Below are 57,671 nucleotides of genomic sequence, written 5' to 3'. Positions count from 1 at the left end.
TTTTTTTGTGCCTGTCGATCGGGAAAGTTTGCTGATGGTGCGAGGTTAGGGCGGCATTAGCGTGCGGGCCAGTTCAGTAAGGGGGGCAGGTGTGTTCATGTGAGAAAGGATGCCGCTGAGGAGTTAACAGCAATGCAGGTACGTTATATGACAGTCAACTCACCAGTGCTACGTAAAATTACATTTAAGACCGAATCCCTATTAGCGAAGCTAAATGTGAAGAGAATATAAATAATTATCATTCCGATATTAATGATCCCATTTGTAATGAAATGAGAATATTATCGCAGATAGTTTAGACGTTAAGGTTAAGCCAATAATCCTTTCGTATGATTCAGATTGTCGATAAACCCACTAAGGCTATCACTAATGAAATCAAAACTCTGGAATATGTTGCCACATGAATATGCCCCCTTTTTTCGTATTCTTCACATTATTGTGGCATTTTTAATACTTTCACAGATCATTAACTCCAACCTGACAGATGCTGAGGCACTCACAGACCACAGCCTGGAAGGTATTATAACGTGGATACACGTAGTCTCAGGATTAGGACTGATTGTCTGTGGCTTCCTCATGTTAATTTGGATGCTGAGCCAGAGAGGTTTTTCCTATTACTTTGCTTGGGTAAAGCTTGACTTTGATGGCATTAAACAAGATATAAAAACGCTGATGAACTATCGCTTACCGGATGCTCACTCAGGCGGTATTGCGAGCACCATTCAAGGGCTTGGGGTTCTCGCGTTGTTAAGCGTAGCGCTTTCAGGTGGATTATGGTTCTTGTTAAATACTCTACAATCTAATCTGGCTTACAGCGTGATGCACTGGCATAAATTCCTGACTACATTCATTGAAATTTATTTTTATGCCCATGGCGCAATGGGACTTTTGCACCTTTTTATTCAGCAATACAAAAGTCGCTCAGCGGCTATAGATGATTAAAGTCAAATATCACGATTTTATATTTAATAAGCAATCAAGTTAGATGCAATACAGTTGAGTTTTGACGTATAAGAAGATAAGACGGCTGATGTGAAATGTATTGCGCACAAAGGCTGCTTACTATGAATGAATGTGATGAGCCCCATGTGTTGGTGGGGGCAAGTGGTTGAGGTTATTCATGCTACCTATGATGGGTGAATGGCCTGGCTAGAAAATGGATAAAAAGCTTTTTCTAAACAGCAGGCCCTAATATCGCGACACTTTTATCTGCCATGACTCTTCTAGGTACTTATGTCACAAGGATCAACGTGAGTCATGACATTCAATACACGATGATTTTCTAATACAGCATTTCGTGCAGACATAGCGATATCATGCCCTTCTTTGACTGACAAGTTACCGTCGGCTTCCAGATGCACATCAATAAGAATGAGATCCCCTACCTTTCTTGTTTTTAAATCGTGAATTTTAACAACCCCTTTCGTTGATAGCAGTGTTTTTCTTATATCATTTTCAGTCTCAATATCAACCGAGCGATCCATCAAATCTTGTAATGCGTCATAAAGAAAAGAATAACCCATTTTTGCAATAATAAGTCCAACAATTAACGCTGCAATGAGATCCAAAAACTTAAAACCTAACAAATTACCGACAATCCCTAATGCTACAATAAGTGATGAAGCTGCATCAGAACGTGCATGCCAAGCATTAGCAATCAACATATTGGATTTAACTCGCTTTGCTACGCTGAGCATGTATCTAAACAACGTTTCTTTAACAATCAGAGCAAAGAGTGCTACCCATAAAGCAATGATATGAACCTGAGGGATTTTATCCGGAGAATTGATTTTGTTTATTGCGGACCACAACATTGCAACACCCACAACTAATAATATTGTCCCAATAATTAATGAAGCCCCATTTTCGTATCGGTAATGACCATAATTATGGTCTTGGTCTGCACCTTTCTTACTTTTTTTATTAGCAATAAGAACAACAAAATCAGCCAGCAAATCTGAAAGAGAATGTATACCATCAGCGATAAGCCCCTGTGAACCTGAAAGTACACCCGTAATAATTTGACCTATAGTTAGAAAGCAATTTGCAACAACACTAATCCATGTGCTCTTTTTAGCTGCGTGGAAACGAGCATGAGATTGATTACTACTATCATCAATATTTATATTTTTGCTCACAACAAAAATGCCTATGGTTAGATTATGTCGATGACTACACCTATTATTATTTTATTATCGCTGATCTGGATTACAATTTACACGGATAAAGATGACACATAGGTATTAATTTTTAACGTTATGAATTGAGGGTGTTTATTGCATATTTAATGGCCTTTTATGCGGGGTTGAATGAGGAAACACGGCCACGATATGCTCAGACACAGCAAAAAACGCATACAAGATACATCAGCCGGCTTTTTATGTCGGTTTTAATGCAGTAGCTTGCTTCCACGAAAAACACGGCAGCATGCAGTATAAATGGATATTTACTCCCCAACATGGAACATTTACACTTTCCGCACGGATGTAATGGAAGTTAACAAGGAGCGGTTATGTACTACAACAATGAAGTCATAAGTTATTTACAGTCCAATAAAATCCTCGCGTTAAAACTCGACCACGCATTTACGGGCGTAGGAAAGGCGGTATCCAATCAGATTGAAACGATAGGAGCAGGTGCAACGCGTGCACTGTATTACACCTCCTGCTTTACTGATGAATATCAGGACGTCTGTCAGCAACAAAAGACCGAGGACATTCGATTCAAAAATGGCGTTATTCATCTTCTACGGCATGGCAATGTTGCGTATGACATGCTCAAAATTTATTTCGAAGAAATATTTAAATATAAAACATCCGATCAAATAGAACACATCAAACAAATGTTAATGGCGGTTAATGTGCATATCGCCGCAAGCTCACTCACAGGCGCTGGATTCGCGTTAGCGGTTGCTTCTGCCGTCGCCATTGGTATGAACCTAAGCCTTGATATGAGCGCCTTAGTCGGGGGCAAAGCAGGTGGGCTTGTAGGAGTGGCTGGCATATATGGGGTCGTCCAGAAAGCGGCAGATAGCGCCCGCCGCCTTCATTATACTTATCCGGCCTATTACGCTGCGCTTTACGTTCAAGAACTGGAAATGATGTATTTCCTAGTAGAACCGTTGTTTGAGCGAGCAGGTGCGTTTCATCAATCAACATCAGATGGCGGCATTGCGAACATCATCACCAAAATGATTCGATAACCATGATGAATCTTATCAAAAGGTTGTTTAAACGAATATTCAGGTCTTTAGTTTCGTATTATGGCCCCGCCGTACTAACAATGATATTCGCATTCGTCCTATTACACTTTTTCCCGAATGGTCCCCTATGGCCTATCCCCCTATTCCTCGTATTCGTGATAGTTTTCGTGAAATGGTAATTTTCTGACCCACCACCATTTAAATCTCCTTGATAAGGAAATTATATGTCTACTCCAGCACATTTATGGCTTGAAGATGAAAATGGCTCACCGATTGTTGGCAGTTGTTTAATGCCACAGCGTTTAGGCTCTATCGAATTAAAATCATTTTCCCACGGTGTCACTATCCCTGTTGATTCTCAATGGGGGAAACTTACTGGCACGCGCGTTCATCGGCCTATCACGATAGTGAAAGAATTCGACCAGACAACGCCCGTTTTGTATCGCGCCGTATGCGAAGGTCGTACCCTGAAAAAAGCCACGATCAAGATGTATCGTATCCTTGAATCTGGCATTGAGGCTGAGTACTTCAACATCATCCTGGAAAACGTCAAAATCACGACAGTTTCTCCGTACCTTTCCCCCAACGGCTTGAGCAGCACTCACCTGGAAACCCTCGAGTTACGTTATGAGGCAATCGTCTGGAAGTACACAGAAGGCAACATTATCTACCGCGATACATGGAATGATCGTTGTACTGCCTGATATCTAAACCGGCAGATAAACGTACTCAATTTTAAGCGTTAAAGATTAAGCCGAGTGTGAAAGTCACAACGGTGAATCGAGATTTAATCCTTTGCAGGAGAAAACCGGATTAATGTCCACACTCTAGCCGTTTAGGTCTGCTTATCGTGGCTTGTAGAGGTGTTTAACTCACTGATTTTATTGCAATCCACTGTAGTGGCTTGAAAGAAAAGCACAAAAAAAGGCACATAATGCGCCTTTTGCTTTCTAATCTTTTGTACAGTTACTCAGGATTGCCGTGCAGCAGTGCGGAAACGCCCTGACGATAACGTTGTTCTAGCGTTTCGCGGCTGGTGGAGGAGACCTGGAGATCGCGCAGACGCCCGTCCTGAATGCCGTACACCCAGCCGTGCAGGGCGACTTTCTGCCCGCGCTTCCATGCCGTCTGCATCACCGTTGAGTGTCCGAGGTTGTAAATTTGCTCAACCACATTTAGTTCACACAACTTATTCAGACGCTGGTCCGGTGACAGTTCGCCTAGCAGTGAGCTGTGTTTGTACCAGATATCACGAATGTGCAGTAGCCAGTTGTTGATAAGCCCAAGCTCCGGGTTTTCAACCGCAGCCTGTACGCCGCCACAACCGTAGTGACCACAGATGATCACGTGCTCAACTTCCAGCACGTCGATAGCGTATTGCACCACGGAAAGGCAGTTGAGGTCTGTGTGGATCACCAGGTTAGCCACATTACGGTGAACAAAGAGCTCACCGGGCTCGAGTCCGGTCAGTTGTTCGGCGGGAACGCGGCTATCAGAACAGCCAATCCACAGGAAGCGTGGTTTTTGCGACTCAGAGAGACGTTCGAAGAAGCCTGGGTCTTCTTCCACCATCGTTTTCGACCAAAGGGCGTTATTACTTTTAAGCGTTTCAATCTCTTTCATGGAAGTTAATAGCCTGTAACCAACTAGTAGCGATGGGTTAATATAGGGGAACTCATCGATTATTAAAACAGATTAAGCATCACAAAAGATGATCAAATCTTAACTTCAGATTTTATAACAAGACTCTCTATACAAGGTAAGCTCCATTTATGACATACGCATTAGAACTGGAGAAGTTAACCAAGACCTACGCCGGTGGCGTACAAGCGTTACGCAGCATTGACCTGAAAGTGGAAGCGGGGGATTTTTACGCTCTGCTCGGCCCGAACGGCGCCGGTAAATCTACCACCATCGGTATTATCAGCTCGCTGGTTAATAAAACCGCCGGTAAGGTGCGGGTGTTTGGTTATGACATTGATAAAGATATCGTTAACGCGAAGCGCCAACTCGGGTTGGTGCCGCAGGAGTTCAATTTCAACCCGTTTGAAACCGTGATGCAGGTCGTGGTGAACCAGGCGGGCTATTATGGCGTTCAACGTTCTCTGGCAGTGCAGCGTGCTGAGAAATACCTCACTCAGCTAGACTTATGGGGCAAACGCAACGAGCGCTCGCGTATGCTTTCCGGTGGGATGAAACGTCGCCTGATGATAGCCCGTGCGTTGATGCATGAGCCAAAACTGCTGATTCTCGATGAGCCGACCGCGGGGGTGGACATCGAATTGCGCCGCTCCATGTGGGGCTTTCTTAAAGATCTGAACGTGCAGGGCACGACGATAATCCTGACCACGCACTATCTGGAAGAGGCGGAAATGTTGTGCCGCAATATAGGCATCATTCAGGGCGGTCTTCTGGTGGAAAACACCAGCATGAAAAACCTGCTTTCCAAGTTGAAATCAGAAACCTTTATTCTCGATTTAGGGCCTAAAAGTGCCCTGCCGCAGTTAGAAGGCTACCGCAGCTATCTGACGGATACCTCGACGCTGGAAGTTGAAGTGATGCGCGAGCAGGGACTGAACTCTCTGTTCAGTCAGTTGAACAATCAGGGGGTGCAGGTGTTGAGTATGCGTAACAAAGCTAACCGTCTGGAAGAGCTGTTTGTCACCTTGGTGAACGGCAGTGGAGAAAAAAAATAATGTCGCAATTGTATTGGGTGGCACTGAAAAGTATCTGGCTGAAAGAGATCAACAGGTTTGGACGTATCTGGATCCAAACACTGGTTCCACCGGTTATCACTATGGCGCTCTACTTCATCATTTTCGGCAACCTGATTGGCGCGCAGATTGGCAGTATGCAAGGTTTTACCTACATGCAGTTTATCGTGCCGGGTCTTATCATGATGGCGGTGATCACTAACTCCTACGCCAACGTGGCCGCATCGTTTTTCAGCGCCAAATTCCAGCGCAACATCGAAGAGTTGCTGGTAGCGCCGGTACCCACCCATGTGGTGATCGCCGGTTTTGTCGGTGGCGGTGTGGCGCGAGGGATCTGCGTCGGGATTCTGGTCACCGCCATTTCGCTGTTTTTCGTGCCGCTGGTGATCCACTCTTGGTGGGTCATTGCGCTGACGCTGTTGTTGACCGCGATCCTGTTCTCACTGGGCGGCCTGCTGAATGCGGTATTCGCGACAACGTTCGATGATATCAGCCTGATACCGACCTTTGTGTTGACGCCGCTGACCTACCTGGGCGGCGTATTTTATTCGCTATCCCTGCTGCCGCCAATCTGGCAGGCCGTTTCGAAGCTGAACCCCATTGTCTATATGATCAGTGGCTTCCGTTATGGTTTCCTCGGAATTTCTGACGTACCGTTGGTGTTCACTATGGCTGTTCTGGTGGCGTTTATCGCGGTGTTTTATCTGCTGGCGTGGTACCTGATAGAGCGTGGGCGCGGTCTGCGAAGCTAACCCCGTCATCCTTGATGTAGCACGAATGATTTTGTGGATTCAAATTTGCGTAATAAAAAACGGGGCAATCTATGCCCCGTTTTTTATGTGTCAATATCGAAGTGAGGGGGCTTACGCCACCTGAACCGGCACGGCCTTCGCGGTGCGTTTCAGAATATTATCGCCTTCGAAATAGGCCACTTTCGGTTGGTGCTTACGGGCTTCGACGTCTGACATCTGCACATACGAGCAGATGATCAGCAGGTCACCGACGCAGGCGCAGCGGGCTGCCGCGCCATTTACCGAGATGATACGAGAACCACGTTCAGCAGCGATGGCATAAGTAGAAAAACGCTGACCATTATTTATGTTATAAATATCAATGGCTTCGTATTCCAAAATTCCTGATGCGTCGAGAAAATCCTGATCGATGGCGCAGGAACCTTCGTAATGCAAATCAGCCTGAGTAACGTGAACCCGGTGCAGTTTACCTTGTAGCATAGTTCGAATCATTGCAGTGCCCTTCATCTTTATCCTGTTTCTTTCCCGCGATCACGGTGCGAAAACGAATGGATAAAATTATATGAAATACCGTTCAGTTCGGAAACTATAAATCGTATATCCGACACATCTTTGCTGATTTAAATCCCGCTGTCTACTGGGTCAGATCAACCTGCTGGTTGTCGATTAACCGCGCTTTGCCTAGCCATGCTGCCATCAGGATCACCGCCGAGGTGCTGTCTACCCCGAGATCCTGCAACGTACTGGCATCACGGATAAACAGCTCATCCGGCGTGAAACCGGCTTCACGCAACTGCTGCGCTGTCTCTTCCAGTAACTGCTCGGTATGGCGTTCGCCCTGCGTTAAGCGCTCTGCCAGTTGGTTCATGATTTTTGCCAACTTTGGCGCGACTTTACGCTCGTCATTTGTCAGATAACCGTTGCGTGAACTCAGCGCCAACCCATCTTTGGCACGAACGGTTGGCACGCCGACGATTTCTAGCCCATAGCCCATGTCTTCTGCCATGGTGCGGATAAGGGCCAACTGCTGAAAATCTTTCTGCCCGAAACAGGCCACATCGGGCTGTACCAAATTGAACAGTTTACTGACGATGGTCGACACGCCACGGAAATGACCGGGGCGGCTGGCGCCTTCCAGAATGGTAGAGATAACGGGCACATCCACCTGAGTCTGCGTTGCCAGACCTTTCGGGTAAATATCGGCAGGCGAGGGGGCAAAGACCAGGTCCACACCGCGCTTGTTCAGCTTTTCGCAATCTTCCTGCAAGGTGCGCGGATAACGCTCGAGATCGTCAGCGCGTTCAAACTGCATCGGGTTGACAAAAATAGTCACCACGACCACGTCGGCGCGTGCTTTAGCCTCTTCGACCAGCGCCATATGACCTTCGTGCAGATTGCCCATCGTGGGAACCAGCGCGATGCGCTTATTGTTCTGGTGATAAAAACGAATTTCACGGCGCAGCAGCGGTATGTTTTCGATAATTAGCACAACAACTCCTGAATAGTGGCGGGCATTTACTTGAAACTGTGCTCTTCGCCCGGATAAATACCCTGAGCAACCTGTTCGACATAAAGACGCACAGCGCTGCGCATGTCACCGGCTTCGCTGAGGAAATCTTTGGCGAATTTGGGCGTGTGGCCACCGGTAATGCCAAAAGCATCATGCATCACTAAAATCTGACCGTCAGTTACATTTCCTGCGCCGATGCCAATGACCGGAATCGATAGCTCCTGCGTTATACGTTGAGCTAATTCAACCGGAACGCACTCGAGTACCAGCAACTGGGCTCCTGCTTCCTCAAGCGCCAGAGCGTCCTTCACCAACAGATTAGCCGCCACTTCATCACGGCCCTGTACTTTATAACCGCCGAAAATGTTCACTGACTGCGGTGTCAAACCCAGATGTCCGCATACCGGCACGGCACGTTCAGTCAGCCCCTTTACCGTGTCGCACAACCAGCTTCCTCCTTCCAGTTTCACCATATTGGCACCCGCACGCATCAGTACGGCGGCGCTGGCGAAGGTTTGCTCGGGCGTGGCGTAACTCATAAAAGGCAGGTCAGCCAGCAGCAACGCTAGCGGTGCACCACGGCGAACGCAGCGGGTATGATAGGCAATGTCTTCGACGGTAACCGGCAGAGTGGAATCATTGCCCTGCACGACCATGCCGAGTGAATCGCCGATCAGCATCACCGGGACCCCTTGTTCAGAGAACAATTGGGCGAAACTGGCGTCGTAGGCTGTGAGGGTCGCAAACTTATGGTTATCCTGTTTCCACTGGCGTAACTGACTGAGAGTGGTAGCTTTCATGGGATCTTCCTGTGAACACTTGATACGGTGAATATCTTGTCGTCATTCTACTGTATGACCCGATAAGCCGGTAGTGAAGTTACTGACTTCAGTCTGTAGATCTTAAGAACTGCTTAATATGCCCGATATAGACTGGAGGCATGGAGAACCCCGTTATCCTTCAAGCCGCAGACGCGTTGGCTGCGTTTCTGTGACTCGAATGATGTTGGGTTAATTTAACGATGGGAGCGAGGCGCATGCGGATTCTGCTGATAGAAGACGACAAGATGATCGGCGACGGTATTAAAGCCGGACTGGGAAAGTTGGGTTTCCCACTCGACTGGTTTACCGACGGTCTGATCGGCAAAGTGGCGCTCGACAGCGCACCTTATGATGCCGTGATCCTCGATCTCAGTCTGCCCGGAATGGACGGTATGCAACTGCTTAAAGAGTGGCGTCAGGCTGGGAAAGATACGCCAGTCTTGATCCTCACCGCCCGTGATGCGCTGGAACAACGGGTCAGCGGATTGCAGGCCGGTGCCGATGATTATTTATGTAAGCCGTTTGCACTGGTGGAAGTGGCGGCGCGTTTGCAGGCACTGATCCGCCGTCGCCACGGGCAAATTACGCCAAAAATTACCCACGGTATTCTGGAGTTCGACCCGGCGTTACGCAGCGTGACATTGAATGGCGGCCCGGTAGTGTTGACACCGCGTGAGATAACGGTGCTGGAGCTATTCCTCAACAACAAAGGTCGTGTTTTACCGCGTCCACTGATCCAGGAAAAACTCTACAACTGGGATGATGAGGTTAGCAGCAACGCCGTCGAGGTGCATATTCACCATCTGCGTAAAAAATTGGGTAACGGTTTCATCCGCACCGTACACGGTGTGGGTTATACCCTGGGAGATGAGCTCGCCGATGTAGCGGGCCCAATGACCGGAGAAAATGCGTGAAGCAACATTGCAAAAATCTTAGTTTACGTCTGCGTTTGATCCTGCTGTTTGGCATGCTCGCGCTGGTCACTTGGCTGCTGGCCTCTGCTATAGCCTGGTATCAGACCCGCCACAACATCAACGAAGTGTTTGATACCCAACAAATGTTATTTGCCAAACGCCTGGCGTCCACTGGCGTGGGCGATATGTTGTTGCAAAATCATGAAGTTCGTCTGCCTGAGACCAAAAAGCTGGTGCACAAATCCGGGCGCGGACATACCGATGATGATGCTCTGACGTTTGCCATCTTTAATTTGCAGGGCAATATGCTGCTTAACGACGGTGAAAACGGCAAAAATATCCGCTTTGATAAGAACACACAGGGCTTTATTGATAGTGAAATCAATAACAATGACGACCCATGGCGGCTGCTGTGGCTGACGACAGCGGACGGACGTTTTCGCATCGCCGTTGGTCAGGAATATGATTATCGTCAGGATATGGCCTGGAATCTGGTCTCCGGACAACTGCTGCCGTGGCTGGCCTGCCTGCCAATATTGCTGCTGGCCATGATGGTGATGATGGGGGTGGAGCTGCGCCCTCTGCGCCGCGTGGCGGGCGATCTTCACCGGCGAGCCCCTGATGATGCTTCCCCCCTCTCCACCGATCGGGTACCCAGTGAAGTGCTGCCGCTGGTGCTATCCCTCAACGCATTGTTCACCCGTACCGGCGATATGCTAACCCGTGAACGGCGTTTTACCTCAGATGCAGCCCACGAACTGCGTAGTCCGCTTGCCGCGCTGCGGGTGCAAACCGAAGTGGTGCAGTTGTCTGGTGATGACAACGAAATGCGTGAGCACGCGTTGCAAAATCTTACTACCAGTATCGACCGCGCCAGCCGACTGGTTGATCAGTTGCTGACGCTGTCCAGACTGGAGTCTTTTAGTGGGTTGGATGAGTTGAAACCGGTGGATTGGGCAGAACTGATAGCGCAGACCTTGGGCGAGCAGGATGCTGCCGCCCATGCCAAGGGTATCGCTTTGCGCTTTGAAAATACCGGTACACCGCCAGCGATGGAGGGGTAATCTTTGTTGCTGTCGTTGATGTTACGTAATTTGGTGGATAATGCGGTGCGATATTCACCCGCCGGGTCGCCGGTGGTTGTCCATCTCAGCCCGCAGGGCATTAACGTCGAGGATCGCGGGCCGGGCATTTCAGATAAACATCTGGCAAGGCTGGGTGAGCGTTTTTATCGCCCGCCGGGTCAGGAACAGACCGGCAGTGGGCTGGGAGTCTCGATTGTTAAACGAATCGCCCAACTGCATGGGCTTCGCGTCGTATACCGCAACCGAGCTGAAGGTGGAACGCGGGTAGAAGTTCGGGCAAGCTGTTCGGGATGAATAATGCAGGCTACCAGCGCACCAGACCGTTGAGTGGGACGCGGGTCAGGACTTCCTGCAAGGATTCACCATCGGGGAAAATCAACGCCGGAGCAATCTCTGCCAGCGGATAGAGCATGAACTCGCGGTTCTTCATATCATAATGCGGCACGATCAACCGTTCAGTATTGATCACCTGGTTGCCATACAGCAGCAGGTCTAAATCCAGTGTACGTGGGCCCCAGCGCTCGGCCTTACGGACACGCCCCTGATTCTGTTCAATCGCCTGCGTGGCATCCAGCAGCTCCTCAGCAGGCAAATGGGTATCAAGGACAACAACGGCATTGAGGAAGTCGGGCTGATTTTGCGGGCCGAGGGGTTTACTGCGATAAAACGAGGAACAGACCACCAGTTTGGTGCGGGGCATGTGCGCCAGAGCTTCCAGCGCACAGTTAACCTGGTCTACAGGCTTGGCAAGATTACTGCCGAGCGCAATGTAGACTCGGATCATTGACCGCTTTCCTTACGAGGTGCCCGTTTACGCGGACGGCGAGTACGTGTGCGGCGCGGTGCGACATCATCGCCCAACGTCCCCAGCATATTTTTTTGCGATGCAGGCGTGGCTTCCTGGAATTCACTCCACCATTCGGTCAGGCTTTGTAGTTCGCGATGCTGTTCTACTTCGGCACGCAGTGCCAGTAAATCAAAGGCGGCGCGGAACTTAGGATGTTCCATTAGCTTGTGCGCACGTTTGCCCTGGCGGCGTGAAAGACGCAGTTGCAGTGCCCAGATATCACGCACCAGAGTGGTAATACGTTTCGGTATCGCCAGTGAACGGCATTGCTCATCAAGCACGTCGTTCATCGCCAGCGAGAACGCATCGTAGTAAGTCAACCCACCTTCCTGCGCCAGTTTCTGCGCATGTTCAATCACTGGGTACCACAGCATGGCGGCGAACAGGAATGCTGGATTAACGCGCTGATCGTTTTGTAGACGGAAATCAGTATTTTTCAATACCTGATTCAGTATACGTTCCATCGGGCTGTCGCCCTGTTCGGTGAACTGGCTGGCAATCAGCGGGAACAACGGCTGGAATAACTGGTATTCGCACAGCTTCAGGTAGGTTTGATGACCATAACCGGACTGCAACAATTTCAGCGACTCTTCAAACAGTCGGGCTGGTGGAATCTCTTGTAACAGGGTTGCCAGACGTGGAATAGGCTCGGCCGTTATCGGGCAGATTTTCATGTCCAGTTTGGCGGCAAAACGCACGGCACGTAGCATGCGCACTGGATCTTCGCGATAGCGGGTTTCCGGGTCACCAATCAGACGAATAATGCCATTTTCCAGATCGCGCAGACCGCCGGTGTAATCACGCACGGTGAAATCAGACACGCTGTAATACAGGCTGTTGATAGTGAAGTCGCGGCGCTGGGCATCATCTTCGATACTGCCAAAAATGTTGTCACGCAGCAGCATACCGTTCACCGCTTGCTGGGAAGAATTCTTGTCTTCCGGTTCTTCTTCCAGCTGTTCGTGATGACCGCGGAAAGTCGCGACTTCAATAACTTCCGGCCCAAACATGACGTGCGCCAGGCGGAAACGGCGGCCAACCAGACGGCAGTTGCGGAACAATTTACGTACCTGATCCGGCGTGGCGTTGGTGGTGATGTCGAAATCTTTGGGTTTCTTTTCTAGCAGTAAATCACGTACACCACCGCCGACTAAGTAGGCTTCATAGCCAGATTTGTTCAAGCGGTAGAGAACTTTCAGGGCATTTTCGCTGATATCACGGCGGGAAATGTTGTGCGCATCGCGTGGAATAACCGTGATCGCACGCGTTTCACCCGCATAGTCGAACGATGCACGTGGTTTAGAAGGATGCTCAGTGACATAGCGCTCAATAATGGGCTGGTGTTCGCCACGTGTCGACTCGCTGGCCGGACGGCGGTTGCCGTTGTTCGCGCTTTGGCGCTGACTCTGCGAAGCGCTATTGTTGCGGCGATCACTTCGGTGGCTACGATTATCGCGGCTCCCGTTGCGTTCTCGCCGTGGGGCCGGGGCCGTTTTCACGTTGCCTTCAGCAACAAGCGTTGTGTCGCGATGGGTTTTATCTTCACGAAGAGGGGCTTGCTCAGGCACCGCGGTTTCTTCACGAATGACTTTGTCTTCACGAATTAGCACCTTACGGCAGAAATTGGCTACTCGGGTAAAAATGGGACACCTCGATAGTGACTGATAAAAATAACGCGACGCAAAAACAGCGGCTAATCATAGCTCACACCGGCTACTTTGAGAATGCCGAACTCAAATCTGGCGGTGCTTTCGCATCCTGACGCGGCATCTTCGCTGGTGTCCAATGTTTTGTCGCCCAGCGTAATAATAAATCTAATGGTAAATCTTGCCAGTTTTCCGGCACGTTTTGGCCCAAAAATTGTAACGCTTTCAACAAGACCGGGCGGGGATCGCCTTCCGGTAACGCTGGGGCATGATTCTGCTTGGAGAGTTTATCTCCCTGTGCATTCACCGCTAGCGGTAAATGCAAATAATTCGGCTGCGGATAGCCTAAATGTTGATAAAGCGAAATCTGCCGCACGGTGGGTTCAATTAAATCGGCACCACGCACAATATGATTCACGCCCTGATAGTGGTCATCGACCACCACCGCCAGATTATAAGCGAACAGTCCGTCGCGCCGGCAAATAATGAAATCCTCTTCAGCCAGCGCGGGTTTGGCATGCTGTTTCCCCTGGAAATCATCTTCAAACCCATAAATTGGGTGAGTTTGGCGTAAACGCATGGCGGCGTTTTCCGCACCTAAGGCCAAATCACGGCAGTGCCCGTCGTAGGTGCCGCCAAGCTGGCTAATCCGATGGCGGGTACAGGTGCAGTAATAACTGACTCCCTGATGCCGTAATGTCTCCAACGCCGCGCGGTAGGCGTCATGACGCTTCGACTGCCAGACAACGTCACCATCCCAATGCAATCCGTAACGATCCAGTGTTGCCAGAATGTTGTCGGCGGAGCCGGGGATTTCGCGTGGGGGATCGAGATCGTCAATACGCACCAGCCAGCGGCCCTGTAAAGAGCGGGCATGCAGGTAGCTGCCGAGTGCGGCAATCAGAGAACCAAAATGGAGAGCGCCGGAAGGCGAGGGGGCAAAACGGCCAACATAACGCTGAGCTGGGTGGAAATCAGACATAGAACAGTAACATCTTCTATAAAGGGAACGCGGTGCATGACGCACCGCGTAGGACCCGAGACTTAACCAGCCATCTGCTTTTCGCGGATTTCAGCCAGTGTCTTACAGTCAATGCACAAATCGGCGGTAGGACGTGCTTCGAGGCGGCGGATGCCGATCTCAACGCCACAGGAATCGCAGTAACCGAAATCCTCGTCTTCCACTTTTTTCAGTGTTTTTTCTATTTTTTTAATCAGCTTACGTTCACGATCGCGGTTACGCAGTTCGAGGCTGAACTCTTCTTCCTGAGCGGCACGGTCGACCGGATCTGGGAAGTTTGCAGCTTCGTCTTGCATATGCGAAACAGTACGATCAACTTCGTCTCTGAGCTGGTTACGCCACGCTTCAAGAATTTTCTTGAAATGGGTCAGCTGAGCGACGTTCATGTACTCTTCGCCTGGCTTCTCTTGGTATGGTTCTACCCCAGCGATGGCGAGAATGCTCAAGGACGATGTCTTACGGGGTTGCCCTTCTTGCATGATGCTTCTCCTACATAAAACGCACTATGCTCGTCGTCTATCAAGTCGCCTTGTTGCAACCTAAATGATTAAGAGCATTTCGATCCCCAAAAGGGGAAAAATCAGGCCGCTATAAATACCAGAAGGTAACGAGGTAAGCAATTAATCATCGCAGGAGCTTGACAGCACTGTGAGGAAAAGCGTATTCGCGTACCTTATTATCCATTCAACGGAATGATATGGAACATCTGCCTTTATAGCCGACGATGACTGTAATAACAGGGAGTTATCCGACAAACTGGCGGTTAGCCAGAGGTAAACGATCTGTGAGGCGGATACCCCCGTCAGAAAGTTTGGCACCGTAACACATCACTTCGACACCGTACTGTTGTACCTGCGTCAGTAATTCTGTGTAACGCGGATCAATATGGTGTGCCGGTGAGACACTTTCAATGCCTGAATGCAATACAGCGAAGAAAAGAACGGCTCGCTGTCCCTGTTCCGCCATCGCTTGTAGTTCGCGTAAATGCTTCTGGCCACGCAGCGTGACTGCGTCGGGAAAGAAGCCGCATCCTTGCTGCAACAAGGTGACAGATTTCACTTCAATATAGCAGTCAGAACGATTATCCGCCTGTAACATAAGGTCAATACGGCTGTTTTCGGTGCCGTATTTAACTTCAGCCGTTAATTTACTGTAAGCGGATAATTCTGGAATCGCGTCAGTTTCCAGCGCTTCTTGCACTACCTGGTTCGCTCGCAACGTATTGACGCAAATCCACTGTCCCTGCTGGGTTTCGGTTAACTCCCAGCTGTGAGCATACTTGCGTTTTGGGTTATCTGAGGTGGAATACCACACCGTATCTCCCGGTGTGGCACATCCCGTCATGGCACCGGTATTGGCACAATGCAGCGTCATCTCCCGGCCATCTGGCGTCACCACATCAGCCAGAAAGCGTTTGTAACGTTTGATTAGTGTCGCAGATTGCAGCGGAGGATCGAAGATCATGACAATTCCTGATAAACGTTAGTCGGAGACAGGCAGCGGCCAGCTTTGCAGGCGGGTATAGCGAGTACGGCCTTGGGCAAATACTGACTGATACAGCCCGAACTCTCTGGCTTCCAGAGCCCAATCGGGTGTGGAAGGCGGAATAGCCACCGGTCGGGTCGCCGCACTTAATATGGAAATATGGGGGTGAAAAGGCAGAGTGCTTTGATAGCAACCGTTGCGCGCGGTGTGTGAACGCAGAACCTCCGCCAGTTGCAATAGTGGACGAGGCGCGCGGCGGGAGCCTAGCCATACCACACCCGCACCGGGCCAGTGCCCTGCATCGTCAATCTTCAGGCTGAAACCTTGGGCGTCAATTCTTCCGGCTATGTTGCGCAGCGCGGTTTCTTTCAGCTCACTGACCTCGCCCAGAAACGCCAGTGTAATATGCAGGTTAGCGGCGGCGATGGGCCGTCCGGCATCGACAGGGAAGTTGTCGGCCCGCCATTGTATCATCTGCTTTTGTAATGTCGGTGGCAGTGATAAAGCGAAAAACAGGCGGCGTTGAGCAGACATCTCGGGTTCCTTTTCAGCTGTGCAAGGGCAGATGCTACAATGCCGGCGCTTTAAATCAAATCATATGGGGTTTTTTCATTGTCTTCTTCTTTGCCGGTCAGTACCGTACTCGAATCGCTATTCTCCGCATTGCGAACGGCACCGCAGGTATTATTGCTGGCACCTACCGGTGCGGGTAAATCCACCTGGCTGCCGCTGCAGCTCCTACAACAGGCCAACCTGTCCGGCAAAATCCTGCTGCTAGAGCCACGCCGCCTGGCAGCGAAAAATGTGGCTTTTCGCCTAGCGCAGCAACTGGGTGAAACACCAGGCCAGACCGTCGGCTACCGCATGCGTGCAGAGAGTAAAACCAGCGCCGCCACCCGGCTTGAAGTGGTGACGGAAGGGATTCTGACCCGCATGGTGCAGGATGACCCGGAACTTACCGGCGTGTCACTGGTGATCCTCGATGAATTTCACGAACGCAGTCTACATGCCGATCTTGCGCTGGCTTTGCTGCTCGATGTACAAAGTGGCCTGCGTGATGACCTCAAATTACTGATCATGTCAGCAACGCTCGATAATGCCCGCCTCGCGCTGCTGCTGCCCGATGCGCCGGTGATCGTCTCTGAAGGACGCAGTTTTCCGGTAGATCGCCATTATATTTCCCTTGCCAGCCATGAGCGACTGGATGAGGGTATCGCCCGCGTGGTGAGCCGTTTGATGAACGAACACGACGGCTCGATGCTACTGTTCCTTCCCGGTGTTGGGGAAATCACGCGTGTACAAAACCTACTGGTGGGCAAAGTGGCGAATGATGTGGCGCTCTGCCCGCTCTATGGTGCGCTGTCACTTGAACAGCAGCAGAGGGCCATTCAACCCGCAGCTCCAGGCTGTCGTAAAATTGTGTTGGCCACTAACATAGCGGAAACCAGCCTGACGATAGAAGGTATCCGTTTGGTGGTAGACAGCGGCCTGGAACGCAGCGCGCAGTTTGACGTGCGTAGCGGCCTGACCCGGCTTGTCACCCAACGTATCAGTCAGGCGTCAATGACCCAGCGTGCTGGTCGCGCCGGGCGTCTTGAGCCCGGCCTTTGCTGGCATCTTTTTGCTAAAGAGCAAGCGGAGCGCGCCAGTGCTCAGGCTGAAGCAGAAATTCTACAAAGCGATCTCAGTGGTTTCTGGCTGGAATTATTGCAATGGGGATGTCAGGATGCCGCACAACTGACCTGGCTGGACGCCCCCCCCATACCGGCTCTGGCGGCGGCAGAAACGCTGCTTCACTCTCTGGGTGCCACGGATAAACAGGGCAAACTCACCCCCGCAGGGCAGCGTATGGGGAAGATCGGCTGTGACCCGCGCCTTGCCGCGATGCTGATTGCCGCCGATGAGCAAGGTGCCGATGCTCTGACTACTGCGGCACTGCTGGCCGCCATACTTGAGGAGCCGCCGCGAGGTGGTGTCTCGGATATCGACTATTGGCTCAGCCGCCCGCAAGGGCACTGGCAGCGGCGCGCCAGCCAGTTAGCACGGCGCGCTTCAAATAAAAAAGGTCAGGTGGATGCCTCGCTGGCGCCTTGGTTACTTGCTTGCGCATTCAGTGACCGTATCGCGCAACGTCGTGGCGTTGACGGCCGCTATTTACTGGCTAACGGGCTTGGCGCTTCGCTACCTCAGGATGATGCCTTAAATCGTGCCGCCTGGCTGGTGGCACCGCAACTGTTGCAAGGCAATAACAGTCCCGATGCCCGCATTCTATTGGCGGTAACGCTGGATGCCAGCCAACTGGCAGAGCGTTTGCCGCAGATTGTGAAAGAGCAAACCGCCGTCGAATGGGACGAAGAGAAAGGCACGCTGCGCGCATGGCGGCGCTGGCAGGTTGGGCGGCTGGTGCTGAAGGCCAATCCGCAGGCCAAACCGGATGATGCCGAATTACAACAGGCGCTGATTGAGTGGATCCGCAATCAGGGGTTGCAGGCGCTGACCTGGTCGGTCGCGGCTGAACAGTTACGCCTGCGGCTGATTTGTGCAGCGACATGGCTGCCTGAGGCTGGCTGGCCCGCGATGGATGATCAAAGCCTACTCGACACACTGGAGCAGTGGTTGTTACCTTCGCTTGGCGGGGTTCGCTCACTAAAAGCGATGCAACAGGTCGATGTGCACGACGCCCTTTCGCGCCTGCTGGATTGGCATCAGCGGCAGCGACTCGACAGCGCATTGCCGACGCACTATAGCGTGCCTACTGGCAGCCGTTTGGCAATCCGCTATTATGCAGACCAGCCGCCGGTGTTGTCAGTTCGGATGCAGGAGATGTTTGGCGAAGAGCGCAGCCCGCGAGTAGCCGAAGGCCGAATTGCCGTCGTGCTGGAGTTGCTTTCTCCGGCGCAGCGTCCGCTGCAGATCACCGCCGATCTGGCCGCGTTCTGGCAGGGAACTTATCGCGATGTACAAAAAGAGATGAAAGGCCGTTATCCTAAACACCCGTGGCCGGATAACCCGGCAGACGCGTTACCCACGCGCCGGACCAAGAAATACCAGTAATCAGAAGTCACTCTTTTTAAGAGATTTCTTCTGGTGAGAATGAATACCGAGGCACAGAGTAAGCGCCACTTTATGAACAGAGCAGATTTTATGGAGAATTGTCATGTCTGGCGATGATCGCGAGCCGATTGGCCGTAAAGGCAAAACCGCAGGGCGTAAGCCTTCGCGCTCCCGTCCCGTTCGCGGTCGCCGGGTTGACGATGAAGAAGAGATTGATGACGACTATGAAGATGACTACGAAACGGATCATGATGACTACGATGAAGAAGATAACCACCGGGAGTCGCGCATGACACGTAAAGCCGCATCACGCAAAGCCGCAAAATCAGGCAAAGGAGGCAAACCGCGCAGCAGAAAACGCGGGTGGTTCTGGCTGCTGTTCAAACTGTTTATCATTTTCGCCATTCTGATGGGGATTTACGGTTTCTATCTGAATACTGAAATCCGCAGCCGCATTGATGGCAAAGTCTGGCAACTGCCGGCGGCAGTCTATGGCCGTCAGGTGAACCTTGAACCGGATATGCCGTACAGCAAGAAAGAGATGATTAACCTGCTGGAAGGTACGCAATATCGCCAGGTGACGCGCATTACCCGTCCGGGAGAATTTACCGTCGCGGCTAACAGCATCGATTTGCTGCGTCGTCCGTTTGATTTTCCTGAGGGTAAAGAGGGGCAGATCAACGCCCGGCTGATCTTTGCTGATAACCATCTTGATGAGATCAAAAATCTGGATAACAACCGCGACTTCGGGCTGTTCCGCCTTGATCCGCGGTTGATCACCATGTTGCAGTCGCCGAACGGTGAGCAGCGACTGTTCGTGCCACGCGTCGGTTTCCCTGACCTGCTGGTGGACACCTTGCTGGCAACTGAAGATCGTCATTTCTATGAACATGACGGCATCAATTTTTGGTCGATTGGCCGTGCATTGGTGGCTAACCTGACTGCCGGTCACGCGGTACAAGGTGGTAGTACGCTGACGCAACAACTGGTAAAAAACCTGTTTCTGACTAATGAGCGCTCCCTTAGCCGTAAAGCGCGTGAAGCCTATATGGCGATTTTAGTCGACGCGAATTACAGCAAAGACCGCATTCTGGAACTGTACCTGAACGAAGTGTATCTCGGTCAGAGCGGGTCCGATGAGATCCGCGGTTTCCCGTTGGCGAGCCTTTACTACTTCGGTCGCCCGGTGAATGAGCTGAGCCTGGATCAGCAGGCGCTGCTGGTGGGCATGGTGAAAGGCGCGTCGCTGTATAACCCATGGCGTAACCCGAAACTGGCCCTGGAACGCCGTAACTTAGTGCTACGTTTGCTGGTCAATCAGAAGGTTATCGATCAAGAACTGTATGACATGCTCAGCGCACGTCCGCTCGGTGTTCAGCCGAAGGGCGGGGTGATTTCGCCGCAGCCTGCATTTATGCAAATGGTGCGTAACGAACTGCAGGCTAAACTCGGCGATAAAGTGCAGGAAATGTCCGGTGTGAAGATTTTCACCACGCTGGACCCGATTTCACAGGACTCTGCTGAAAAAGCGGTGGAAGAGGGCATTCCGCTGCTGCGTAAGAAAAGCGGCCTGAATGACATCGAAACCGCGATGGTGATTGTTGACCGTTATACCGGTGAAGTGCGAGCGATGGTTGGCGGGGCGGAAACGCAGTTTGCCGGTTTCAACCGTGCGATGCAGGCGCGGCGTCAAGTGGGTTCTCTGGCTAAACCTGCAACCTATTTGACGGCGTTGTCGCAACCAGACAAATATCGCCTGAACACGGTATTGGCTGACCAGCCTCTCACCATCAAATTGGCCAACGGTCAGACGTGGTCACCGAAAAACGATGACCATCAGTTCCGTGGACAGGTGTTGCTGGTCGATGCGCTGGCACGTTCCATGAACGTGCCTACCGTGAATCTGGGGATGGCAGTCGGGCTGGATAACATCACCAAAGAGCTGATCAACCTTGGCGTGCCGAAAGAGTCGCTTACCCAGTTGCCATCCATGCTGCTTGGTGCCATTGCGCTGACGCCGATGGAAGTGGCGCAGGAGTATCAGACCATCGCCAGCGGCGGTAATAAGGCGCCATTGTCGGCGGTACGTTCGGTCATTGCTGAAGACGGCACGGTGTTGTATCAGAGTTTCCCACAGGCGGAGCGTGTTATCCCGGCGCAGGCGTCATATCTCACTATGTACGCTATGCAACAGGTCGTCTCCGAAGGGACCTCGCGTGCGTTGGCGAGTAAATTCCCTAACCTGCATCTGGCGGCGAAAACCGGGACTTCGAACGAACTGCGTGACAGTTGGTTTGCGGGTATCGATGGCAGTCAGGTCGCCATCACCTGGGTCGGGCGTGACAACAACGGCCCATCCAAACTATGGGGATCCACCGGTGCGTTAGTGCTCTACAGTCGCTATCTGGAGAACGAAATACCGCAGCCGCTGAATCTGCAAGTGCCGGAAGGCATCAGCGTGATGAACATCGACGCCAGCGGAAACTTCGTCTGTAACGGCGGTGGCACCCGCAGTATTCCAGTCTGGACAGACTCACCGGAGAGCTTGTGTCAGGCCTCGCAGGCAGCAGTACAGCAGCAGCAACAACAACAGCAACAACAACAACAACAACAGCAACAACAACAACAGCAACAACAACAGCAACAACAGCAGCAACAGTCGCAACCACAGCAAGAAGATGGCAAAGGGGTAGCTGGCTGGATTAAAGACATGTTTGGTTCCGGCAAGTAAGTTTCAGCCAGACCGGATAGAGAGAAAAGGGCGCGACAATCAATGTCGCGCCCTTTTTTTTATTCTTTTATTGACCCACAACATATCGGGTCTAAATGGACTTGCAGAAGCTCGCAGAATACGCATATCATGTGATGTTCATAATAATAATTATCATTTACATTCCCATTCAATTATATCCAGAGAATACTAAATGGCACTCCACCGCTCTCTTTCACTTATTTCATCCAACGCCATTTTTCCGCGTGGCACACTGGCGTTAACCATCGCCGCAGCACTGAGTGCTTATGCCTTTCAGGCTACCGCGGCTGAAACCAGCGCCAATACAGGCAACACCATTGTGGTCACCGGCAATTCGGCGACAAACGTGGTGCCGGAATCTGCCTGGGGTCCATCGCCAACTATCGCCGCAAAGCACAGTGCGACGGGCACAAAAACCGACACGCCAATTGTTAAAACCCCACAATCTATCTCGGTGGTGACGCGTGAAGAGATGGACATGAAGCAGCCCGCGACAGTGAAGGAAGCGCTGAGTTATACGCCGGGTGTGTTCGCCAGTCGTGGCAGTTCAGCGACCTATGATGCCGTGGCTATTCGCGGTTTCACCTCAGTGAACACTAACCAGTACCTCGATGGCATAAAGCTGCAAGGCGACAACTATTCCGAAGTGTCGATGGATCCTTACTTCCTCGAACGCGTGGAAGTGCTGCGTGGTCCTTCTTCTGTGCTATATGGTAAAAGTAATCCGGGTGGCGTGGTGACGATGATCAGCAAGCGTCCGACCACTGAACCGTTGAAAGAAATACAGTTCAAAATGGGGACCGACAATCTCTACCAGACCGGGTTTGACTTCAGTGATGCTATCGATGACGCAGGCGTATATTCCTACCGTCTGACCGGCGTGGCGCGCAGCCAAGACACTCAGCAGGTCATGTCTAAAGAGCAACGTTACGCGATAGCACCGTCCTTTAGCTGGCGTCCGGACGACAAAACCAACTTCACTTTCCTGAGCAATTTCCAGAACGATCCAAACACCGGTTTTTATGGATGGTTGCCGCGCCAGGGCACGGTGGTGCCTTATACCGATGCCAATGGCAATTCTCGCAAGCTCTCGACTGACTTCAATGATGGCGAGGCGGACAACAAACTGTCACGCAACCAGAAAATGGTCGGCTACAGCTTCGATCATGCATTTAATGACACCTGGACCCTGCGCCAGAACCTGCGTTACACCAAACTCGATACCCAGTACAAAAGTGTTTACGGCACCGGCTATATCTCTAACGGCGTCATGAGCCGTGCGTACGTTCAGTCAAAAGAGAAACTGGCTAACTTCGATGTGGATACCCAGGCGCAGGCTAAGTTTTCCACCGCAGAGGTCGATCACATCCTGCTGATGGGCGTGGATTACATGCGTATGCGCAACGACATTGATGCCGATTACGGCACCGCCAGCAATCTGAATATGAGCAATCCGCAGTATGGCAACAGCAATGTTTCCCTGTACTTCCCGTATGAAATTCTGGACCGTCAGGAGCAAACGGGTCTGTACGCGCAGGATCAGGCGGAATGGAAAAAATGGATCCTGACCGTGGGTGGTCGTTACGATTTCGCCAAAAGCTCGACCTATACGCGTTCAAGCAACAGCACGTCGCAAATAGATGATCAGCAGTTCACCTGGCGCGGCGGTCTGAACTATTTGTTCGATAACGGCATCTCCCCGTACTTCAGCTACAGCGAATCTTTCGAACCGACTGCTGGTGCGAGCAAAGCCGGTAAGCCGTTTGATCCTTCCATGGGTAAACAGTACGAAGCGGGTGTGAAATACATTCCGAACGATCGTCCGATCACCCTGACCGCTGCGATTTACCAGCTCACTAAAGACAAAAATCTGACGGCAGACCCTTCTGATTCCAGCTTCAGCGTACAATCGGGCGAAATTCGCTCACGCGGTGTTGAACTCGAAGCTAAAGCCGCAGTGAATGCCAACATCAACGTGACCGCGTCCTACACTTACACTAATGCGAAATACACCGAAGACACGGCTTACCAGGGCAAACGTCCGGCAGAAGTGCCGCGCAACATGGCATCATTATGGGCTGACTATACCTTCCACGAAACCGCACTTAGCGGCCTGACTGTGGGCTCCGGCGTGCGTTATGTCGGGGATAGCTCCAGTTTCTACACGACGGGTGAGCAAAATAATGACACCTTCAACGTAGCCTCTTACACGCTGGTTGATGCGACCATTAAGTACGATTTGGGTCGCTTCGGGTTGCCGGGTTCTTCAGTCGGTGTGAACATAAACAACCTGCTGGACCGAGAGTATGTAGCCAGTTGCTACCGCGATTATGCTTGTTACTGGGGTACCGACCGCCAGATCGTCGCTACCGCAACGTTACGCTTCTGATCGTCAGCCTTTAACGTTGTAAATCCGGGCACGCTGGTCGTGCCCGTTTCCTATTCACTGCTTCTCGACGTCAACGTAGAAAATCTTATGCCTAGTAACAACGTACCTCTGTCTTCATCACTGCCAGATAGCACTTTCAGTTTGCAGCAGGTGAGTTTTACTGTGCCGGGACGCACACTGCTCGCGCCACTGTCGCTGACCTTTCCTAAAGGTAAGGTGTGTGGCCTGATTGGTCATAATGGTTCGGGTAAATCGACGTTGTTAAAAATGCTGGGGCGTCATCAACCGGCATCATCCGGGCAGATCCAACTCAATGACACGCCGCTGGAACAGTGGGACAGTAAAGCCTTTGCCCGTCAGGTCGCCTATTTACCGCAGCAACTTCCCGCCGCCGAAGGGATGACAGTACAAGAGCTGGTGGCCATCGGGCGTTACCCATGGCATGGCGCGCTGGGGCGTTTTAAGCATCATGATAAAGAGAAAGTGGAAGAGGCGATCGAGCGGGTGGGGCTAAAGCCTTTCGCACGCCGACTGGTCGACAGCCTGTCTGGTGGCGAGCGTCAGCGTGCCTGGTTGGCGATGATGATGGCGCAAGATAGCCGCTGTTTACTGCTCGACGAACCGACCTCCGCGCTGGATATTGCCCATCAGGTCGATGTGCTGGCGCTGATTCATCGCCTTAGCCAAGAGAAAGGGTTGACGGTGATCGCCGTGCTGCATGATCTGAATATGGCAGCCCGCTATTGCGACTACCTGATGGCACTGCGTGATGGTGAGATGATTGCCCAAGGCACACCGCAAGAGATGATGCGTGGTGACGTACTGGAGCAGATTTACGGTATCCCGATGGGAATCCTTCCGCACCCAGCCGGTGGTGCACCAGTGAGCTTCGTATATTGATATGTCTGAGATTTTTCCTGCACCCGATTTAACCCGCCGTCGTCTGTTACAGGCGCTGGCGATCGCTCCATTGCTGGCGTCGTTGCCTGCCTTCGCGGCATCCCGTCCTGATGTAAATAAAATTATCGCGCTGGAATGGTTGCCCGCCGAGTTGCTGATTGCATTAGGCGTGACGCCGATGGGCGTGGCCGATATCCACAATTACAACCTGTGGGTTGAGGAGCCAAAGCTCCCCGCAGGCGTGATTGATGTGGGCCAGCGGACGGAGCCCAACATGGAGCTAATGCAACAGCTTCAACCTTCGTTGCTGTTGGTTTCCCAAGGTTATGGGCCGAATGCGAAGCAGCTTGCGCCTATCGCACCTGTGTTCGGCGTAGCGGCGAACGATGGCAGTGAACAGCCTTTACAGCAGGCTATCCGCTCACTTCACAAACTGGCTGCTTATCTTGATTTACAAGATCGCGCGGCCAGCCATTTAAAAATTTATTACGACATGCTGGCGAGTACGCGTCAGAACGTGCAACCGCTCGCGCAGCAGCCGATTTTACTTTTCTCCTTCCTCGATACTCGCCACGTTTTAGTTTTCGGTAAAGGCAGTCTGTTTCAGGAGGTGATGACAGATCTCGGACTGACCAACGCGTGGTCCGGCGAAAGCAGTTTCTGGGGCAGCGTTAACGTTGGGATAGAACGTCTGGCGTCGATTAAAAATGCCCGTGCACTCTGCTTCAGCCATGGTGATACCGAGATCTATTCCCAGGTTTCGCGGACGCCGCTTTGGCAGTCAATGCCATTCGTGCGTCAAAAACAGCTCAGCGTAGTGCCTGCGGTGTGGTTCTACGGCGCGACCTTTAGCGCCATGCGTTTTTGCCGCATTCTTAACGACCAACTGGGGAAAAAGATGCAATGAACCGTCTCTCACTCAGCCTGGCGTTTATTCTGTTAACCGTAATGGTTTTGGTGAGTACGCTGCTCACCGTATACAACCTCCATCAACAACTGCCTTATGCTCTATGGCGTGAAGCGCTCTGGCAACCCAATGTCGATGACGTCAACCAGATGCTGTTCCATTACAGCACCTTGCCGCGAGTGGCTGTTGCGCTGCTGGCTGGGGCGGGTCTGGGGCTGGCTGGTCTGCTGTTTCAGCAAGTGTTGCGTAATCCGCTGGCGGAACCGGCCACGCTTGGTGTATCAGCCGGGGCACAACTCGGGCTGACCGTTGCCACGCTGTGGGCGCTACCGGGTGGAGAGATCACCCAGCAGTTTGCTGCCATGATCGGGGCGGTGGTGATTGGCTTGCTGGTTTTTGGCATCGCCTGGGGTAAACGTATGTCACCGATCACGCTGATCCTGGCCGGATTGGTGCTCGGTTTATATTGCGGTGCGGTTAACAGCCTGATTGGTCTGTTTAATTACCAGAGTCTGCAAAGCTTGTATATGTGGAGTACGGGGTCGCTTAATCAGCAGGACTGGCATGTTGCCAACTTTCTGCTTCCGCGAGTGATGATTGCCTGGCTGCTGGCGTTTTTGCTACAACGGCCAATGATCCTTATGGGGCTTGATGACGGTGTAGCAAAAAATTTGGGGCTGGGACTGACGGCCGCCCGTCTTATCGTCCTGGCGCTGGCTATCTTGATGAGTGCGCAACTGGTGAATGCCGTTGGCATTGTCGGGTTTATCGGCTTGTTTGCGCCGTTGCTGGCAAAAATGCTTGGTGCTCGTCGCCTGCGTGCGCGGTTGATCCTCGCCCCCTTGATTGGCGCATTGTTGTTGTGGCTGACCGACCAGATTATGCAATACCTGACGCAAGTGTGGATGGAGATCCCAACCGGTGTCGCCACGGCGCTGGTCGGTGCGCCGCTGCTATTATGGCTGTTGCCGCGTTTACGCAAAAGTCTGATACCCCCGCCAATGGATCAGGGCGACAAGGTACCCAATGAGCGTCATCATCTGGTTGGCTGGGTATCGCTGGCGTCGTTGTTGTTGCTGGCAGGTATTGCTGTGGCACTCATGGCGGGGCGAGATTCACACGGCTGGAACTGGTCAACTGGCTTGCAGCTTGAAGCCCTGTTGCCCTGGCGAACGCCACGCGTATTGGCTGCGTTGGCGGCTGGCGTGATGCTGGCTTCGGCGGGTGTGTTGATCCAAAAACTCACCGGTAATGCGATGGCGAGCCCCGAAGTACTGGGCATCAGTTCGGGTGCTGCTTTGGGGGTAGTACTGATGCTGTTTATTGTGCCCGGCGACGCCTTTATCTGGCTGCTGCCTGCGGGCAGCGCGGGTGCCGCCATCACATTATTGGTCATTATGGTTTCTTCCGGATTGCGGCGTTTCTCCGCCGAACGCATGTTACTGGCCGGTATTGCGCTAAGTACGGCGTTCACTACGCTGATCTCGCTGTTGCTGGCCAGTGGTGATCCGCGTATGGGCGGCCTGCTTGCCTGGATTTCTGGCTCGACTTATTCGGTCACGATGGCGCAGGCGTGGCGTACCGCAGCGATTGCCGTGGTACTGCTGATACTGGTGCCATTCTGCCGCCGCTGGATCAATATTTTGCCTCTGGGAAGTGTGACAGCGCGGTCTATTGGAATGGCATTAACACCCAGCCGCATGGCGATTTTGCTGCTGGCGGCGGTAATGACTGCTGCCGCTACGTTGACCGTAGGGCCGCTGAGTTTTATTGGGTTGATGGCGCCCCATATGGCACGGATGCTCGGCTTTCGTCGAGCTATACCCCAGTGGATGGTCGCCAGTATTTTAGGTGGGTTGCTGATGGTGTTTGCTGACTGGTGCGGGCGAATGGTGATCTTCCCGGATCAAATTCCGGCCGGACTGCTCGCGACCTTTATTGGTGCGCCCTACTTTATTTATTTGCTTCGAAAGCAAGGTCAATCCCGATAGGGCGATTTTATTTGCTACTTTGGGGGCAGACAGTGCTCGGGATCCTCACGGACTTTGTGTATGCTCCGGTCCCTTCGCGCTGGCTGCCCCCAAGTTGCCTGTAACGATAACGCCCTACTCACTCAGATGGCGATGTGACTCGCCGAGTGAGTGCTTCAAAGCTTAGCGAAACAGCGGCGTGCGGCGTCAATGGTACGCTGGATATCTTCCTGCGAATGCGCCAGTGACATGAAACCCGCTTCGAAGGCTGACGGTGCAAGATAGACACCCTCATCGAGCATCAGATGGAAGAATTTTTTGAAGCGTTCGACGTTGCACTGCATCACGTCCTGATAGCAGGTTACGGTTGCTGAATCGGTGAAGAACAAGCCGAACATCCCGCCAACGTGATTAACCACAAACGGGATGTTTTCCCGCTGTGCCGCATGAACCAAGCCTTCTGCCAGACGGGTAGTCAGTTCAGTCAGGGTCTGATGCACTCCCGGCTGAGCGACTTGAGTCAGACAGGCGATACCCGCCGCCATAGCAATCGGGTTACCGGACAGCGTACCCGCCTGATAAACAGGGCCGGTTGGTGCCAGCGCCTCCATCACTTCACGGCGCCCGCCGAAGGCACCAACCGGCATACCTCCACCGATAATTTTACCCAGGCACGTTAGGTCCGGCATCACGTTGTAATATTCCTGAGCACCGCCTAATGCGACGCGGAAGCCGGTCATGACTTCATCAATGATCAACAGCGCGCCGAATTCATCACACAAAGTACGCAAGCCCGGCAAGAACTCGGGTAACGGCGGCACGCAGTTCATGTTACCCGCCACCGGTTCAACAATGATGCAGGCAATATCGTCAGGGAACTGTTCAAACGCTGCGCGAACGGAAGGTAGATCATTGTAGGTACAGGTCAAGGTATGTTTGGCAAAGTCAGCCGGAACGCCCGGTGAGTTTGGCTGGCCGAGCGTCAGCGCCCCCGAACCGGCTTTCACCAGTAGGCAGTCGGCGTGGCCGTGATAGCAACCTTCGAACTTGATAATTTTATCGCGATGAGTGAAGCCACGAGCCAAGCGAATGGCACTCATGGTGGCTTCGGTGCCGGAGTTTACCATGCGCACCATGTCCATGCTTGGTACTAAGTCAGTGACCAACTCCGCCATTTTAACTTCCATCTCGGTCGGCGCACCAAAGCTAAGGCCGCGCTGAGCTGCTTCGATCACGGCGTTACGGATCTCTGGGTTGTTATGGCCTAGCACCATCGGTCCCCACGAACCGACATAATCAATATAGGCTTTGCCGTCGACATCAAATAAGAAAGCGCCATTGGCACGTTCAATGAATAAAGGGATGCCGCCGACGCCGGAGAATGCACGTACCGGCGAATTCACCCCGCCTGGGATCAGCGCTTGCGCCTGCGAAAACAGACTTTCTGACTTACTCATAGTTCGGCTCCTGACGTGACTTTTTTATACTAAATGAGAGTGGCAATCGGTCCATTCTAAAGAAGTTGACTGTGTTATGAAATCGTAACGCGTGCGGCCATCCGCTTTTCATATTTCAGTGATCACGATTTGTATGATTTAATTGTCACTTCTTTTCGATCCCCTTTTTCTTAAAAGCCAATGAAATGATCAGTGAAAACCATACCGATACGATTGAGCAACGCAGTGCGCCTGGACCCCGTAAACGTAGTGAAATATTGCGCCAGTTCCTTCGCCGCGATAAAACGCCGGTAGCAATACTTATTGTCGCCGCCATGGTTGGCACGTTAGCGGGTCTACTGGGTGTGGGGTTTGAAATGGCGGTGGACTGGGTGCAGCATCTGCGCTTGTCCGGTTTGGGTTTTTTCAGCGGCTATTGGATCCTGCTGTGGCCGTTAACATTTGTGGCGTCAGCGGGGCTGGCGATGTTTGGCTATTATCTGGTCCGCCGTTTTGCGCCGGAAGCCAGCGGCTCAGGCATCCCGGAAATTGAAGGTGCACTGGAGGAGCTTCGGCCGGTACGCTGGTGGCGGGTGATCCCGGTTAAGTTCTTTGGCGGTATGGGTACGTTGGGCGCGGGCATGGTACTGGGGCGCGAAGGACCAACCGTGCAGATGGGGGCCAATGTTGGACAAATGGTAGCGGATATTTTCCGTCTGCGTAGTGCTGAGGCTCGCCACTCCTTGTTGGCTACCGGCGCGGCAGCCGGGCTTTCTGCGGCGTTCAATGCGCCGCTGGCAGGCATCTTATTTATTATCGAAGAGATGCGCTTACAGTTTCGCTACAGTCTGATTTCGATAAAAGCCGTGTTCATCGGCGTGATTATGTCGAGCATTGTGTATCGCGTTTTCAACGGTGAAGGGGCCGTCGTTGAAGTGGGCAAACTGGCCAGTGCACCGCTCAATACGCTGTGGCTGTATATGGTCTTGGGCATGGTTTTCGGCGTAGTGGGTGTTACCTTCAACGAACTGATTTTCCGCGCGCAGGATATGTTTGCCCGCATTCACGGTGGCAATCTACGCAAGATATTACTCATCGGCGGGGGGATTGGTGGTGTCTGCGGCATTCTTGGGCTTATCCAGTCTGAAGCCGCAGGCGGCGGTTTTGCGTTAATCCCACTGGCGGCGGCCGGGAAATATACCCTCGGCATGCTGCTGTTCATTTTTATCGTCCGCGTTGCGACCACGCTGCTCTGCTTTGGCTCCGGTGCGCCAGGCGGAATTTTTGCCCCGATGCTGGCGCTGGGAACGTTACTGGGAACCGCATTTGGTATGGTTGCACTGGCCTTGTTCCCGCAATATGGGATCGAGCCCGCCACCTTTGCCATTGCGGGAATGGGCGCGCTATTTGCTGCCAGCGTGCGCGCGCCACTGACCGGTATCGTGTTGGTGTTGGAGATGACCGACAACTATCAACTGATTTTACCGATGATCATTACCTGTCTCGGTGCGACACTGCTGGCACAGTTTCTCGGCGGGAAACCCTTATATTCCGCGATCCTGACACGGACTTTACAGCGGCAGGAGCGTGAGATTGCAGCCAAAGCAGAGGCAGAACAGGCAGGCGAGGGCATAAATAGGCAGGACGACAGCGTTAAAACCGCTCATAATTGAAGTATTGGTTTATGTACTACATAATCAGTTCATTATTCAGACAGTCAATCCGGCGGCCTGAACATACAACGGGTTGGGAGTAAAAAGATGAGTGAAGCAATAATCAGTGATCCGATGGAAGTAGAAACCAGCGCGCTGCCGCTGCAATTTACCGAAGCCGCTGCACGCAAAGTGAAGAATCTGATCTCCGATGAAGAAAACCCAGAGCTCAAGTTGCGGGTTTATATCACCGGTGGCGGTTGTAGTGGTTTTCAATACGGTTTCACCTTCGATGATAAGATCAACGATGGCGACATGACCATTGAAAAATCCGGCGTCGCCCTGGTGGTTGACCCGATGAGCCTGCAATATCTGGTTGGTGGTGCGGTGGATTATACGGAAGGGCTGGAAGGATCGCGCTTTATTGTCACCAATCCGAATGCCAAAACCACCTGCGGGTGTGGATCATCGTTCAGTATTTAAGCATCGCTGATGCCCTAACCTAGAAAAGCATCTAAGAAGCCTGTCGCCTTTCCTTAAGCCGACGGGCTTTTTCTTTTGGGCTTTACTCTTCTAGGCTAACCGGTTTGGCAGCGAGCCTATTTCTGAGACAGTAAGGCCATGCGCTACCGGGCGGTCAACGGATGTAACTGCGAACACAGCTGTTGAGCTGCCAGCATAATACGTGGCCCGGCACGACTGAACCAGTCGGCATCCACGGTCACTACCGGTACTTTTAACGCCGGTTGCCAGAAATCTCTCACGCTCTCTTGCTGCCGTTTTCCGCCGCTGATGATGATGGCCTGTGGCTGGCGGGACAAAACCTGCTCGCGGCTCACCTGTGGCCAGGGTGCTCGGCTGTCCTTGAAAATATTTTCTGCACCACACAGCGAAACAATTTCACTTTGCAGTGTCCTTGACGACGCAGTAAACAGCGGTTGCGTACCAAACTGAATAAACACCGGCAGTGGATGAGGGCGCGTATAACGTCTTTTCAAACGATCGCGTTGCTGGCGGATCTGTTCAGCGGCCTGCCGGGCCATGTGCGGCATCGGGCTGTAGGCAGCGAGTTGGTCCAACGCCTGCGCCACTTGTTCAATGTTTTCAGGATCGAGATACAACACAGGGATCCCGAGTGAGGCAATCTGATCCAGCGGACGCTGCGGATTGCCGCCGCGCCATGCCAGGACTAAATCGGGTTTCAGCGCTATCACACGTTCGACATTCACGCCTTGCCAACTGGCAACCTGCTCTAGTTTCTTTGCCTGAGGTGGGAAATCAGAGTAAGCGCTGACGCCCACCAGATGGTCGCCCAATCCGGCAGCATAGGCCAATTCGGTCAGATTAGGTGCCAGGCTCACCACGCGCTGAGCCGGTTGAGCTATGGCCGCCAACGGCAGCCATAAATATAACAATATCCCTAAAACTCGAAAGGCCACGCGGCATTACCCATTCGCCAAAGATTGCAACATGGCGTCGATCATCAGCGTCGACTGCTTAGCCGCGACCACCAGGAATTCTTCGAAACTCAGGTGTGATTCGCTGTCTGCTACGTCAGAAATCGCGCGGACAACCACGAATGGCGTGCCAAATAGGTGGCATACATGGCCGATGGCCGCCGCTTCCATTTCCACGGCCGCGACGGTCGGGAAGGTTGCTCGGATGCGTGCCAGCGGGGCCGCGCCGTTGATGAAGGCATCACCGCTGCATACCAGACCACGCACGGCATTCAGATCCAACTGACGAATGCAGGTTTCAGCCAGTTCAATCAGCGCAGGATCGGCAATGAAAGCCGCCGGGCAACCGGCCATCTGGCCCGGCTCGTAACCGAACGCGGTGACGTCAGCATCGTGGTAACGCACTTCTTCAGAAACGACGATATCACCCACTTTTAATGTTTTCGCCAGACCGCCCGCCGAACCGGTGTTAATCACCACGTCAGGTTTGCACAGCTCCAGCAGAAGCGTGGTGCCCATAGCCGCAGAGACTTTACCGATGCCTGACTTCAGCAGCGCTACGTCAATACCGTGCAACTGGCCGGTATAGATTTCGCAGCCTGCACGTTCGATGGTTTTACGGTTGATAATTTTGTCGCGCAACAGGGTAACTTCTTGTTCCATTGCGCCAATGATGCCAACTTTCATAATGTTACTCGCAGATTGAGGAGGGAATTGACTGTTTTATAACAAGTCCGATACACGATAGTCTATCATGGCTATGATACCCGTCATCCTTCAAGCTGCAGGTGTGTTGGCTATACGTTCGTTCACCCGAATGACTTACACCAGTAAGTTCAAGGGGGTCACTTACTTACCGTCTGCCTACTGCTCGAATGATTTTGGGGATAAGCAAGTGACAACGTATTGGGTGCTGGCGGGATGCCAGAGTGAAGCGCGTATGACTGAAAAGGGTAGGAAACATGTCCGGGGTCGATTTTAAGAGCAAATTCAATTTCCAACGGCCTTTCAGTCCTCCGATTGAGGCTCGTGATGAATATGACGTGGTACGCCAGTTTGAAAGCGATCGTGGGCGTATTATCAATTCGGCAGCTATCCGCCGGTTGCAGCAAAAAACTCAGGTCTTCCCTCTGGAGAAAAACGCGGCGGTACGCAGCCGGTTAACCCACTCACTTGAGGTCCAGCAGGTCGGTCGTCATATTGCCAAAGAGATTTTGCATCGCTTGCGCAAGCAAGGAAAACTCGACGAACTCGGCTTAAGCGACTTCACCGATCCCTTCGAAAGCGTAGTAGAAATGGCCTGCCTGATGCATGACATCGGCAACCCACCGTTCGGTCATTTTGGCGAATCTGCGATCAACAACTGGTTCGCGAAACGGATGGATATCGCCAGCTGTGGGGCGGTGCCGCAGAGCACCGACAGTTGCACTTTCACCTTTCTGCGTTTGCTGGAAGGTGAGGATCAATTGAACGTGTTACGCAGTAAAATCCGTCATGATTTATGCAATTTCGACGGTAATGCGCAGGCTATCCGGTTAGTCTTTACTCTCCTCAAACTGAATCTGACTTTCTCGCAAACCGCCTGTATTTTGAAATATACTCGTCCGGCTTATTGGGCTGCGGCGATGCCGGAAAATCTTGATTATTTGATGAAAAAACCCGGCTTCTATCTGGCGGAAGAACTTTTTATTAAGCGGTTGCGGGAAACGTTGGATATGGGCGAATTTAGTCGCTTTCCGCTGACCTATATTATGGAAGCGGCGGATGATATCTCTTATTGCATTGCCGATTTGGAAGATGCCGTTGAGAAGAATATTTTCAGCGTAGAGCAACTGTTTGACCATCTCGAGCATGAGTGGGGCGAGGAGATTAAAGGTGACTGGTTCGAAGAAGTCGTGCGCACGGCCTACCAGAAAATGAATAAGGCGAAAACTTTCCGTGATCCGGTAGATTATTTCTTCCTGGAATTACGTGTACAAACTGTTAAGCATCTTGTACCACATGCTGCGATTCGTTTTATCGATAATCTCCCGGCTATATTTGCAGGCACTTTTAATCAGGCATTACTGGAAGATGTCAGTCAGGCTAATAGATTGTTAAAAATATATAAAAGCGTGGCGTTTAAACATGTTTTTAATCATCACGAAGTTGAACAGCTGGAATTACAGGGTTATCGGGTGATCAGTGGATTACTGGATATTTACAGTCCAATTCTTGATATGCCTTTACAGGAATTTCGTCAACTGGTTGATGATGATACTCACCGCCGATATCCGATTGAAACCCGACTCTTTCACAAGCTATCGGCCAAACACCGGTTGGCCTACAATGAGGCTGTAGCCCACCTCCGCCAGCAGCCTGAAAATCAGCAGCAGATTGGTGAGCTTTATTATCGGGCGCGCATGATTCAGGATTACATCAGTGGCATGACAGATCTTTACGCTTATGACGAGTACCGCCGCCTGATGGCTGCTGAATAATATATCCGTCATACTTCAAGCAGCCGCTTTGTTGGCTAAGTTATTCGGCCCGTCCATGGGCCTCATCCCTGAAAGGGCCGCTGCTAGCCGTGTTCAAATCTGCTCCAGGCAGATTTGTCATTTCCCCCGGCGATAGGATTGACTATGTTCCTGCGGATTCATTCAATTACTGCGGTGCTGCAACTCGAATTATTTAGGTTATCTCTCTTTAATAATATGAAATGGAAATGATATTAACTTCATTGACTCATATGGTTAAAAAGTAGACTTTTGTAAATAACCTCAATATTTTTTTACCATTGTCATTTCGACCAAAATGAACTTCAGGTTTTTAATAATATCTCAGTACTACGACTACCAAGCAGGGCGACCGACTACGGTTGCCAAGTATAATTTTAAAAACTCATTAAAGAGATCACGACTGATGAAAAAATCTACTCTATTCCTGAGCGCATTAGCGTTAAGTATTGGTATGGCTGTGGCCCCTGTTTCATCGGCGTTTGCCGCAGAAACGGCGTCTTCAAGTTCAACGCAAGTTCCCAGTCTGGCACCTATGCTGGAAAAAGTGATGCCTTCCGTGGTCAGTGTGAACGTTGAAGGCAGTGCGGATGTGAAAACGCCACGCATGGGCCAGCAGTTCCAGCAATTCTTTGGTCAGAATTCGCCGCTGTGTCAGGACGGTTCGCCGTTCCAGGGCTCTCCAGTTTGTCAGGGCCAGGACGGAGCGCAGCAGGCGCCTCAGCAGCAGAAAGAAGATTTCCGTGCATTGGGTTCTGGCGTGATCATCGACGCGGATAAAGGCTATGTGGTAACGAACAACCACGTGGTAGATAACGCCACCAAAATCACGGTGCAACTGAACGATGGCCGTAAATTTGATGCCAAAGTGATCGGTAAAGATCCTCGCTCAGATATTGCGGTTATTCAGCTGATTGGCGCGAAAAATCTGACTGCGATTAAAATCGCTGACTCAGAACAACTGCGTGTTGGTGACTACACTGTCGCTATCGGCAACCCGTATGGTTTAGGCGAAACGGCCACATCCGGTATCGTTTCAGCGTTGGGACGCAGCGGGCTGAATATCGAAAACTACGAAAACTTTATCCAGACTGATGCCGCCATTAACCGGGGTAACTCTGGTGGTGCGCTGGTGAATTTAAACGGTGAGCTCATTGGTTTGAACACGGCGATCCTCGCGCCGGACGGCGGTAACATCGGTATCGGTTTTGCGATCCCAAGTAACATGGTGAAAAATCTGTCCAAACAGATGATCGAATTCGGTCAGGTGAAACGCGGTGAGTTAGGCATTATGGGTACCGAGCTGAACTCTGAATTGGCGAAAGCCATGAAGGTCGATGCGCAGCGCGGTGCCTTCATTAGCCAGGTTATGCCGAAGTCTGCTGCTGCAAAAGCAGGGATCAAAGCCGGTGACGTTATTCTGAGCATGAACGGTAAACCTATCAGTAGCTTCGCGTCCTTCCGCGCTGATATTGGTACATTGCCAATTGGCACTAAAGTATCGCTGGGTCTGCTGCGCGATGGTAAACCGCTTAATGTGGATGTGACGATTGAGCAGAGTACGCAAACGGCGAAAGTCGATTCCGGCAATATTTATACCGGCATCGAAGGTGCTGAACTGAGCAATGGTCAGGCTGGCACGCAGAAAGGTGTGAAAGTGGATGCCGTTAAGCCAGGCAGTGCTGCAGCACGCATCGGCCTGAAAAAGGATGACGTGATCCTCGGCATTAACCAGCAGAAAATCACCAATTTGGGCGAACTGCGGAAGATCCTCGACAGTAAGCCTTCGGTGCTGGCGCTGGATATCCAACGTGGTGACACCTCTATCTACCTGTTAGCGCAGTAATTTCTCTCGGCGGCAGCCGTATATCACTCAGGCACGCTTCGGCGTGCCTTTTTTATCTGTGGCGACCAATACGGTGAAGCAAAACTGTGACTCTACCTGCAACTCCTGCGGGCTCTTTGACGCTTTGGGCATTTGCATAATGTTTGACGCAGCGCCGCTGAGTATGCTGTTCGATCATTGATCACATGGCAGGAGCAGCAGTTCATGGCAGCGTACCATCTTGATGCAAAACTGGCGCAGAAAATCGTAGCCCGCACGATGCAAATTATTGATAGTAATGTGAATGTTATGGATTCGCGAGGCAGGATCATCGGCAGCGGTGACGATCAGCGTCTTGGGGAATTGCACGAAGGGGCGCTACTGGCGATATCGCAGAAGCGAATTGTTGATATTGACGACGGCGTAGCCCGGCATCTGCACGGGGTTCGGCCAGGCATTAATTTGCCGCTGCGTATTGATGGTGACATTGTCGGTGTGATTGGCCTGACGGGCAACCCGATGCAGCTACGTCAGTATGGCGAGCTGGTGTGCATGACGGCAGAAATGATGCTCGAACAGGCACGCTTGCTGAATATGCTAGCGCAGGACAGCCGGCTGCGGGAAGAGCTGGTGCTGAATCTGATCCGCGTTGATACCCTTTCCCCCGCGCTAAACGAGTGGGCGCAGCGTCTCGGCATTGATCTGAATAAACCACGCATTGCGGCCGTGGTGGAAGTCGATAGCGGCCAACTGGGCGTTGACAGCGCTATGGAGGAACTTCAGCAGTTGCAAACTCTGCTGACCACGCCGGAGCGAGATAATTTGATCGCCATCGTGTCGTTGACGGAAATGGTGGTGCTCAAACCTGCGCTGAACAACTTCGAACGATGGGATCCGGAAGCGCATCGCCAGCGGATCGAACATTTTTTATCGCGCATGACGGAAACGGGCCGTTTACGTATCCGCATTTCTCTTGGCAACTACTTTACCGGTCCAGGTAGTATTGCGCGCTCTTACCGCACGGCACGAACCACGATGAGCGTTGGCAAACAGCGGATGCCGGAACAACGCAGTTATTGTTATCAGGATCTCGTCCTGCCTGTGCTGCTCGATAGCCTGCGCGGTGGCTGGCAAGCCGATGAACTGGCACGCCCGTTGGCACGGTTGAAATCAATGGATAGCAATGGCCTGCTGCGGCGCACGCTCTCCTCGTGGTTCAATAATAACGTTCACCCCACCGCGACCTCGAAAGCGCTCTACATTCACCGTAACACCCTGGAATATCGTCTGAACCGCATCTCGGAACTCACCGGGCTGAATCTGGGTAATTTTGACGATCGCCTGCTGCTCTACGTCGCCTTACAGTTGGACAATGATCGTTGAGATAAAATTCGTCGGGATCACATTCCTGGGGCATTTCGTGAGCTGTTTCGCATTGCTCTGTGCATCCGCCATAAGAAAACTGTAATTCTGAATTTATGCTTGTTGGTTTGCCTAATGAGTCGCCATGGGGTTGTTCATATACTCGATCTGACTTTTCCCCCACTCCCTCTGAACCCTACATGTTCTGTGAAGGAGTGAATTTTGCCTGGCGAGTTATTCTGGAGAACACCATGGATACATTAAGCACAGCGGCGAGCGTCACACATAAAAGAACTAACGCCCGCTACTGGATAGTGGTGATGTTATTTATCGTCACCTCCTTCAACTACGGCGACCGCGCGACGCTGTCGATTGTCGGTTCCGCGATGTCCAAAGATATCGGCCTTGATTCAGTCGGTTTGGGCTATATCTTCTCGGCTTTTTCGTGGGCCTACGTCATTGGGCAAATTCCCGGTGGCTGGCTGCTGGATAAGTTCGGTTCGAAGAGAGTCTATTTCTACAGCATCTTCATCTGGTCGCTGTTCACGCTGTTACAGGGCTTTGTGGATGTCTTCAGCGGCTTTGGCATTGTGGTGTCGTTGTTTGCCCTGCGCTTTTTGGTAGGGCTGGCTGAAGCACCGTCGTTCCCTGGCAACAGCCGAATCGTTGCGGCTTGGTTCCCGGCGCAAGAGCGTGGAACCGCGGTATCAATTTTTAACTCAGCCCAGTACTTCGCGACGGTGATCTTCGCACCAATCATGGGCTGGCTGACGCAGGCTGTCGGTTGGTCGCACGTGTTCTTCTTTATGGGCGGACTTGGGATCATCCTCAGCTTTGTCTGGCTGAAAGTGATCCATGATCCGAAAGATCATCCGGGTGTGAATCAGGCTGAACTCGACTATATGGAAGCCGGTGGTGCACTGATCAATATGGATCAGAAAAGCACTAAAAAAATCAGCACCAAAGGCGAAAAGTTTTTCCAGGTTAAGCAGTTATTGAAATCACGCATGATGATTGGTGTGTATCTCGGGCAGTACTGCATTAACGCCATCACCTATTTCTTTATCACGTGGTTCCCGGTGTATCTGGTGCAGGCGCGTGGTATGTCGATCCTCAAAGCGGGTATGGTGGCGTCGGTTCCGGCGATTTGCGGTTTTCTCGGCGGCATACTCGGCGGTGTTATTTCCGATTACTTGATGCGCAGAACCAACAATCTGACGTTTGCCCGTAAAGCGCCAATTGTTATCGGTATGCTGCTTTCCATTTCGATGGTGGCCTGCAACTACGTGGACAGCGAATGGATGGTGGTCGGCGTTATGGCTTTCGCTTTCTTCGGCAAGGGCTTGGGTGCGCTGGGTTGGGCAGTCATGGCAGATACCGCGCCAAAAGAGATCAGTGGCCTGAGCGGTGGCTTGTTCAATATGTTCGGTAACATTTCCGGCATCATCACGCCTATTGCCATCGGTTACATCATCGGCACGACCGGTTCTTTCAACGGCGCGCTGGTTTATGTCGGTATCCACGCCTTGCTGGCGGTGGTCAGCTATCTATTTATTGTGGGTAAAATCGAGCGTATTCAACTGCGTCCTTTCGTCAGCCCTGAGGCATCAGGAAGAAAATGAAGATAAACACACAACACTCTCCAATTATTACCGACATGCAGGTGATCCCTGTCGCTGGCCACGACAGTATGCTGATGAACATTGGTGGTGCGCACGGCGCGTATTTCACCCGTAATATCGTGATTCTGAAAGACAGCGCCGGACATACCGGCGTTGGTGAGGCACCGGGCGGTGAGGTGATTTACAACACACTGTGCGAGGCTATCCCGCAGGTTAAAGGCCAGGAAGTGGCGCGTATGAACCGGCTTGTGCATCAGATTCATACCGGTAATCAGTCCTCTGATTTTGACTCATTTGGCAAAGGTGCCTGGACTTTCGAACTGCGTGTAAATGCTGTAGCGGCGCTGGAAGCTGCACTGCTTGACCTGCTGGGTCAGTTCCTCGGCGTACCGGTATGCGAGCTGCTCGGGCCGGGTAAACAGCGCGATGAAGTGACGGTCCTCGGTTATCTGTTTTACATCGGTGATCGGCAAAAAACTGATTTGCCTTATCTCGACGGCACTCAACAACGAGGACACGACTGGTATCGCCTGCGCCATCAGGAAGCGATGAGCAGCGACGCCATTGTCCAGTTAGCTGAAGCGGCACAGGATCGCTACGGTTTTAAAGACTTCAAATTGAAAGGCGGAGTACTGCCGGGCGAAAAAGAGATTGAGGCAGTATGCGAACTGGCTAAACGCTTCCCCGAGGCGCGTATTACGGTCGATCCCAACGGGGCATGGCTGCTGGATGAAGCTATCGGCCTCTGCAAAAACATGCAAGGGATCCTCAGCTATGCGGAGGATCCGTGCGGTGCTGAACAGGGATTCTCCGGACGCGAAGTCATGGCCGAGTTCCGCCGCGCGACCGGTTTGCCAGTCGCCACTAATATGATCGCCACTAACTGGCGCGAAATGCAGCACGCGGTGATGTTGCAGGCGGTGGATATTCCGCTGGCCGATCCGCATTTCTGGACCATGCATGGTGCGGTCCGTGTCGCACAACTTTGTGACGACTGGGGCCTGACCTGGGGTTGTCACTCCAATAACCACTTTGATATTTCGCTGGCGATGTTCACTCACGTTGGTGCTGCGGCACCGGGTAAACCGACAGCGATCGATACGCACTGGATCTGGCAAGAGGGCAATCAACGCTTGACCAAAGAACCCTTGCAGATTGTTAACGGTAAAATCAAAGTGCCTGAAAAACCGGGGCTGGGTGTCGAAATCGACATGGATAGGATCCATCAGGCGCACGAGTTATACCAAAAACTGCCCGGCGGCTCGCGCAATGATGCTGCCGCGATGCAATACCTGATCCCCGGCTGGACTTTTGATCGCAAACGCCCGGCGCTTGGACGCTGACGTTTACCACTCTCTACGGCTTTTGATAAGGACATAATATGACCACCTCTTCTACCCCCAAAATTGTCTCCATGCAGGTGATCCCGGTTGCCGGTCACGACAGTATGCTGCTTAATCTCAGCGGGGCGCACGCGCCTTACTTCACCCGCAATATCCTGATCCTCACCGATAACAGCGGTAACACCGGCGTCGGAGAAGTGCCGGGCGGCGAGAAAATCCGCCATACGCTGGAGGACGCACAACCTCTGGTGGTGGGTAAAACGCTGGGTGAATACAAAAATATCATGAGCGCCGTGCGTGACCAGTTTGCCGATCGCGACGCCGCTGGGCGCGGGTTACAGACCTTTGACCTGCGCACTACCATTCATGTTGTGACCGCCATTGAAGCGGCAATGCTGGACCTGCTCGGGCAGTACCTTCATGTCAGTGTGGCTTCTCTGCTCGGCGACGGCCAGCAGCGCGACGAAGTCGAAATGCTCGGTTATCTGTTCTACATCGGCGACCGCAATAAAACGGATTTGCCGTACCAGAATCAGTCCAGCGAGCGTTGCGACTGGTACCGCCTGCGCCATGAAACAGCGCTGGACGCCGACAGCATTGTGCGGTTGGCCGAAGCTTCCTACGAAAAGTATGGTTTCAACGATTTTAAACTGAAAGGCGGCGTACTGCGGGGTAGCGAAGAGGCTGAAGCGGTTACGGCACTTTCGAAACGCTTCCCACAGGCACGCATTACGCTGGATCCGAACGGCGCATGGTCACTCAACGAAGCCATCGGCCTGGGCAAACAGCTGCGCGGTGTGCTGGCCTATGCGGAGGATCCTTGTGGTGCAGAGCAGGGCTTTTCCGGTCGCGAAGTGATGGCTGAATTCCGTCAGGCTACCGGTATGCCGACTGCCACTAATATGATTGCGACCGACTGGCGGCAGATGGGCCACACCATCCAGTTGAAATCCGTAGATATCCCGCTGGCGGATCCCCATTTCTGGACCATGCAGGGATCCGTTCGCGTTGCACAGATGTGCCACGAATGGGGTCTGACCTGGGGTTCTCATTCCAACAACCACTTCGACATTTCACTGGCGATGTTTACTCATGTCGCCGCGGCTGCACCGGGCAAAATCACCGCGATTGACACTCACTGGATCTGGCAGGAGGGAAATCAGCGCCTGACCCAAGAGCCGTTGCAGATTAAGGGCGGTAAGGTCAAAGTTCCTGAAAGACCGGGCCTTGGCGTCGAACTGGATATGGACCAGGTAATGAAGGCCCACGCGTTGTACAAGAACATGGGATTGGGGGCGCGGGATGATGCAATGGGTATGCAATTCCTGATTCCGGACTGGAAGTTTGATCCAAAGAAACCGTGTCTTGTTCGCTAACCGCTTTTGAGCTTTTGGAAAAGCTGGGCAAAACTTTAGCTTCAATTTCAACTTCAACTTCAACTTCAACTTCAAAACCGTGGGCATCGGCCCACACCGACCAGAGGGCGGCCAGTCGCCGCCGCCCTCTGGACTCCCGGGCTTTTCCATGGAACATCAGCAGCTACGCTGGTCACAATGGCCGTGTTTCAGGTACCAAAGTGATAGCCGCAAAATGCCGCCGCTTAGGCGGGCCCCTCACTGCGGGTTTCAACCCGCGCAAAAAGCCGCGCGGTTTTGCACCTCTTGTTCGGCGTCATTTTTGAATGCGGCCCGGACTTTTTTAAAAGACAAAACATAGAGCAGGTTTTTGAATTCGGTTTTGAATTTTAGGTTTTGAATTTAAAGAAGCTTCGGCCGCGTTCAAAAATGTCACCGGCAAGTCGGTGGCGAGACAACGTCTTTACCGTTGGCTCAAACCCGCAGCCGGGAATCGCGGAGCGATGACATTTTGCGGCTGTAACAGAAATACCTGAAACACGGCCATCCCGATTCAGCGATAGCGCGCAGTTAAAAAAGCTCGGATTGTTAAGGCCCGAGCGACTGCGGGCCTTAACGCGGGTTTGGGCGGCAGCCCAAGGTCTTGAAGTTGAATTTAAAAGCGGAATTCGGGCCGCCACCCGATTAAGTGACCGGTGCCGGATTGAACACCGCCAGGGCATTATGAATCCCCCATTGATCTGACCAGGTTTTCTTGCGGCCGCTGGCGATGTCCAGAATGAGGTGGAACAGTTCCCAGCCGACATCCTCGATGGTGGCGTCACCGGTAGCGATAGTGCCGGCATTGATGTCCATCAAATCAAACCAGCGGTTTGCCAGTGCGGTGCGCGTTGCCATTTTTATCACCGGCACGGCTACCAGACCATAAGGTGTGCCGCGTCCGGTAGTGAAAACCTGAATCGTGATGCCTGAGGCCAGCTGTTGGGTGCCGCAGACAAAATCACTGGCCGGTGTGGCGGCATAAATTAGCCCTTTTTGGGTCGGACGCTGGCCGGGGGAGAGCACTTCAACAATCGCGCTGGTGCCGGATTTCGCAATAGATCCGAGCGCTTTTTCTACCACGTTGGCCAGCCCGCCTTTCTTATTGCCTGGCGAAGGGTTGGCGCTACGGTCGGTCTGCCCCAATGACAGATAGTTGTCGTACCACGTCATCTCTTCGAGCAGGCGCTTGCCGATGCTTTCATCGGCCGCACGCGGTGTGAGCAGATGAATGGCATCGCGGACTTCAGTCACTTCCGAGAACATTACCGTGGCGCCGCAGCGCACCAGCAGATCGGACGCATAACCCACCGCTGGGTTAGCGGTGACACCGGAGAAAGCATCGCTGCCACCACACTGAGTACCGACCACTAAATCTGACACCGGACAGGTTTCCCGCTGTCGACGGTTAAGTCGCTCAAGATGATGGCGGGCCACGTTCAGGATATCGTCGACCATCGACTGAAAGCCAACGTGCTGTTCGTCTTGCAAGCGCACAATGCGCACGTCGTCGAGCGAAATAGATTGAACATCCGGCGTGCCTTCCAGCAGGCGTTCGGGCTGCAGCTTTTCACAACCGAGGCCAACGACCATCACTTCACCGCCGAAATTTGGATTGAGCGCCAGATTGTGAATAGTTCGGATGGGCACTATTGCCGCTGGCGCGTTGATGGCTACACCGCAGCCGTAGAGGTGGTTCAGACCGACCACGCCATCGACATTGGGATAGTGCGACAGCAGGTCACGTTCAACAATTTTGACCACGTGATCAACCACGCCAGCCACGCACTGCACGCTGGTGGTGATGGCTAGCAAATTCTTGGTGCCAACGCTGCCGTCTGCGTTGCGGTAACCCTCAAAGGTATAGCCTTCGAGCGGCGGTAGCGCTGCAGGCACGCGGGTAGCGAGTGGTAATGTGTCGAGTGGCGGTGCGACCGGAAGCTCCACCAGAGACTCGTCGATCCAACTGCCGCGGGCGATATCTCGCAGAGCATAGCCGATGACTTCGCCATAACGAATGATATCGCCGCCTTTGGCTATCGGCATCAGTGCCACTTTGTGGCCTTGCGGGATGTGCTCTATTAATTCAAGGCCGCATGCGAACCGGGTTCCTGCCGCTAATCCGTTGTCATTCACAATAATCGCGACGTTGTCGCTGGCATGAACTTTAATAAATAGCGCTTCAGTGGCTTGTTCTTTTGGACGTGACATAACTGTCTCCGCAGAGGAATAGTATTGCTGCACATTAATCTGTCTATTCTACGTCGATCGCGTGATCGCGTTCATCGGGCATATGACTAGTTTCTCTCGTCTTTACGCATCTTGATTGGGGCGGTTGACACAGGCTTTGTGACATTTATCACGGTCTGTTTGGTACGGATAAACCGCCACGAATGATTTGTGATTCCTCTCTCATATCGATGGGTAAACGCCACGAAAAAGCTTTTTCTGCGCACAGAATATTGGGCTTATGCCCAATGCCATTTGAGGGGCATATTTTTATACTGTTTTACCATCTCAGTGGGCGTGAATGAGGGTGTGCTGTTTGCCGCCGTCGGTTAAATCCGCTCCCTTTATACATCCGAGGTACCGAGGTAACTATGAGTGATCAACTGATTCCAAACCGTTTCCGTCAGAACTTATTACAAGGTAAAACCCTGATTGGCTGCTGGGCCGCCATCGGCAGCGCTTATGCGACCGAAGTGCTGGGCTTGGCGGGGTTTGATTGGGTGTTACTGGATGGGGAGCATGCGCCCAATGACATCACGACCTTTGTTCCGCAACTGATGGCGCTGAAGGGCAGCAGAAGTGCGCCCGTGGTCCGCCCACCGTGTAATGAGCCCGTCGTGATTAAACGCCTGCTGGATATCGGCTTCTACAACTTCTTGATCCCATTTGTGGAAACACAGCAACAGGCTGAACTGGCCGTTGCTGCCACCCGCTATCCGCCCGCCGGGATCCGTGGTGTGTCGGTGTCGCATCGCAGCAACATGTTTGGCACCGTGCCGGATTATTTCACCCAGATTAACGACAATATTACCGTGATGTTACAGATAGAAAGCCAGGCAGGGCTCGACAACCTTGATGCTATTGCGGCCGTTGAGGGCGTGGATGGCATCTTCGTCGGTCCAAGCGATCTGGCCGCTGCGTTGGGACATCTCGGTCAGTCCGGGCATCCGCAGGTGCAGGAAGCTATCCGCCACATTTTTGCCCGAGCCAAAGCACAGGGTAAAGCCAGCGGAATTCTGGCGCCGGTTGAAGCCGATGCTCGTCGTTATCTCGAATGGGGTGCGACCTTTGTCGCCGTTGGCAGTGATTTGGGTATTTACCGCGCCGGAACGCAGGCGCTGTGCGATCGTTTCACCAAATAAACAAAACGAGGTTAGCAGCATGAAAATTGGATTTATTGGTTTAGGTATCATGGGTAAACCCATGAGTAAAAACCTGCTGAAGGCCGGTTATCAACTGGTGGTGCTGGACAATAATCAGACAGCCATGCAGGAGTTGGTTGATGCCGGGGCCAGTCGGGCTGAAACGCCGAAAGCGGTGGCCGAACAGAGTGATGTCATCATTACCATGCTGCCCAATTCACCGCAGGTGAAACAGGTGGTGCTGGGCGAGAATGGGATTATTGAAGGTGCGCGTGCGGGCACCATTGTTATTGATATGAGTTCTATCGCACCGCTGGCGAGCCGCGAAATCAGCCTGGCACTGGCGGAGAAACAAGTTGCGATGCTCGATGCACCCGTCTCCGGCGGAGAACCCAAAGCCATCGACGCGACATTGTCCGTGATGGTAGGCGGCGACAAAGCGGTATTCGAGAAATGCTATGAATTGATGAAAACGATGGCCGGTTCCGTAGTTCATACCGGTGATATCGGGGCGGGTAACGTCACCAAACTGGCGAATCAGGTCATTGTGGCGCTTAACATTGCGGCAATGTCAGAAGCGCTGGTGCTGGCCACCAAGGCCGGTGTTGATCCTAATTTGGTTTTTCAAGCCATTCGCGGTGGGCTGGCGGGCAGCACCGTTTTAGACGCTAAAGCGCCGATGGTGATGGATCGTAATTTCAAACCGGGTTTCCGTATTGACCTGCATATTAAAGACTTAGCCAATGCATTGGACACGTCTCACAGCGTGGGCGCGCAATTGCCACTGACCTCTCTGGTGATGGAAATGATGCAAGCGCTGAAGGCGGATGGGCATGGGCAATCTGACCATAGCGCGATTGCACGCTATTATGAAAGCTTAGCGAAGGTTGAAGTTACCCGATAGTCATGACGGATAACGGCGCAGATAACGCGCCGTTATCCTGTATGACTCAATGAATAAACCCACAGGACGCTTTTCCACAGCGGCGCGTGCAATTGATGAAAATAGTGATCGCACCGGATTCATACAAAGAAAGTTTGTCTGCTTTGGACGTGGCAAAAGCCATTGAAAGTGGATTTCGTGAAATATTTCCTGATGCACAGTACGTCAAACTGCCCGTCGCTGACGGGGGGGAAGGTACGGTTGAAGCCATGGTAGCGGCAACCGGTGGCCGTGTGGTGAAGGCGAACGTTACCGGCCCACTCGGGGAACCCCTCGAGGCATTCTTTGGATTGTCGGGGGATGAGAACGTTGCGTTCATCGAAATGGCGGCAGCCAGTGGGCTTGAAAGCGTTCCCTGTGCTAAACGTAATCCACTGAAAACGACCTCTTTCGGTACCGGTGAATTGATCCGCGCCGCGCTGGATTGCGGCGTGAAACACTGCATTATCGGCATTGGTGGTAGCGCCACCAATGATGGAGGATCCGGCATGGTGCAGGCGCTCGGTGCAAAACTGCTGACGAAAGAGGGCCAGGATATTGGCTACGGTGGCGGAGAACTGGCAAAGCTGGCGAGTATTGATGTCAGTGGGTTGGATCCCCGCATCAAAGCCTGTCGTTTTGAAGTGGCCTGCGATGTGACCAACCCGCTGACCGGTAAAGAAGGCGCTTCGGCAGTCTTCGGCCCGCAGAAAGGAGCCACACCAGAGATGATCGAGCAGCTTGACGGCTATCTCAACCATTATGCTCAGGTGATCCGCCGTGATTTGCTTATTGATGTGGATACCATCCCCGGCAGCGGCGCGGCCGGTGGCATGGGGGCAGCGCTGCATGCATTTTGTGGGGCAGAGTTGCGCCGGGGCATTGAGATTGTCACCGAAGCCCTCGGCCTGGACGCACTGGTGAAAGATGCCACACTGGTGATCACCGGCGAAGGGCGCATCGACAGCCAGAGCATTAATGGTAAGGTGCCCATCGGCGTGGCGCGGGTGGCTAAACGCTACAACAAACCGGTGATTGCTATCGGTGGCAGCCTGACCAAAGATGTCGACGTGGTGTTTGATCACGGTCTGGACGCCGTTTTTAGCGTGCTATACAGCATATGCACGCTGGATGAGGCGCTGGAGAATGCAGCAGAAAATTTACGCAAGACGGCGCGTAACATCGCGGCCACGATCAGGCTGGCGCAAAAATTGTAGGCGTAGTGTGATTTTTTGGTACGGACAAAACCGGCATCCGATGAAAATCTGTGTCGGTTTTTTATTTGTGATCTGTCTCTTTACCCTTACTGGTGTGCTGCGCTAGGTTTGGGATATTGATCGTGCAACCCTATCTAAATGGAGAGCCACCATGTCTGAGCCTGATTTCTCTGAGCCTTATGATTTTTCTGAACTTTATGATTTATCCTCGTTGTATGATTTTTCATCCCAGCCGGTAAATACCCAGACCAAAGGCCTCGGAGTGCTGCCTGCCGAAGCCTGCATGGCGGATATCGGTGAGCAAGGCTGGAACATTCTGCGTGAAGAGGTCAGTCTGCCGGTCGCCGTTTTGCTGGAAGAGCGTATTGAACATAACTTGTCGTGGATGCGCGAGTTTATCGGCCGCTATGATCTCAAGCTGGCACCTCATGGCAAAACCACCATGAGCCCAGAGCTTTATCAGTTACAACTGGATTACGGTGCCTGGGGCATTACGCTGGCCACTGCACCGCAGGTTAATGTGGCGTTCCAACACGGTGTGCGTCGGGTGATTATGGCGAATCAACTGGTCGGTAAAGCCAATATGTCGTTGATTGCCGGACTGCTCTCACGCGATAGTGAATTCAATTTCACGTGTATCGTAGATTCCGCTGCTAACGTTGATGCGCTGGGCGAATTCTTCGCTGGGTGCGGGCAAAAACTGCGCGTTTTGCTCGAATATGGCGTAACCGGCGGGCGAACCGGTGTACGTAATGCAGAACAGGAACAGCAGGTACTTGATGCAGTACAACGCTGGCCACAGTCGATTTCGCTGGTTGGCGTGGAGATCTATGAAGGCGTGATTGACGAAGAAGCGCCGATTCGCGCCTTCTTGCAACACGTTATGCGTCGGACTGAAGCGTTGGCGCTGGCTGGGCTGTTTGCTGAGCCGGAGGTGATTCTGACCGGGGCGGGGTCGGCGTGGTACGACGTGGTGGCCGAAGAGTTCAGCCGCGAAAACCAACACCTCGATGCTGCACAACACGTCGTACTTGAGGTCATATTGCGTTCCGGATGTTACCTGACGCACGATGCAGGAGTGTATGAAAAAGCCAATCAACGTATTCAGACGCATAATCCTGTTGCGCGGGAAATGAACAGTAGCCTGCAACCCGCCTTGCAAGTCTGGGCTTATGTACAGTCTTTACCCGAACCTGGCCGGGCGATTATTGGTCTGGGAAAACGTGATGCCGGAGGTGACGCAGGCTTCCCGGTTGTGGCCGGGCATTTCCGCCCCGCAACTGCCCGTTCGGCAGGCTATACCACGGTGGTTACTGCGCCAAAAACGTGGGCAATCGTCAAAATGATGGACCAGCACGCTTTTATGTCGCTGCCACCACAGGCGGATATTCAGGTGGGCGATATGCTGCTATTTGATATTTCACATCCGTGCCTGACCTTTGATAAATGGCGGCAGCTATTACGGGTAAACGAGCAGTGGGACGTGACCGGCGCAGTGACCACTTGGTTCTGAACGGTCAACTCGGGCCAGATAAAAAATTGGCCCAATGATTCTATCTCTATGTCATGCGGCCCATGCATGATTTCATACGATCAGTGTTGATTAAGCGTGAAAATACTTTCCGTCAGTGGGATTCCAGACAAACCTTACCCGGTTTAAACCTGGGTTTGCAGATGCAACTGAGCTGCACGGGTCACATTCTCGATTTCATCCAGTAATTCAAGCCACTCGGGTTCCAGCTCGTCAACCGGGACGTTGTTGCGCAGCTGCTGCTCAATGTAAAAACAGAGCTGCTTCAGGCGAGGTACACCGCTATAGCTACAACTGCCGTGCAGTTTGTGGATGAGCGAAAGAATGTCAGGATCGTCCTCTCCCCGTACCACTGTGTTGACGCGTTCACTAACCTGCGGCAGAAAATCCACCAGCATTTGCAACAAATCGCGTGCCAGCAACTCTTTGTTGGCTGACTGACGCAGCGCAAGTTGCCAGTCCAGCGTGCTAGCAGGCAGGTGGTTTGCCACCTGATTCAGTGGGGACTCCTGGGGTGTGTGATGTGAGTAATGGCGTGCCAACACCCGTTTGAGCATGCTTTCGTCGATCGGTTTTGCCAGATAGTCATCCATCCCGACTTTCAGCAGTTGTTCCCGCTCACCGCTCAGGGAATGGGCAGTCACTGCCACAATGGGGGTTTTGCTATGATGCGGCAACTGATGAATGATTTCGCTGGCGCGGATACCGTCGATGTCTGGCATCTGAATATCCATCAGAATGATATCGAGATCGTTTTTACGCGCTATATCGATGGCCTCTTCGCCACTGTGACAAAGCAGGGTATTTTCCACCAACTCCTCTAATAACGTACCAATCAGCTTCAGGTTAGCCGGGTTATCATCCACCGCCATGGCGGTCAGTGGCAGGCGTGAGGCCTTGGGAACTGTGGTATTTAACACCACGGTAGAGGGCCCTTCATCTAGCAGCAGCGGTAGCAGACGCAGGCGAGAGATAGGTTTTATGAGACAGGCTTGTACGCCGCGTGTTTTGAGTGTTTCAGCATCCACCTGGAATTCACTCGGCAGCGCCAGCAGCAGACGATCCGTCATGGTCAGGACTTTTTGCAACTGTGCATCATAGTCTGACCAGCGGTGATTGAGTTTGACAGGAATACTGCACAGCATCAGGTCGTAGTGTGAGTCGGGCAGTGCCTGTATGGTCGTGCGGTGGACGACATCAAGCGGTGTGGATTGCAGGATCTCCAGCGTGGCCTTGGCCGCCGCCGGGTTAGATTCCACATAGGCCATGCGTTTACCTTCGAGGCAGGACATGGAAACCGGCGTAATATGGCGGTTGTCGTTTAACTCGAGAGTAATGTGGAACCAAAACGTGGAGCCCCGGTTGATCTGGCTGTAGAAGCTGATATCGCCGCCCATCTCCTTGACCAGCCGCTGGGTGATCACCAGGCCAAGTCCGGTACCGCCGTGACGACGTGAAATACTGGCATCTGCCTGTCGGAATGCCTGGAAAAGCTGCGACTGCTGACGTTCCGAAATGCCGATACCTGTGTCATGAATTTGCACTTCTAATTCGACTTGCAAATTGTTCTGCGAGCGCAATTCCACATTGATATCAATGTTGCCCTTTTCGGTGAACTTGATGGCATTTCCTAGTAAATTAGTCACCACTTGCTGCAGACGCATCGGATCGCCTAGCACGCTTTCCGGCACGTTGTTGTGTACGGAGAGCGTCAGCTCCAGCCCTTTATCATGCGCCGTGTGTACCAACAGCGTCACCACTTCGTCGAGCATTTCACGCAATGAGAACGGAATATGTTCAAGGATCAACTTACCGGCTTCCAATTTTGAGAAGTCGAGGACGTCATTAATAATTGTCAGCAAGTTATTAGCCGAACGCTCAATGGTTTGCAGATAGTCAGCCTGCATAGGTGACAGCGGTGTTTTCAGCGTCTGGCGGGTGAAGCCAATCACGCCATTGAGCGGTGTGCGTAATTCGTGGGACATGTTGGCGAGGAATTCAGATTTGATACGCGCAGCTTCCTGTGCACGTTTTTTGGCTAAATCTAGCTCGACGTTCTGAATCTCCATCTGTTCGAGGGTTTCACGCAAATCAGAGGTGGCCTGATCGATATTCTGTTGCACCTCTTCATGATAAGCCGTCAGCGACATTGCCATAGAGTTGATACCATTTTTCAACATGCTCAGTTCGCCGAGCATGTTGCCTTCCACGCGGCTATCGAGCTGGCCACGTCGGATGCGGTCTACGGTATTGACCATGTTGCGTATCGGGACTGTCACGTCACGCATGAGGCGGTAGGCAAACAAGGTGGCGATTCCCAGACAAAGCAACATTAGCATGGTCGAGACAAAGGCTTCTTGATATTGCTGTAAACGCACCGAACTGAGGTCTAGTTCAATCGCGATGTATCCCAGATTGCGCGGTGGGGTGGTGTCGGAAGCGTCATCGTCAGATGCGGTATGATTTTCGGCCAAAATAGGCGTGCGCAGGATCAGTGAGTCGCCGACGCGGTTTTGGGTGAGCTCTTTGGGAATGTTATTGAGCGAAGGCACTTGTAATATCACGCTTTCGCTCAGCGAGTTTGAGGTTACAAACAGTTTGTTATCACTGTCAAAAACGCTGATTGCCCGGACAATTTTCGAGTGATTGCGGTGCAGACGGTTGATCAGCTGTCTAACAGGGTCGCGTTCCCGGAAGGTCATGCCGTACTCGCTGGCAACCGCGAGTGGCTCAATAATACTGGAACCAGCATCGATTAACTGTTTTTGCAGCTCGTTATAGCGGTGCACCACAAAGAAGGTGCTGAGCAGCAGACCAATCATTAATGTGGGTGCCAAAATTAAGATCATCATCCGTGCGCGCAGGCTATATTTGGTCATGGGGTTCCAATGTGGGAGAATCAGTGGCTGACGTAAGCTTAATGAACCAGCGTGCAATCGACAATAATAGCCTGATTCTATCTTCTGTATTGCCGCATGACGACACGGTAAACAGCAGAAAATCAGAAGGTGTTGCCACGTTGAGAGTGAATGGGCAAGATAATGCCCTTCGCACGCGAAGATTTTGTTTATCAACCCGTCTGCCGCCAAACTGGCAGCAGAATTGTAGGGAGAGGGTATGGTTGCGGTAAGAAGTGCACATTTGAACACGGCAGGCGAGTTTGCGCTCGACGACTGGATCACCAGTTTAGGCCTCTCCAGCACGCAATCATGTGAGCGTTTAGCCGAAACCTGGCGCTACTGCGAACAACAGACTCAGGGCCATCCTGATGCCTCGTTGCTTTTGTGGCGTGGATTGGAGATGGTCGAGATTCTCTCTACCCTTAGTATGGACAACGACAGCATGCGTGCTGCGCTGCTGTTTCCGCTGGTGGATGTTGGCATCATCGACGAAGACACCCTCACGCAGCAGTTCGGTAAAAGCATCACCGATCTGGTCCATGGGGTACGCGACATGGATGCCATCCGCCAACTGAAAGCCACGCAAAATGATTCGATGGCCTCCGAGCAGGTCGACAACGTGCGCCGCATGTTGCTGGCAATGGTGGAAGATTTCCGCTGCGTGGTGCTCAAACTCGCTGAACGTATTGCCCATTTGCGCGAAGTGAAAGATGCGCCGGAAGAAGAGCGAGTTCTGGCCGCTAAAGAGTGTAGCAATATCTATGCGCCGCTGGCTAACCGGCTGGGGATCGGCCAACTGAAGTGGGAGCTCGAAGATTTCTGTTTCCGCTATCTGCATCCTGATGAATATAAACATATTGCCAAACTGCTGCATGAACGGCGTATCGATCGTGAGCAATATATTGATGATTTTGTCTCCACCGTGCGCGGTGCGATGGATGAACAGGGCATCAAAGTGGATGTCTATGGGCGACCAAAACATATCTACAGCATCTGGCGCAAGATGCAGAAAAAATCGTTGTCATTTGATGAACTGTTCGATGTACGCGCGGTGCGTATCGTGGTCGAGCGTCTTCAGGATTGTTACGCGGCGCTGGGGATTGTGCATACCCATTTCCGCCATCTGCCCGACGAATTTGACGACTACGTCGCTAACCCGAAACCTAATGGTTATCAATCCATCCACACCGTGGTGCTCGGGCCACACGGTAAAACGCTGGAAGTCCAAATCCGTACCCGCCAGATGCATGAAGACGCCGAACTCGGCGTAGCGGCGCACTGGAAATATAAAGAAGGTACCGCAGTCGTCGGTGGTCGCAGTGGTGGCTACGAAGGGCGTATTGCGTGGCTGCGTAAGCTGATTGCCTGGCAGGAAGAGATGGCCGATTCGGGCGAGATGCTCGACGAAGTGCGCAGCCAAGTCTTCGACGACCGCGTTTACGTGTTTACGCCGAAAGGCGATGTGATCGACCTACCGATGGGCTCAACGCCGCTTGATTTTGCCTACCACATTCACAGCGATGTCGGACACCGTTGTATCGGTGCAAAAATCGGCGGGCGCATTGTGCCATTTACCTACCAACTGCGTATGGGTGATCAGATCGATATTATCACCCAGAAGCACCCGAACCCGAGCCGCGACTGGCTGAACCCGAACCTCGGTTATGTCACGACCAGCCGTGGACGCTCGAAGATCCACAACTGGTTCCGTAAACAGGATCGCGACAAAAACATTATTGCCGGTAAGCAGATCCTGGACGACGAGTTAGATCGCCTGGAAATCAGTATCAAAGATGCTGAGAAGCTGCTGCTACCACGCTACAACGTCAATTCGTTGGACGAAGTGCTGGCTGCCATTGGCAATGGCGATATCCGTATCAATCAGATGGTCAACTTCCTGCAATCTCAGTTGAAAAAACCGAGTGCGGAGGAGCTGGACAAAGAAGCGCTGCGCCAGTTGACGCAAAAAACCACGCCGGTACCGCAGCGTAACAGCGGCAAAGACAATGGCCGCGTGGTTGTCGAGGGCGTCGGCAATCTGATGCACCACATTGCGCGCTGTTGCCAGCCGATTCCAGGTGATGAGATAGTCGGTTATATCACGCAAGGGCGCGGCATTTCGATTCACCGCGCCGACTGTGACCAACTGGAAGACTTGCGCCTTAATGCGCCGGAGCGTGTGGTGGATGCGGTGTGGGGCGAGAGCTACTCCAGCGGCTATTCTCTGGTGGTGCGCGTGGTGGCCAACGATCGCAGTGGGTTGTTGCGCGACATTACCACTATTCTGGCCAACGAGAAGGTTAATGTCCTGGGTGTTGCCAGCCGCAGCGACACTAAACAGCAACTGGCGACCATCGATATGGATATCGAGATCTACAACCCGCAGGTGCTTGGGCGTGTGATTGCTAAACTCAACCAGTTACCGGATGTGATAGACGCTAAGCGTCTGCATGGCAGCTAAGTATTTTCAGCCTGCAAGGCCCGCCAGTCGGGCCTTTCTTTTTTCTCTGTTTGTATGAATTTTTTAACGGGTATGGGTTATGACCTCAACTTCAGCACTTCAACGCTTGCTTACCATTATGAAAACCTTGCGCGATCCGGCCGCAGGTTGTCCGTGGGACAAGGAACAAACCTTCGCCACTATTGCACCCTACACGCTGGAGGAGACTTACGAAGTGCTGGATGCCATTGCCCGTAAAGACTATGACGACGTGCGCGATGAGCTGGGCGACTTGCTGTTTCAAGTGGTGTTTTACGCCCAGATGGGCAGTGAGCAAGGGCTGTTTACATTTGACGAGATTTGCCATGCTATCTCCGATAAGCTTGAACGCCGTCATCCGCAGATTTTTGGCGACGAAGCCGCTTGGTCGAAAGAGGCCAGCAGTAAAGACGTGCTGGTGAAATGGGAAGCACGCAAGGCGCTGGAGCGGGCGGAAAAATCGCTGCACTCGGCGCTCGACGATATTCCCTCCGCACTGCCTGCGCTGATGAAAGCGCACAAAATTCAGAAGCGCTGTTCAAACGTCGGTTTCGACTGGACGACGCTCGGGCCGGTGCTGGATAAAGTCTACGAAGAAATCGATGAAGTGATGTTTGAAGCGCGTCAGGCGGTGATCGACGAAGAAAAGCTCGGCGAGGAAATTGGCGATCTGCTGTTCGCGACGGTTAATCTTTCCCGCCATCTGGGTCACAAAGCTGAAGATGCGCTGCAAGCCGCGAACCGCAAGTTCGAGCGTCGTTTCCGTCATGTGGAAAGTATCATCCGTGAGCAGGGAATGAGCATGGAAGAAGCGAACTTAGATCAAATGGAAGCGGCGTGGCAGCAGGTAAAGAAGAGTGAGAAGCCGTAAAACGGGTGCCCTGACTTTGATCACAGACAATATCTGCGTTTGCTGAAACGGTTAAGCTCAGAGTCAATGAGCGGCTAAAAACCCGATTTGAGAGTGTTAAAGTCCAAGAAATTGATATCTAAGGTGTTTTAGTGAGTCATGCCAACGGTTGAGCTATTTTTATTCGCTAACTGTTTGTTTTTTAAAGAATGAAAAATGAAGACGTGAAAGGTTAACCTTTCTGAACTGACGCTGAGGAAAACGATGATGGGCAGCAAAACGTTTATTTGTGGCGCACACAAGGTTCCGGTATACTGTTTTCCCGTCTTGGTTACTCCATCATCTTTAAACCTAACCTCTCAGGTTCAGCATGACAACTAATTATATTTTTGTGACCGGCGGGGTCGTATCCTCTCTGGGTAAAGGCATTGCCGCAGCCTCTCTGGCGGCTATTCTCGAAGCCCGTGGCCTCAATGTGACCATGATGAAATTGGACCCGTACATCAACGTGGATCCAGGCACCATGAGCCCGACCCAACACGGTGAAGTCTTTGTTACTGAAGATGGCGCTGAAACGGATCTGGACCTCGGTCACTACGAGCGTTTTATTCGCACCAAAATGACCCGTCGTAACAACTTCACTACTGGCCGTATTTACTCCGACGTGCTGCGCAAAGAACGCCGCGGCGACTATCTCGGCGCGACCATTCAGGTTATCCCGCACATCACCAATAACATCAAAGAACGCATCATTGAAGGTGGCGAAGGCCACGATGTTGTTCTTGTGGAAATTGGCGGTACTGTTGGTGATATCGAATCCCTGCCGTTCCTGGAAGCCATTCGTCAGATGGCCGTGGACGTGGGTCGTGAGCACACACTGTACATGCACCTGACGCTGGTGCCGTACATGGCGGCTGCCGGTGAAGTGAAAACGAAACCAACCCAGCACTCTGTTAAAGAATTGCTGTCGATTGGTATTCAACCCGACGTGCTGATTTGCCGCTCAGACCGTGCGGTGCCAGCCAACGAACGCGCTAAAATTGCCCTGTTCTGTAATGTGCCTGAAAAAGCTGTTATCTCGCTTAAAGATGTTGATTCCATTTATAAAATCCCGGCTCTATTGAAATCTCAGGGCCTGGACGACTATATTTGTAAGCGCTTCAACCTGACCCCACCGGAAGCTAACCTCAGCGAATGGGAACAAGTTGTCTATGAGGAAGCGAATCCTGGTGGCGAAGTCACTATCGGGATGGTGGGTAAATATATTGAGCTGCCAGACGCTTACAAGTCTGTGATTGAAGCGCTCAAACACGGTGGGCTGAAAAATCGGCTGACGGTGAACATTAAACTTATCGACTCTCAGGATGTCGAAACGCGTGGTGTAGAAGTATTGAAAGGGCTGGACGCGATCCTTATCCCAGGGGGGTTCGGCTACCGTGGTGTGGAAGGTAAAGTGACCACCGCCCGTTACGCACGTGAAAACAACATCCCTTATCTCGGCATTTGTCTGGGTATGCAGGTGGCATTGATGGAGTTTGCCCGCAACGTGGTGGGCATGGAAAATGCCAACTCAACCGAATTTATGCCAGACTGCAAATTCCCTGTTGTGGCGTTGATCACAGAATGGCGCGATGAGGAAGGGAACGTAGAAGTCCGTTCAGAAGAGAGTGATTTAGGTGGCACTATGCGTGTGGGTGGACAGCAATGTCACCTGACCGATGGTAGCTTGGTTCGCAAAATGTATGGCGAGCCGACAATAGTTGAACGTCATCGTCACCGTTACGAAGTAAACAATATGCTGCTCAAACAAATCGAAGCCGCAGGTTTACGCGTTGCAGGGCGC

44 protein-coding genes and 1 pseudogene (1 of these 45 only partly in view) are annotated in these 57,671 nt (G+C 52.3%); 29 read left to right on the top strand and 16 right to left on the bottom strand.

Annotation, left to right across the window (positions count from 1 at the left end):
• Window positions 1-369: 369 nt before the first annotated feature.
• Window positions 370-942 carry a cytochrome b/b6 domain-containing protein gene (locus IEV89_RS10950; RefSeq protein ID WP_188473471.1) on the top strand — a complete coding sequence of 191 codons (573 nt, stop codon included), beginning with the start codon at window positions 370-372 and terminating at the stop codon, window positions 940-942.
• 281 nt (window positions 943-1,223) lie between these two features.
• On the opposite strand, the gene IEV89_RS10945 is transcribed toward IEV89_RS10950, so the two are convergent.
• Window positions 1,224-2,138, bottom strand: a complete 915-nt coding sequence (locus IEV89_RS10945) for a cation diffusion facilitator family transporter (RefSeq protein WP_188473470.1) — start codon at window positions 2,136-2,138, stop codon at window positions 1,224-1,226.
• A 374-nt stretch (window positions 2,139-2,512) separates the two neighbouring features.
• Between IEV89_RS10945 and IEV89_RS10940 the strand changes: the two genes are divergently transcribed.
• From IEV89_RS10940 to IEV89_RS10935, 3 genes are read left to right on the top strand one after another with little or no spacing between them, the layout of a single operon-like run.
• A complete protein-coding gene (locus IEV89_RS10940) occupies window positions 2,513-3,202 on the top strand; it encodes a hypothetical protein (RefSeq protein WP_188473468.1) in 690 nt (229 codons plus the stop codon).
• Between the two features lie 2 nt (window positions 3,203-3,204).
• The gene (locus IEV89_RS21955; protein ID WP_308420871.1) at window positions 3,205-3,381 is read left to right on the top strand and encodes a hypothetical protein; all 177 of its coding nucleotides are present in this window, start codon (window positions 3,205-3,207) and stop codon (window positions 3,379-3,381) included.
• Between the two features lie 45 nt (window positions 3,382-3,426).
• Window positions 3,427-3,906: an Hcp family type VI secretion system effector gene (locus IEV89_RS10935; protein ID WP_188473466.1), complete on the top strand. Its 480-nt coding sequence runs from the start codon at window positions 3,427-3,429 to the stop codon at window positions 3,904-3,906.
• 262 nt (window positions 3,907-4,168) lie between these two features.
• Here IEV89_RS10935 and can read toward each other — a convergent pair whose 3' ends face one another.
• A complete protein-coding gene (gene can, locus IEV89_RS10930; RefSeq protein WP_188473464.1) occupies window positions 4,169-4,825 on the bottom strand; it encodes a carbonate dehydratase in 657 nt (218 codons plus the stop codon).
• A gap of 149 nt (window positions 4,826-4,974) precedes the next feature.
• Between can and IEV89_RS10925 the strand changes: the two genes are divergently transcribed.
• Complete coding sequence (locus IEV89_RS10925) at window positions 4,975-5,898, top strand: ABC transporter ATP-binding protein (protein WP_188473462.1); 924 nt, start codon at window positions 4,975-4,977, stop codon at window positions 5,896-5,898.
• Entirely contained in the window at window positions 5,898-6,668 is a 771-nt protein-coding gene (locus tag IEV89_RS10920; protein ID WP_188473460.1) for an ABC transporter permease, read from the top strand. The genes IEV89_RS10925 and IEV89_RS10920 overlap by 1 nt, the downstream gene beginning before the upstream one ends.
• Before the next feature lie 111 nt (window positions 6,669-6,779).
• Here IEV89_RS10920 and panD read toward each other — a convergent pair whose 3' ends face one another.
• From panD to panB, 3 genes are all read right to left on the bottom strand, one after another.
• Window positions 6,780-7,160, bottom strand: coding sequence for an aspartate 1-decarboxylase (gene panD, locus IEV89_RS10915; RefSeq protein ID WP_188473722.1), 381 nt, complete (start codon window positions 7,158-7,160; stop codon window positions 6,780-6,782).
• 142 nt (window positions 7,161-7,302) lie between these two features.
• Entirely contained in the window at window positions 7,303-8,157 is an 855-nt protein-coding gene (gene panC, locus IEV89_RS10910) for a pantoate--beta-alanine ligase (protein ID WP_188473458.1), read from the bottom strand.
• Window positions 8,158-8,183: 26 nt separating this feature from the next.
• A complete protein-coding gene (panB, locus tag IEV89_RS10905) occupies window positions 8,184-8,978 on the bottom strand; it encodes a 3-methyl-2-oxobutanoate hydroxymethyltransferase (RefSeq protein ID WP_188473456.1) in 795 nt (264 codons plus the stop codon).
• Between the two features lie 236 nt (window positions 8,979-9,214).
• Here panB and qseB point away from each other — a divergent pair, with 236 nt between their 5' ends.
• The gene (gene qseB, locus IEV89_RS10900) at window positions 9,215-9,913 is read left to right on the top strand and encodes a quorum sensing response regulator transcription factor QseB (RefSeq protein ID WP_188473453.1); all 699 of its coding nucleotides are present in this window, start codon (window positions 9,215-9,217) and stop codon (window positions 9,911-9,913) included.
• Window positions 9,910-11,292 (top strand): annotated as a pseudogene (gene qseC, locus IEV89_RS10895) (quorum sensing histidine kinase QseC). Before qseB ends, qseC begins: the two are co-directional and overlap by 4 nt.
• A 10-nt stretch (window positions 11,293-11,302) precedes the next feature.
• Here qseC and folK read toward each other — a convergent pair.
• The 6 genes from folK to thpR all read right to left on the bottom strand — a co-directional run bounded on the left by folK (window position 11,303) and on the right by thpR (window position 16,531).
• On the bottom strand, window positions 11,303-11,782 hold the full coding sequence (gene folK / locus IEV89_RS10890; protein WP_188473451.1) for a 2-amino-4-hydroxy-6-hydroxymethyldihydropteridine diphosphokinase: 480 nt from the start codon (window positions 11,780-11,782) through the stop codon (window positions 11,303-11,305).
• The gene (pcnB, locus tag IEV89_RS10885; RefSeq protein WP_229746455.1) at window positions 11,779-13,104 is read right to left on the bottom strand and encodes a polynucleotide adenylyltransferase PcnB; all 1,326 of its coding nucleotides are present in this window, start codon (window positions 13,102-13,104) and stop codon (window positions 11,779-11,781) included. The genes folK and pcnB overlap by 4 nt, the downstream gene beginning before the upstream one ends.
• Before the next feature lie 454 nt (window positions 13,105-13,558).
• A complete protein-coding gene (gene gluQRS / locus IEV89_RS10880) occupies window positions 13,559-14,473 on the bottom strand; it encodes a tRNA glutamyl-Q(34) synthetase GluQRS (protein WP_188473448.1) in 915 nt (304 codons plus the stop codon).
• A gap of 62 nt (window positions 14,474-14,535) precedes the next feature.
• Window positions 14,536-14,991: an RNA polymerase-binding protein DksA gene (gene dksA, locus IEV89_RS10875; protein ID WP_188473446.1), complete on the bottom strand. Its 456-nt coding sequence runs from the start codon at window positions 14,989-14,991 to the stop codon at window positions 14,536-14,538.
• A 265-nt stretch (window positions 14,992-15,256) separates the two neighbouring features.
• The gene (sfsA, locus tag IEV89_RS10870) at window positions 15,257-15,976 is read right to left on the bottom strand and encodes a DNA/RNA nuclease SfsA (RefSeq protein WP_188473444.1); all 720 of its coding nucleotides are present in this window, start codon (window positions 15,974-15,976) and stop codon (window positions 15,257-15,259) included.
• Between the two features lie 18 nt (window positions 15,977-15,994).
• Window positions 15,995-16,531, bottom strand: a complete 537-nt coding sequence (thpR, locus tag IEV89_RS10865) for an RNA 2',3'-cyclic phosphodiesterase (protein WP_188473442.1) — start codon at window positions 16,529-16,531, stop codon at window positions 15,995-15,997.
• Window positions 16,532-16,609: 78 nt separating this feature from the next.
• On the opposite strand from thpR, the gene hrpB reads away from it, so the two are divergent.
• The 6 genes from hrpB (at window position 16,610) to fhuB (ending at window position 27,990) form a co-directional block, all read left to right on the top strand.
• Complete coding sequence (gene hrpB, locus IEV89_RS10860; RefSeq protein WP_229746449.1) at window positions 16,610-19,051, top strand: ATP-dependent helicase HrpB; 2,442 nt, start codon at window positions 16,610-16,612, stop codon at window positions 19,049-19,051.
• A gap of 103 nt (window positions 19,052-19,154) precedes the next feature.
• The gene (gene mrcB, locus IEV89_RS10855; RefSeq protein ID WP_188473440.1) at window positions 19,155-21,782 is read left to right on the top strand and encodes a bifunctional glycosyl transferase/transpeptidase; all 2,628 of its coding nucleotides are present in this window, start codon (window positions 19,155-19,157) and stop codon (window positions 21,780-21,782) included.
• Between the two features lie 193 nt (window positions 21,783-21,975).
• Window positions 21,976-24,192, top strand: coding sequence for a ferrichrome porin FhuA (gene fhuA, locus IEV89_RS10850; protein WP_188473432.1), 2,217 nt, complete (start codon window positions 21,976-21,978; stop codon window positions 24,190-24,192).
• Window positions 24,193-24,279: 87 nt separating this feature from the next.
• Window positions 24,280-25,092, top strand: a complete 813-nt coding sequence (fhuC, locus tag IEV89_RS10845) for a Fe3+-hydroxamate ABC transporter ATP-binding protein FhuC (RefSeq protein ID WP_188473430.1) — start codon at window positions 24,280-24,282, stop codon at window positions 25,090-25,092.
• A 1-nt stretch (window position 25,093) separates the two neighbouring features.
• Window positions 25,094-25,999, top strand: a complete 906-nt coding sequence (gene fhuD / locus IEV89_RS10840) for a Fe(3+)-hydroxamate ABC transporter substrate-binding protein FhuD (protein ID WP_188473429.1) — start codon at window positions 25,094-25,096, stop codon at window positions 25,997-25,999.
• Complete coding sequence (fhuB, locus tag IEV89_RS10835; protein ID WP_188473428.1) at window positions 25,996-27,990, top strand: Fe(3+)-hydroxamate ABC transporter permease FhuB; 1,995 nt, start codon at window positions 25,996-25,998, stop codon at window positions 27,988-27,990. The genes fhuD and fhuB overlap by 4 nt, the downstream gene beginning before the upstream one ends.
• 155 nt (window positions 27,991-28,145) lie before the next feature.
• Here the strand turns inward: fhuB and hemL are convergent, their stop codons facing one another.
• On the bottom strand, window positions 28,146-29,426 hold the full coding sequence (gene hemL, locus IEV89_RS10830; RefSeq protein WP_188473427.1) for a glutamate-1-semialdehyde 2,1-aminomutase: 1,281 nt from the start codon (window positions 29,424-29,426) through the stop codon (window positions 28,146-28,148).
• 185 nt (window positions 29,427-29,611) lie between these two features.
• Here hemL and clcA point away from each other — a divergent pair, with 185 nt between their 5' ends.
• Both clcA and erpA read left to right on the top strand, forming a co-directional pair.
• A complete protein-coding gene (gene clcA, locus IEV89_RS10825; RefSeq protein ID WP_188473426.1) occupies window positions 29,612-31,078 on the top strand; it encodes a H(+)/Cl(-) exchange transporter ClcA in 1,467 nt (488 codons plus the stop codon).
• Window positions 31,079-31,192: 114 nt separating this feature from the next.
• The gene (erpA, locus tag IEV89_RS10820; protein WP_188473719.1) at window positions 31,193-31,540 is read left to right on the top strand and encodes an iron-sulfur cluster insertion protein ErpA; all 348 of its coding nucleotides are present in this window, start codon (window positions 31,193-31,195) and stop codon (window positions 31,538-31,540) included.
• A gap of 143 nt (window positions 31,541-31,683) precedes the next feature.
• Here the strand turns inward: erpA and btuF are convergent, their stop codons facing one another.
• Together btuF and mtnN are read right to left on the bottom strand one after the other, a co-directional pair.
• Window positions 31,684-32,496 carry a vitamin B12 ABC transporter substrate-binding protein BtuF gene (gene btuF, locus IEV89_RS10815; RefSeq protein WP_188473425.1) on the bottom strand — a complete coding sequence of 271 codons (813 nt, stop codon included), beginning with the start codon at window positions 32,494-32,496 and terminating at the stop codon, window positions 31,684-31,686.
• A gap of 6 nt (window positions 32,497-32,502) precedes the next feature.
• Entirely contained in the window at window positions 32,503-33,201 is a 699-nt protein-coding gene (gene mtnN, locus IEV89_RS10810) for a 5'-methylthioadenosine/S-adenosylhomocysteine nucleosidase (protein ID WP_188473424.1), read from the bottom strand.
• A gap of 275 nt (window positions 33,202-33,476) precedes the next feature.
• Here mtnN and dgt point away from each other — a divergent pair, with 275 nt between their 5' ends.
• The 6 genes from dgt (at window position 33,477) to gudD (ending at window position 42,540) form a co-directional block, all read left to right on the top strand.
• Window positions 33,477-34,994, top strand: a complete 1,518-nt coding sequence (gene dgt, locus IEV89_RS10805) for a dGTPase (RefSeq protein ID WP_188473422.1) — start codon at window positions 33,477-33,479, stop codon at window positions 34,992-34,994.
• A 424-nt stretch (window positions 34,995-35,418) separates the two neighbouring features.
• A complete protein-coding gene (degP, locus tag IEV89_RS10800; protein WP_188473420.1) occupies window positions 35,419-36,858 on the top strand; it encodes a serine endoprotease DegP in 1,440 nt (479 codons plus the stop codon).
• A gap of 204 nt (window positions 36,859-37,062) precedes the next feature.
• Window positions 37,063-38,220 carry a CdaR family transcriptional regulator gene (locus IEV89_RS10795; RefSeq protein ID WP_188473418.1) on the top strand — a complete coding sequence of 386 codons (1,158 nt, stop codon included), beginning with the start codon at window positions 37,063-37,065 and terminating at the stop codon, window positions 38,218-38,220.
• A gap of 230 nt (window positions 38,221-38,450) precedes the next feature.
• Entirely contained in the window at window positions 38,451-39,821 is a 1,371-nt protein-coding gene (locus IEV89_RS10790) for an MFS transporter (RefSeq protein WP_188473416.1), read from the top strand.
• Window positions 39,818-41,164: an enolase C-terminal domain-like protein gene (locus tag IEV89_RS10785; protein WP_188473414.1), complete on the top strand. Its 1,347-nt coding sequence runs from the start codon at window positions 39,818-39,820 to the stop codon at window positions 41,162-41,164. The genes IEV89_RS10790 and IEV89_RS10785 overlap by 4 nt, the downstream gene beginning before the upstream one ends.
• Window positions 41,165-41,202: 38 nt before the next feature.
• Window positions 41,203-42,540, top strand: coding sequence for a glucarate dehydratase (gene gudD, locus IEV89_RS10780; protein WP_188473412.1), 1,338 nt, complete (start codon window positions 41,203-41,205; stop codon window positions 42,538-42,540).
• 663 nt (window positions 42,541-43,203) lie between these two features.
• Here the strand turns inward: gudD and garD are convergent.
• A complete protein-coding gene (gene garD / locus IEV89_RS10775) occupies window positions 43,204-44,769 on the bottom strand; it encodes a galactarate dehydratase (RefSeq protein WP_188473410.1) in 1,566 nt (521 codons plus the stop codon).
• 389 nt (window positions 44,770-45,158) lie between these two features.
• On the opposite strand from garD, the gene garL reads away from it, so the two are divergent.
• The 4 genes from garL (at window position 45,159) to IEV89_RS10755 (ending at window position 49,581) form a co-directional block, all read left to right on the top strand.
• A complete protein-coding gene (gene garL / locus IEV89_RS10770; RefSeq protein WP_188473408.1) occupies window positions 45,159-45,929 on the top strand; it encodes a 2-dehydro-3-deoxyglucarate aldolase in 771 nt (256 codons plus the stop codon).
• Complete coding sequence (gene garR / locus IEV89_RS10765) at window positions 45,823-46,833, top strand: 2-hydroxy-3-oxopropionate reductase (protein ID WP_188473406.1); 1,011 nt, start codon at window positions 45,823-45,825, stop codon at window positions 46,831-46,833. Before garL ends, garR begins: the two co-directional genes overlap by 107 nt.
• 95 nt (window positions 46,834-46,928) lie before the next feature.
• Window positions 46,929-48,068 carry a glycerate kinase gene (locus IEV89_RS10760; protein WP_188473404.1) on the top strand — a complete coding sequence of 380 codons (1,140 nt, stop codon included), beginning with the start codon at window positions 46,929-46,931 and terminating at the stop codon, window positions 48,066-48,068.
• A 151-nt stretch (window positions 48,069-48,219) separates the two neighbouring features.
• Window positions 48,220-49,581, top strand: coding sequence for an amino acid deaminase (locus tag IEV89_RS10755; protein WP_188473402.1), 1,362 nt, complete (start codon window positions 48,220-48,222; stop codon window positions 49,579-49,581).
• A 143-nt stretch (window positions 49,582-49,724) separates the two neighbouring features.
• Here the strand turns inward: IEV89_RS10755 and barA are convergent, their stop codons facing one another.
• Window positions 49,725-52,478 (bottom strand): two-component sensor histidine kinase BarA, encoded by a 2,754-nt coding sequence (gene barA / locus IEV89_RS10750; protein ID WP_188473401.1) that lies wholly within the window; start codon window positions 52,476-52,478, stop codon window positions 49,725-49,727.
• A gap of 238 nt (window positions 52,479-52,716) precedes the next feature.
• Here barA and relA point away from each other — a divergent pair, with 238 nt between their 5' ends.
• From relA to pyrG, 3 genes are all read left to right on the top strand, one after another.
• Entirely contained in the window at window positions 52,717-54,960 is a 2,244-nt protein-coding gene (gene relA, locus IEV89_RS10745; RefSeq protein WP_188473400.1) for a GTP diphosphokinase, read from the top strand.
• A gap of 79 nt (window positions 54,961-55,039) precedes the next feature.
• Complete coding sequence (gene mazG, locus IEV89_RS10740; RefSeq protein WP_188473399.1) at window positions 55,040-55,849, top strand: nucleoside triphosphate pyrophosphohydrolase; 810 nt, start codon at window positions 55,040-55,042, stop codon at window positions 55,847-55,849.
• A 349-nt stretch (window positions 55,850-56,198) separates the two neighbouring features.
• Window positions 56,199-57,671 carry the 5' portion of a glutamine hydrolyzing CTP synthase gene (gene pyrG / locus IEV89_RS10735; RefSeq protein ID WP_188473398.1) on the top strand. Its footprint extends 165 nt past the window's final position, so only the first 1,473 of its 1,638 coding nucleotides appear in the window; its start codon is at window positions 56,199-56,201; its stop codon lies beyond the right edge, outside the window.

Origin of the sequence: Hafnia psychrotolerans (assembly GCF_014639435.1) — a bacterium.
In the GTDB taxonomy this organism is placed as follows: Bacteria; Pseudomonadota; Gammaproteobacteria; order Enterobacterales; family Enterobacteriaceae; genus Ewingella; species Ewingella psychrotolerans.
Note: the sequence above shows the minus strand (reverse complement) of the source record. Positions and strands in the feature narration are given on the sequence as shown.

Bases quoted from the DNA above. Each gene is read 5' to 3' on its own strand.
- dgt (WP_188473422.1), top strand. From the start codon at position 33,477: ATGTCCGGGGTCGATTTTAAGAGCAAATTCAATTTCCAACGGCCTTTC.
- mazG (WP_188473399.1), top strand. From the start codon at position 55,040: ATGACCTCAACTTCAGCACTTCAACGCTTGCTTACCATTATGAAAACC.
- IEV89_RS21955 (WP_308420871.1), top strand. From the start codon at position 3,205: ATGATGAATCTTATCAAAAGGTTGTTTAAACGAATATTCAGGTCTTTA.
- fhuC (WP_188473430.1), top strand. From the start codon at position 24,280: ATGCCTAGTAACAACGTACCTCTGTCTTCATCACTGCCAGATAGCACT.
- degP (WP_188473420.1), top strand. From the start codon at position 35,419: ATGAAAAAATCTACTCTATTCCTGAGCGCATTAGCGTTAAGTATTGGT.
- mtnN (WP_188473424.1), bottom strand. From the start codon at position 33,201: ATGAAAGTTGGCATCATTGGCGCAATGGAACAAGAAGTTACCCTGTTG.
- panD (WP_188473722.1), bottom strand. From the start codon at position 7,160: ATGATTCGAACTATGCTACAAGGTAAACTGCACCGGGTTCACGTTACT.
- fhuD (WP_188473429.1), top strand. From the start codon at position 25,094: ATGTCTGAGATTTTTCCTGCACCCGATTTAACCCGCCGTCGTCTGTTA.
- IEV89_RS10925 (WP_188473462.1), top strand. From the start codon at position 4,975: ATGACATACGCATTAGAACTGGAGAAGTTAACCAAGACCTACGCCGGT.
- IEV89_RS10920 (WP_188473460.1), top strand. From the start codon at position 5,898: ATGTCGCAATTGTATTGGGTGGCACTGAAAAGTATCTGGCTGAAAGAG.
- clcA (WP_188473426.1), top strand. From the start codon at position 29,612: ATGATCAGTGAAAACCATACCGATACGATTGAGCAACGCAGTGCGCCT.
- IEV89_RS10760 (WP_188473404.1), top strand. From the start codon at position 46,929: ATGAAAATAGTGATCGCACCGGATTCATACAAAGAAAGTTTGTCTGCT.
- IEV89_RS10940 (WP_188473468.1), top strand. From the start codon at position 2,513: ATGTACTACAACAATGAAGTCATAAGTTATTTACAGTCCAATAAAATC.
- hemL (WP_188473427.1), bottom strand. From the start codon at position 29,426: ATGAGTAAGTCAGAAAGTCTGTTTTCGCAGGCGCAAGCGCTGATCCCA.
- folK (WP_188473451.1), bottom strand. From the start codon at position 11,782: ATGATCCGAGTCTACATTGCGCTCGGCAGTAATCTTGCCAAGCCTGTA.
- relA (WP_188473400.1), top strand. From the start codon at position 52,717: ATGGTTGCGGTAAGAAGTGCACATTTGAACACGGCAGGCGAGTTTGCG.
- fhuB (WP_188473428.1), top strand. From the start codon at position 25,996: ATGAACCGTCTCTCACTCAGCCTGGCGTTTATTCTGTTAACCGTAATG.
- IEV89_RS10935 (WP_188473466.1), top strand. From the start codon at position 3,427: ATGTCTACTCCAGCACATTTATGGCTTGAAGATGAAAATGGCTCACCG.
- IEV89_RS10795 (WP_188473418.1), top strand. From the start codon at position 37,063: ATGGCAGCGTACCATCTTGATGCAAAACTGGCGCAGAAAATCGTAGCC.
- sfsA (WP_188473444.1), bottom strand. From the start codon at position 15,976: ATGATCTTCGATCCTCCGCTGCAATCTGCGACACTAATCAAACGTTAC.
- can (WP_188473464.1), bottom strand. From the start codon at position 4,825: ATGAAAGAGATTGAAACGCTTAAAAGTAATAACGCCCTTTGGTCGAAA.
- garD (WP_188473410.1), bottom strand. From the start codon at position 44,769: ATGTCACGTCCAAAAGAACAAGCCACTGAAGCGCTATTTATTAAAGTT.
- qseB (WP_188473453.1), top strand. From the start codon at position 9,215: ATGCGGATTCTGCTGATAGAAGACGACAAGATGATCGGCGACGGTATT.
- garR (WP_188473406.1), top strand. From the start codon at position 45,823: ATGCTCGTCGTTATCTCGAATGGGGTGCGACCTTTGTCGCCGTTGGCA.
- dksA (WP_188473446.1), bottom strand. From the start codon at position 14,991: ATGCAAGAAGGGCAACCCCGTAAGACATCGTCCTTGAGCATTCTCGCC.
- thpR (WP_188473442.1), bottom strand. From the start codon at position 16,531: ATGTCTGCTCAACGCCGCCTGTTTTTCGCTTTATCACTGCCACCGACA.
- IEV89_RS10755 (WP_188473402.1), top strand. From the start codon at position 48,220: ATGTCTGAGCCTGATTTCTCTGAGCCTTATGATTTTTCTGAACTTTAT.
- barA (WP_188473401.1), bottom strand. From the start codon at position 52,478: ATGACCAAATATAGCCTGCGCGCACGGATGATGATCTTAATTTTGGCA.
- erpA (WP_188473719.1), top strand. From the start codon at position 31,193: ATGGAAGTAGAAACCAGCGCGCTGCCGCTGCAATTTACCGAAGCCGCT.
- mrcB (WP_188473440.1), top strand. From the start codon at position 19,155: ATGTCTGGCGATGATCGCGAGCCGATTGGCCGTAAAGGCAAAACCGCA.
- garL (WP_188473408.1), top strand. From the start codon at position 45,159: ATGAGTGATCAACTGATTCCAAACCGTTTCCGTCAGAACTTATTACAA.
- gudD (WP_188473412.1), top strand. From the start codon at position 41,203: ATGACCACCTCTTCTACCCCCAAAATTGTCTCCATGCAGGTGATCCCG.
- IEV89_RS10950 (WP_188473471.1), top strand. From the start codon at position 370: ATGAAATCAAAACTCTGGAATATGTTGCCACATGAATATGCCCCCTTT.
- panB (WP_188473456.1), bottom strand. From the start codon at position 8,978: ATGAAAGCTACCACTCTCAGTCAGTTACGCCAGTGGAAACAGGATAAC.
- IEV89_RS10785 (WP_188473414.1), top strand. From the start codon at position 39,818: ATGAAGATAAACACACAACACTCTCCAATTATTACCGACATGCAGGTG.
- IEV89_RS10790 (WP_188473416.1), top strand. From the start codon at position 38,451: ATGGATACATTAAGCACAGCGGCGAGCGTCACACATAAAAGAACTAAC.
- fhuA (WP_188473432.1), top strand. From the start codon at position 21,976: ATGGCACTCCACCGCTCTCTTTCACTTATTTCATCCAACGCCATTTTT.
- gluQRS (WP_188473448.1), bottom strand. From the start codon at position 14,473: ATGTCTGATTTCCACCCAGCTCAGCGTTATGTTGGCCGTTTTGCCCCC.